This window comes from Endozoicomonas ascidiicola, from assembly GCF_001646945.1.
Lineage (GTDB): Bacteria > Pseudomonadota > Gammaproteobacteria > Pseudomonadales > Endozoicomonadaceae > Endozoicomonas > Endozoicomonas ascidiicola.
Map to the genome: position 1 here is coordinate 259,484 of NZ_LUTV01000006.1, position 44,279 is coordinate 303,762.

General features: G+C 47.6%; 40 protein-coding genes and 1 pseudogene. 10 read left to right on the forward strand and 31 right to left on the reverse strand.

Translation table 11 applies throughout. The annotated features are described in order from the left end of the window. Nucleotides 1-305: transposase (locus tag AKL11_RS18110; protein ID WP_172807322.1), on the forward strand; the 305-nt coding region annotated here is incomplete at its 5' end. 164 nt (nt 306-469) lie between these two features. Here the strand turns inward: AKL11_RS18110 and AKL11_RS18115 are convergent. The 6 genes from AKL11_RS18115 to alc are packed head-to-tail and all read right to left on the reverse strand — an operon-like array spanning nt 470 to nt 5,446. Next, nucleotides 470-1,660: a urate hydroxylase PuuD gene (locus AKL11_RS18115; protein ID WP_067520121.1), complete on the reverse strand. Its 1,191-nt coding sequence runs from the start codon at nt 1,658-1,660 to the stop codon at nt 470-472. Further along, nucleotides 1,660-2,967 (reverse strand): guanine deaminase, encoded by a 1,308-nt coding sequence (gene guaD, locus AKL11_RS18120; RefSeq protein ID WP_067520123.1) that lies wholly within the window; start codon nt 2,965-2,967, stop codon nt 1,660-1,662. The genes AKL11_RS18115 and guaD overlap by 1 nt, the downstream gene beginning before the upstream one ends. Continuing rightward, on the reverse strand, nt 2,964-3,509 hold the full coding sequence (locus tag AKL11_RS18125) for an ureidoglycolate lyase (RefSeq protein WP_067520126.1): 546 nt from the start codon (nt 3,507-3,509) through the stop codon (nt 2,964-2,966). The genes guaD and AKL11_RS18125 overlap by 4 nt, the downstream gene beginning before the upstream one ends. A 45-nt stretch (nt 3,510-3,554) precedes the next feature. Continuing rightward, complete coding sequence (gene uraH, locus AKL11_RS18130) at nt 3,555-3,893, reverse strand: hydroxyisourate hydrolase (protein WP_067520128.1); 339 nt, start codon at nt 3,891-3,893, stop codon at nt 3,555-3,557. Nucleotides 3,894-3,899: 6 nt separating this feature from the next. Beyond that, nucleotides 3,900-4,427, reverse strand: coding sequence for a 2-oxo-4-hydroxy-4-carboxy-5-ureidoimidazoline decarboxylase (gene uraD, locus AKL11_RS18135; protein ID WP_067520130.1), 528 nt, complete (start codon nt 4,425-4,427; stop codon nt 3,900-3,902). Next, nucleotides 4,424-5,446, reverse strand: coding sequence for an allantoicase (gene alc / locus AKL11_RS18140; RefSeq protein WP_067520579.1), 1,023 nt, complete (start codon nt 5,444-5,446; stop codon nt 4,424-4,426). Before alc ends, uraD begins: the two co-directional genes overlap by 4 nt. 103 nt (nt 5,447-5,549) lie before the next feature. On the opposite strand from alc, the gene puuE reads away from it, so the two are divergent. Further along, complete coding sequence (puuE, locus tag AKL11_RS18145; protein WP_067520132.1) at nt 5,550-6,506, forward strand: allantoinase PuuE; 957 nt, start codon at nt 5,550-5,552, stop codon at nt 6,504-6,506. Here puuE and xdhC read toward each other — a convergent pair whose 3' ends face one another. From xdhC to xdhA, 3 genes are read right to left on the reverse strand one after another with little or no spacing between them, the layout of a single operon-like run. Then, nucleotides 6,507-7,349 (reverse strand): xanthine dehydrogenase accessory protein XdhC, encoded by an 843-nt coding sequence (gene xdhC / locus AKL11_RS18150; RefSeq protein ID WP_067520134.1) that lies wholly within the window; start codon nt 7,347-7,349, stop codon nt 6,507-6,509. Next, nucleotides 7,346-9,691 carry a xanthine dehydrogenase molybdopterin binding subunit gene (gene xdhB, locus AKL11_RS18155; protein ID WP_067520136.1) on the reverse strand — a complete coding sequence of 782 codons (2,346 nt, stop codon included), beginning with the start codon at nt 9,689-9,691 and terminating at the stop codon, nt 7,346-7,348. The genes xdhC and xdhB overlap by 4 nt, the downstream gene beginning before the upstream one ends. Beyond that, on the reverse strand, nt 9,684-11,114 hold the full coding sequence (gene xdhA / locus AKL11_RS18160; protein WP_067520583.1) for a xanthine dehydrogenase small subunit: 1,431 nt from the start codon (nt 11,112-11,114) through the stop codon (nt 9,684-9,686). Before xdhA ends, xdhB begins: the two co-directional genes overlap by 8 nt. Nucleotides 11,115-11,509: 395 nt before the next feature. Between xdhA and AKL11_RS18165 the strand changes: the two genes are divergently transcribed. Both AKL11_RS18165 and AKL11_RS18170 read left to right on the forward strand, forming a co-directional pair. Next, entirely contained in the window at nt 11,510-12,853 is a 1,344-nt protein-coding gene (locus AKL11_RS18165) for an NCS2 family permease (RefSeq protein WP_095210501.1), read from the forward strand. A 78-nt stretch (nt 12,854-12,931) separates the two neighbouring features. Then, complete coding sequence (locus AKL11_RS18170) at nt 12,932-14,344, forward strand: uracil-xanthine permease family protein (protein ID WP_067520139.1); 1,413 nt, start codon at nt 12,932-12,934, stop codon at nt 14,342-14,344. A gap of 24 nt (nt 14,345-14,368) precedes the next feature. Here AKL11_RS18170 and AKL11_RS18175 read toward each other — a convergent pair whose 3' ends face one another. From AKL11_RS18175 to pflB, 3 genes are all read right to left on the reverse strand, one after another. Then, nucleotides 14,369-15,007, reverse strand: coding sequence for a TetR/AcrR family transcriptional regulator (locus AKL11_RS18175; RefSeq protein WP_067520141.1), 639 nt, complete (start codon nt 15,005-15,007; stop codon nt 14,369-14,371). Between the two features lie 173 nt (nt 15,008-15,180). Continuing rightward, nucleotides 15,181-15,912, reverse strand: coding sequence for a pyruvate formate-lyase-activating protein (gene pflA / locus AKL11_RS18180; protein ID WP_067520143.1), 732 nt, complete (start codon nt 15,910-15,912; stop codon nt 15,181-15,183). A gap of 98 nt (nt 15,913-16,010) precedes the next feature. Then, complete coding sequence (gene pflB / locus AKL11_RS18185; protein ID WP_067520145.1) at nt 16,011-18,293, reverse strand: formate C-acetyltransferase; 2,283 nt, start codon at nt 18,291-18,293, stop codon at nt 16,011-16,013. A gap of 618 nt (nt 18,294-18,911) precedes the next feature. On the opposite strand from pflB, the gene AKL11_RS18190 reads away from it, so the two are divergent. Further along, entirely contained in the window at nt 18,912-19,370 is a 459-nt protein-coding gene (locus tag AKL11_RS18190; RefSeq protein WP_067520147.1) for a hypothetical protein, read from the forward strand. A gap of 142 nt (nt 19,371-19,512) precedes the next feature. Here the strand turns inward: AKL11_RS18190 and AKL11_RS18195 are convergent, their stop codons facing one another. The 7 genes from AKL11_RS18195 to AKL11_RS18225 form a co-directional block, all read right to left on the reverse strand. Then, nucleotides 19,513-19,989, reverse strand: coding sequence for a methylglyoxal synthase (locus tag AKL11_RS18195; RefSeq protein WP_067520149.1), 477 nt, complete (start codon nt 19,987-19,989; stop codon nt 19,513-19,515). Between the two features lie 123 nt (nt 19,990-20,112). Next, nucleotides 20,113-21,411 carry a sodium ion-translocating decarboxylase subunit beta gene (locus AKL11_RS18200; RefSeq protein ID WP_067520151.1) on the reverse strand — a complete coding sequence of 433 codons (1,299 nt, stop codon included), beginning with the start codon at nt 21,409-21,411 and terminating at the stop codon, nt 20,113-20,115. A gap of 24 nt (nt 21,412-21,435) precedes the next feature. Continuing rightward, on the reverse strand, nt 21,436-23,223 hold the full coding sequence (oadA, locus tag AKL11_RS18205; protein ID WP_067520153.1) for a sodium-extruding oxaloacetate decarboxylase subunit alpha: 1,788 nt from the start codon (nt 23,221-23,223) through the stop codon (nt 21,436-21,438). 26 nt (nt 23,224-23,249) lie between these two features. Continuing rightward, nucleotides 23,250-23,525 carry an OadG family protein gene (locus tag AKL11_RS18210; protein WP_253705253.1) on the reverse strand — a complete coding sequence of 92 codons (276 nt, stop codon included), beginning with the start codon at nt 23,523-23,525 and terminating at the stop codon, nt 23,250-23,252. A gap of 222 nt (nt 23,526-23,747) precedes the next feature. Beyond that, nucleotides 23,748-24,689 carry a tRNA-dihydrouridine synthase gene (locus AKL11_RS18215; RefSeq protein WP_067520157.1) on the reverse strand — a complete coding sequence of 314 codons (942 nt, stop codon included), beginning with the start codon at nt 24,687-24,689 and terminating at the stop codon, nt 23,748-23,750. Nucleotides 24,690-24,906: 217 nt separating this feature from the next. Beyond that, a complete protein-coding gene (locus AKL11_RS18220; protein WP_095210503.1) occupies nt 24,907-26,154 on the reverse strand; it encodes a BCCT family transporter in 1,248 nt (415 codons plus the stop codon). Between the two features lie 4 nt (nt 26,155-26,158). Further along, nucleotides 26,159-27,301, reverse strand: a complete 1,143-nt coding sequence (locus AKL11_RS18225; RefSeq protein WP_067520159.1) for an integrase catalytic domain-containing protein — start codon at nt 27,299-27,301, stop codon at nt 26,159-26,161. Here AKL11_RS18225 and AKL11_RS18230 point away from each other — a divergent pair. Next, a pseudogene (locus AKL11_RS18230) lies at nt 27,215-28,570 on the forward strand (IS1182 family transposase); the annotation flags it as partial. The gene AKL11_RS18225 and the pseudogene AKL11_RS18230 sit on opposite strands and share 87 nt — an antisense overlap. Nucleotides 28,571-28,743: 173 nt before the next feature. On the opposite strand, the gene AKL11_RS18235 reads toward AKL11_RS18230, so the two are convergent. After that, the gene (locus AKL11_RS18235; RefSeq protein WP_067520163.1) at nt 28,744-29,004 is read right to left on the reverse strand and encodes a hypothetical protein; all 261 of its coding nucleotides are present in this window, start codon (nt 29,002-29,004) and stop codon (nt 28,744-28,746) included. Nucleotides 29,005-29,052: 48 nt separating this feature from the next. After that, on the reverse strand, nt 29,053-29,484 hold the full coding sequence (locus tag AKL11_RS18240; RefSeq protein WP_067520165.1) for a BCCT family transporter: 432 nt from the start codon (nt 29,482-29,484) through the stop codon (nt 29,053-29,055). A gap of 98 nt (nt 29,485-29,582) precedes the next feature. On the opposite strand from AKL11_RS18240, the gene mnmC1 reads away from it, so the two are divergent. Continuing rightward, a complete protein-coding gene (gene mnmC1 / locus AKL11_RS18245; protein WP_067520167.1) occupies nt 29,583-30,842 on the forward strand; it encodes an FAD-dependent 5-carboxymethylaminomethyl-2-thiouridine(34) oxidoreductase MnmC1 in 1,260 nt (419 codons plus the stop codon). 5 nt (nt 30,843-30,847) lie between these two features. On the opposite strand, the gene msrA is transcribed toward mnmC1, so the two are convergent. From msrA to hemG, 3 genes are all read right to left on the reverse strand, one after another. Next, on the reverse strand, nt 30,848-31,495 hold the full coding sequence (gene msrA, locus AKL11_RS18250; protein ID WP_067520169.1) for a peptide-methionine (S)-S-oxide reductase MsrA: 648 nt from the start codon (nt 31,493-31,495) through the stop codon (nt 30,848-30,850). A 227-nt stretch (nt 31,496-31,722) separates the two neighbouring features. Then, on the reverse strand, nt 31,723-32,520 hold the full coding sequence (locus AKL11_RS18255) for a M23 family metallopeptidase (RefSeq protein WP_067520171.1): 798 nt from the start codon (nt 32,518-32,520) through the stop codon (nt 31,723-31,725). 210 nt (nt 32,521-32,730) lie between these two features. Beyond that, complete coding sequence (gene hemG, locus AKL11_RS18260) at nt 32,731-33,327, reverse strand: menaquinone-dependent protoporphyrinogen IX dehydrogenase (protein WP_067520173.1); 597 nt, start codon at nt 33,325-33,327, stop codon at nt 32,731-32,733. A 215-nt stretch (nt 33,328-33,542) separates the two neighbouring features. Here hemG and dps point away from each other — a divergent pair, with 215 nt between their 5' ends. Continuing rightward, nucleotides 33,543-34,025, forward strand: a complete 483-nt coding sequence (gene dps, locus AKL11_RS18265; protein ID WP_067520175.1) for a DNA starvation/stationary phase protection protein Dps — start codon at nt 33,543-33,545, stop codon at nt 34,023-34,025. A 55-nt stretch (nt 34,026-34,080) separates the two neighbouring features. On the opposite strand, the gene AKL11_RS18270 is transcribed toward dps, so the two are convergent. The 5 genes from AKL11_RS18270 to alaE form a co-directional block, all read right to left on the reverse strand. Further along, nucleotides 34,081-35,037, reverse strand: a complete 957-nt coding sequence (locus AKL11_RS18270; protein ID WP_067520177.1) for an ABC transporter permease — start codon at nt 35,035-35,037, stop codon at nt 34,081-34,083. Further along, on the reverse strand, nt 35,034-36,014 hold the full coding sequence (locus AKL11_RS18275) for an ABC transporter permease (RefSeq protein ID WP_067520179.1): 981 nt from the start codon (nt 36,012-36,014) through the stop codon (nt 35,034-35,036). The genes AKL11_RS18270 and AKL11_RS18275 overlap by 4 nt, the downstream gene beginning before the upstream one ends. Before the next feature lie 158 nt (nt 36,015-36,172). Further along, the gene (locus AKL11_RS18280; protein ID WP_067520181.1) at nt 36,173-37,729 is read right to left on the reverse strand and encodes an ABC transporter substrate-binding protein; all 1,557 of its coding nucleotides are present in this window, start codon (nt 37,727-37,729) and stop codon (nt 36,173-36,175) included. 219 nt (nt 37,730-37,948) lie between these two features. Continuing rightward, nucleotides 37,949-39,682, reverse strand: a complete 1,734-nt coding sequence (locus AKL11_RS18285; RefSeq protein WP_067520183.1) for an ABC transporter ATP-binding protein — start codon at nt 39,680-39,682, stop codon at nt 37,949-37,951. Between the two features lie 499 nt (nt 39,683-40,181). Beyond that, on the reverse strand, nt 40,182-40,607 hold the full coding sequence (alaE, locus tag AKL11_RS18290; protein WP_067520185.1) for an L-alanine exporter AlaE: 426 nt from the start codon (nt 40,605-40,607) through the stop codon (nt 40,182-40,184). A gap of 420 nt (nt 40,608-41,027) precedes the next feature. Between alaE and thiM the strand changes: the two genes are divergently transcribed. Together thiM and ubiT are read left to right on the forward strand one after the other, a co-directional pair. Beyond that, nucleotides 41,028-41,837 carry a hydroxyethylthiazole kinase gene (gene thiM / locus AKL11_RS18295; protein ID WP_067520187.1) on the forward strand — a complete coding sequence of 270 codons (810 nt, stop codon included), beginning with the start codon at nt 41,028-41,030 and terminating at the stop codon, nt 41,835-41,837. Beyond that, nucleotides 41,834-42,331, forward strand: coding sequence for a ubiquinone anaerobic biosynthesis accessory factor UbiT (gene ubiT / locus AKL11_RS18300; RefSeq protein WP_216636543.1), 498 nt, complete (start codon nt 41,834-41,836; stop codon nt 42,329-42,331). Before thiM ends, ubiT begins: the two co-directional genes overlap by 4 nt. On the opposite strand, the gene AKL11_RS25705 is transcribed toward ubiT, so the two are convergent. Further along, the gene (locus tag AKL11_RS25705) at nt 42,303-42,554 is read right to left on the reverse strand and encodes a hypothetical protein (RefSeq protein WP_067520189.1); all 252 of its coding nucleotides are present in this window, start codon (nt 42,552-42,554) and stop codon (nt 42,303-42,305) included. The genes ubiT and AKL11_RS25705 overlap by 29 nt on opposite strands. 82 nt (nt 42,555-42,636) lie before the next feature. After that, the gene (locus AKL11_RS18310) at nt 42,637-43,281 is read right to left on the reverse strand and encodes a hypothetical protein (protein ID WP_172807323.1); all 645 of its coding nucleotides are present in this window, start codon (nt 43,279-43,281) and stop codon (nt 42,637-42,639) included. Nucleotides 43,282-44,279 lie beyond the last annotated feature (998 nt).

Below are 44,279 nucleotides of genomic sequence, written 5' to 3' on the forward strand. Positions count from 1 at the left end.
CAAAAAAGGAGGCGGGCAGAGTTATCCGTACGGATAAGTTCGAGGCCATACGCCAAGCCATGAACAAGAAAATGGAAACCACTGAAGCAAAGGCAATATACGCACATCGTAAAGTCATCGCTGAGCCACCGTTTGGTCAGATAAAAAATTCTGGTTTCAAGAGCTTTAGTCTGAGAGGCAAAGAGAAAGTAGCGGCAGAGTTTTCGCTGGTATGTTCGGCGCAYAACATGAAAAAAATGGTGAAAGTATCATCAACGGGGTTAATCCGTCTTGATGATTTGAAAAAGGTTAAAAATGCAGCATAAATGCCTTAAAAAGGCCTGAATATGAGTAAAGTGGAAAATTAAGGTCTAAATGCTGATCATTATTTGAGCGCTTTCAGGTTGGGCTGGTTTTAGGAGAGCTAACCGGGCTATTCTCGGTCAGCCTCCTAGACGACCTTTAATGTTTAATAAAAAACCACTCTCTTCTATAGTTGCTGATACCACGCGCCCAGTAACTCCCGCTCCTCATCCGTCATTCCGGTCCGGTTCGCCAGAGGCATTATCTGTGTCTGTACCGATTGGCTGTAGACTTTATCAGCCACCCGCTGGATGGAATCATAATCACTAAATTCCAAACCACCTGGTGCTGACTTAAACAGAGGATCTGTCGGCTGACCCGAGTGACAAGAAGAACAGCGGTTAAGCACCACTTCCACAATATCATCATGATTAACCACTGCTTGCTGCGCAATATCAGGGGGTGACTGGGTCATCTGTGGACGATTAACAAAAGCAAGAGTCAGCATAACAACCGCTGCCGCCGGCCAAAGCCAGGTAAGCACAGCGCCCTGATTTCTCTTATTAAAGAAATGGCGCACCATCACAGAGGCCAGTGCCAGTGCCGCAAGAATTAACCAGTTCCACTCGCTGCCATAGGTCATCGCATAGTGACCACTGATCATGATAAACAACAGTGGAAGTGTGAAATAATTATTATGCCGTGAACGTTTCAATGCATGTTCCGCTATGGCAGCATCAAAGCTGGTATCACCATTTTCCGCCGCAGCCACCAGCTTCCTCTGGGATGGAATGATCACGAAGAACACGTTCCCCACCATCATCGTCCCAATCAGCGCACCAACGTGAATATAAGACGCACGATCGCTGAATAGTTGTGCATATCCCCAGGCAGCAAACACGATCAAACTGAACAACAACAGACCAAACAGCAACTCCTGCTTGAACAGGGGTGTTTTGCACAACCCATCATAGACCAGCCAGCCGATCATCAGGCTGAAAGCACTGACACCAATAGCAGCTTCAGGGCTCAACACCGACTGGCTCGACAGTAGATAACTTTCAGCGCCCCAGTAATAGATAATTGCCAGTAACCCCATTCCACTGAGCCAGGTCACATAGGCTTCCCACTTAAACCAGTGCAATGTTTTCGGTAGTTTTTCCGGCGCCAGATGGTATTTATTGATTTCGTAAAAGCCACCACCATGCACGGCCCAGAGCTCGCCTTTGATGCCCTTTTTCTGCTTATCACCCGGCGCACTTTCCAGCCGACCTTCCAGCCAGTTGAAGTAAAAGGAGGCTCCAATCCACGCAACACCCGCGGTTACATGTAACCAGCGGAACAGCAGGTTTAACCATTCCTGAATATACGATTCCATTAACTGTCTCTCCCGTGAGCTACCTGTCCCATAATGATGGTTTGCTCGATCACTCGATCGTCACCCATCACCATCAGAACGCCTAACAGCTCTTCTATTGTTTTTGTTTTACCGGATCGAAATGCCAGCATGGGTGTGGCGGTTGGGTCGAGCACCAGAAAATCTGCCTCATTACCGGGTTTGAAACTACCAATCCGGTTTTCAAGATGCAGCGCTCTGGCGCCCCCCAGAGTAGCCAGGTAGAAAGCTTGAAGAGGCGAGATGGATTGCCCGCTCAACTGAGATACCTGATAAGCGTCTTTCATAGTATTAAGCAGACAAAGACTGGTACCACCGCCAACATCTGTGCCCAGGCCCGTTTTCACACCGGTCTCCTGAGCTTTGGACAGATTAAATAATCCACTCCCAAGAAAGAGGTTTGAACCGGGACAGAACGCCACGGAAGAGTCGGATTCGGCCAGTCTATCCCAGCTGTGATCACACAAATGAATGGAGTGAGCAAACACCGATCGCTTACCTAACAACCCATGATCATCATAAACCCCGAGATAACTGTCACTGGTCGTAAACAATTCCTGGACCCACTCCACTTCCTTAGGGTTCTCGGACATGTGCGTGTGCAGATAAAGGCCATCAAACTCCTGTAACAACTGCCCGGCGAGAGTTAGCTGCTCTGGAGTGGAGGTTGGCGCGAATCGCGGTGTGACTGCATAGGACAATCGATCGACACCATGCCAGCGCTCAATCAACGCCTTACTGTCCTGATAGCTGCTGTCGGCAGTGTCCAGAAGGTATTCTGGCGCATTGCGATCCATCATCACTTTGCCGCAGATCATTCGTAGATTTCGTTTCTTGGCTTCAGCAAAAAAGGCGTCTACTGACGTAGGATCAACGGTACCAAACACCAGCGCTGTGGTGGTTCCATGGGAAAGACTCTGATCCAGAAAGAAACTGGCAACTTGATCTGCATAATCCCGATTTTCAAACTGTTTCTCTGCCGGAAACGTGTATTGTTCCAGCCAGTCCAAAAGCTGTACACCACAACCGGCCAACACTTCCAGTTGTGGATAATGAACATGGGTATCGATAAAACCGGGAACTAACAAACGGCCGGGCAACTCTTTAATTTCGCAACCTTCTGGCAAATCACCCTGCAAATCACTGGCCATACCGCAGGCGACAATATATCCATCACGTACCAGTAGTGCACCATTCTCGACATATTCCCAGGCCTGTTCTGCCGGCGCAGAAGCCGGGTCGTCCAGAAAATGCAGTACTGATGCTTTCCATAACACTGAGCTACTCATAACGACACCTCGACGGTATAAACAACGTCCTTGGCAAAAGGTACTTCGTCACAGTTATGCCCTGGCCCATTTCTATCCACCACCATAAAAGAGCGTCCCTGCCCCACTGACAGCAGCGGGTGATGCCAAACACCGGGGTGATACGTCACACCCTGTTCTCCGTTTGTGATAAAGCAGCGCAGTGTCGTTAAATCAGGCCGGTCGCCATCCCTTTCTTCTGAAACGCCTTCTGAAGAGTCTTCTGCCACTACAACGAGAAACGGCTGTTTTTCCAGCGGCATAAAACTCTGGCTGCCCAGCGGGTGTCGTTCCAGCAAATCCAGTGTAAAGGGCATTGCTACAGCCGAGGTGTGGTAGATGTGAATACCAACATACCCATCGTCGTCGATCTGAATTTTCGTCAGATGCGGAAATTTCTGACAACGCCCCTGATTAATCCTGACGGCATTGCCTTTCGCTTCAATAACATCGCCAAAAGGCTCAAACGCTTCAGAGGTCAACGGCTCGACGTTGACACTATTTACGGATAACTGCTTTTCCATTGTCATTCTTCTTATTATTTTCAAAACATCGAATTCGAGGAAGTGCTAACTACCCCGGTAGGTCGAATAACCATAGGATGACAGTAATAATGGCACATGGTGGTGACGATCATCGGACACTTCAAACATCACTACTACCTCGGGGTAAAAACAAGGGAGACTGATCCTTTGATAGTAATCTCCCGTCATAAACGTCAGTCGATAGACGCCTTTCTTCAGATTACTTACTGTCGATGCCAGAGCACTGATACGACCATCAGCATCTGTTATACCCTGACCAACTGCCTCCCATATGTCGTTATTTTGAGTTTCCAGTTTTACCTCAACGCCGGCAGCGGGGGCTCCACTGACAGTGTCTAATATATGCGTACTGATGCCGGTCATAATTTTTTATGCCTCCGATATTGAAGCGGGCAATGTAACCAGCTTATTCAGCCGGATGCGGGTGATTTTATGCTGCTCTGCTGCTGCGACAACCAATTCTTCGCCCACATTATTGATCAGTCGAGACTGCAGCAGGCCAAGCATTTCATCAGCAGATTTACCAGTAGCGCACACAATAAAGATATAACCGAAGCGCGCCTCGTACTCTTTATTGCCTTCAGCCAATGCCTGTAAAACATCATCATTGGCAGCCTTCACGCCGGACTGTTCATGACCCGCCATCTGTTGAGTATTGCCGTATTTTTCTTTCAAACTGCTGACATCCCCAATTTTCGGATGCCCATCAAACGCCTGCAGAAAATCAGACTGATCACACTTGGCCCATAGCTCATCAGCAACCGTTAACAAACCTTCAACATTGGCAAACGGTCTCGACTGCACCATTCCTTTTACCCACCTTTCGCTAGCGCAGCACTGACGAAACAAAGATGATGCGTCAACAACAGCCAATGTATTCAGGTCACTCAGCGTCATTGTTCGCCCTCTGGATAACCCACCAGCCGAAGTCTGGAAACACCACCGTCGGGATAAATAGACAACCGAACATGAGTGTAAGCCGTCGTGTTATTTTCCAACTGCGACATAAACGGGTGGTTACGATGAGCATGTAACTTTTGCACCGGAAGGATCGTCTGCCAATGAACACTGTCATCAGGCAATTCACCAATGAAGTAACAACCTTCCAATGTGCAACTGTCTGGGTAGTTACCTTTAAAATGCAACGTATCTACTTCAACCCGGGAAATAGTGCCAGCGGTTGCCAGCTTCACAATCATCCAGTCATTACCACCACCGCGGCGTCGTTTGGTTTCCCATCCATCATGCATATCTGAACCGCGTCCGGGCATCAGCAGATTCTGCATAGGGCTAAAGAATGAATCGCTACAGGCCACAGATCTTGCTCCAGTCATCAGAGATGCCAGATCAACGGGCTCTCCTGTCAATCGGAATGGAGTATTAAAAGGGATCGTACCATAAACTCGGAAGCGGGCCACACCACCATCAGGAAAGATCTTCAACCGAATATGGCTTGCCTTTATCGGCTGGTCAAAACTCAATAAATTTCGATAATCCGCCTGAACCTGAACCTGAACCTGAACCCGATCCGTTAACGGCTGCCATTCACTCTGCTCATCAGGATCAACGTCACTGTCCATGTATTCCAACTGAACGGCACCCGGCGCGTTCCCTTTGAAATGCCGGGTATCGACCTCAACCGCTTCCACTAACCCAGATGTCACCAGTCGAACAACAACCCAGTCATGGTCACCTGAACGACGCCGCCGGGATTCCCAACCATCCATCCATTTGCCATATGCAGTATACTTTTCCGGAAGGAAAACCGGCTCCTGTGACAGCAGTAAGTTATCTTTCTCTGCAAAGAAATCATCACTGGTAGCCAGTACATCAGCACCCAATGCTCTTGCTGCTAGATTGATACGGGTTTGTTGCCACAAATGGGCATCAGATTGATCATCAGGGGATGCACTCATGGGCGCAATTTCCTTTTTGTTATTTTTATTGACCATATGGTCAATTTTCTGAGACCTTTATGCCATAGAATAAGATGACGAATCAATGCCAAGGGAGAAATTGATGTCCACAAATTTTTCGGATTACCCCAGAGACCTTAAAGGCTATGGTCAACATCCTCCCAATCCTCACTGGCCTGAAAAGGCGAGAATCGCCGTACAGTTTGTCATTAACTATGAAGAAGGCGGTGAGAATTCTATTCTTCATGGTGACCAGGCATCGGAAGCATTTCTCTCTGAAATCATTGGTGCGCCAGCCCATCAAGGCATGCGTCATATCAGTATGGAATCTATTTACGAATACGGTTCCAGAGCAGGTTTCTGGCGACTGCACCGCATGTTCACCACACGACAGATTCCCGTCACTGTCTATGGCGTCGCCATGGCGATGGAACGCAACCCTGAAGCCGTCAAAGCAATGCTGGACGCAGACTGGGAAATCGCCAGCCACGGTTACCGCTGGATTGACTACCAATTTCACGACATTAATGAAGAACGTGAGCATATGAAAAAGGCCATCGACGTACATACCAAGCTGACCGGCAAGCGTCCTCTTGGCTGGTACACCGGACGGTGCAGCCCGAATACCGAAAAACTGGTGGTGGAGGAAGGCGGGTTTCTTTATCACGCCGACAGCTATGCTGACGACTTGCCCTATTGGGATAAACGATTCGGCAAACCTCAACTGGTGGTGCCCTACACACTGGACTGCAACGACATGCGGTTTGCCACAGCACAGGGTTTTAACAGCGGCGAACAATTCTTCCAATACCTGAAAGATACTTTTGACACGTTGTATGAAGAAGGTGAAGAGCAGCCCAAGATGATGTCCATAGGGCTACATTGTCGCCTTGCCGGTCGTCCGGGGCGTGCCGCCGCACTGGCTCGATTTATGGATTATGTTCAGTCAAAGTCGTCCGTTTGGCTTTGCACCCGTGAACAGATTGCCCATCACTGGCACAAACAGCACCCCTACACGCTGGATATAGCCTTACCCGCAGACGAGGTGGCAAGTGCCTGATCAGGCACTTTCTTCAACCAGAAGGCTTTTCAGTTCCTGCCAGGGAATTCCTTGCCGCTTCTGCACCTGCTGACTCCTTGAACCGTTGACCATTGCCAGTATTTCACCGGCAATGGCGATGGCTATTTCAGGCGGTGTACGACCCCCCACCTGTTCCAGACCCACTGGGCTGCGCATATGCTGAACTTGCTCCTCAGTGAAAATATCTCTATGAGCCAATCGCTGTCGAAACCGCCGCGCTTTGGTTTTTGAACCAATCACGCCAAGCCAGGCGCTGTCATTTTTTTTGAGTACCGCTTCGGTTATCCCGTAGTCCAGCTGATGATTGTGAGTAACTACCAAGGCATAAACGCCTGCAGGCAACTGCTCAACTGCCAACTCCGGCTCATCACAAACGACAGCCGTCACATTGGAAGGCAGAGATTCAGGAAAAAGCTCTGCCCGGTTATCAATCCAGGTGATACGACAATTCAATGGTGACAGCACATGCACAACAGCTTTACCAACATGACCCGCACCAAAGAGCGCAATATGCAATGGACTGCCGGCAATCGGCTCCAGTAAAACATTCACACTGCCACCACAACACTGGCCAAGTTTTGGCCCAAGAGGAAAGTGGTCAAGTACTGGCTCTTTATCATCGGCGATCAACATCTCTCTGGCTTTTTGCACCAACAAAAACTCAAGATGGCCGCCACCAATGGTGTCGAATGCCTGATCCGCTGTCACCAGCATTTTACTGCCAGACTTTCTTGGCGCTGAACCGGCACTGCCCAGTATCGTTATCAAGACACCCGATTGACCACTTTTCCGAAGCGCTGATAATGCATCAATCCAACTCATGCAAAAACCTCATCAACTTCTTTGACCGTGGTCTTACGCTTGATGACTGTGACAGCTTTCAATACTTCTTCGGTGGTCGCTGGAATATCAAGATCCGGACTGAGCTGATAATTCGACAAACTGGACACCGCGTCACGTATAGCCATCCAGACCGACAACCCCAGCATGAACGGTGGCTCACCCACTGCTTTAGAATGGTAGATTGTGTGCTTCGGGTTATCCTGCTCAAAAAGTTCGACATTAAAAACTGGCGGCATATCTTCGATCGTCGGAATCTTATAGGTGGCCGGGTTATTACTAAGTAACCGGCCACTGTCGTTCCAAACCAACTCTTCCGTAGTCACCCAGCCCATCCCCTGAATAAACCCACCCTCAATCTGTCCACGGTCTATCGCAGGATTCAGAGATCGCCCAACATCGTGCAGCAGGTCAACCTGTTCGACTTTATATTCACCCGTCAGCGTATCAACAATAACCTCGGAAACCGCAGCACCACAGGCGTAGTAATAAAATGGACGACCACTGGCGGTTTTCCGGTCGTAATGGATCTCTGGCGTACTGTAAAACCCGGTACTGGAGAGTGAGACCCGGTTCAGGTAGGCCAGCTGAACAAACTCTTCAAAAGAAATACTTTTCTCACCCAGCTGAACGTTATTTTCCCTGAACCTGATTTGATCCGCAGGAATATCAAAGTGCTCAGCGCCGAAATCGACCAACCTCTGTCGTATTTTTTCACAAGCATCCTGTGCCGCCTTGCCGTTCAAATCCGTGCCACTGGAAGCAGCCGTTGGTGATGTATTGGGCACTTTGTCTGTTCGGGTAGACGTCACCTGCACATTCTCAACACCCACACCAAACTCATTAGCCACAATCTGGGCGATTTTGGTAAACAACCCCTGTCCCATTTCTGTACCGCCGTGATTCAGCTGGATGCTGCCATCGGTATAGACATGCACCAGGGCACCGGCCTGGTTCAGGTGTTTCGCCGTAAATGAAATACCAAATTTCACCGGGGTTAGAGCAAGCCCTTTTTTGAGTACCGGGTTGTCTTTATTGAATGCCGTTATTGCCTGTCGTCGTTGCCGATAATCGGAGCTCGTTTCCAGCTGAGCAATCAGCTCCGGCAGGACATTGTGCTCAACAGTCTGATGGTAATGGGTTGTATTGCGCTCACCGATGCCATAGAGATTCTGTAACCGGACATCCAGTGGATCACGGCCAGTAGCACGAGCGATGTCGTCCATAATCCGCTCGGCCACCACCATACCCTGCGGACCACCAAAGCCACGAAAGGCCGTATTGGACGCAGTATTGGTACGGCACCGATGGCCTACAACGTCCGCTGTTTCATAGAAATACGCATTATCGGAATGGAACATAGCCCGATCAACAATGGCGTCGCTCAAATCTGGTGAGTGCCCACCATTACCCGCGACTTCTATCTTTGCACCTTTAACCGTCCCGCTCTCATCGAATCCGACCTGATAACGGTGGCGGAAGGGATGCCGTTTGCCAGTGGACATCATATCCTGCTGTCGATCTACCCTGAACTTGACCGGCCTGTCTGTACGAACCGCAAATATTGCAGCAATGCACGCAGGTGCTGCGGCCTGAGTTTCTTTGCCACCGAAACCGCCCCCCATCCGTCGTACATCAGCCACCACTTTGTTCAGAGGAATACCGGTGACTTCCGCCACCAGCTTTTGCACTTCAGAGGGGTGCTGACTGGAGGTATATACATGCAGCTGCCCATCTTCCAAGGGGATAATGCTGGCAATCTGGCCCTCAAGATAGAAATGTTCCTGCCCCCCATTATTCACTTCACCACTCAAGCTCAAAGGTGCGTCGTCTATTGCTTGAACAGAATCTCCTTTTCGCATCCTATGCTCTGGCCGGAGAAATGATTGCTTCTCCATTGCGTCTTCCACCGTCAAAATGGCATCCAGAGGCTTATATTCAATCACACCACGGGTGGCCGCTTTCTTTGCCACTTTGTGGGAAGTGGCTGCAACAGCGAATACAGGTTGCCCAACATAATCCACTTTCCCATCCGCTAGAAGCAGATCACCAGGAAATACCGGACCAATATCTTTGTGACCGGGAATATCCGCAAAGGTAATGACGTCCACAACCCCCGGTGTATTTCGTACGGCCTCAAGATCAATATGAACAATGTCGGCATGAGCATGGGTAGAAAGACCAAAGCCAGCATGCAACTGATTGACCATTTCCGGGCGATCATCAATGTAAGTCGCACGCCCTGTTACATGTAGATGCGCACTGTCGTGCTTTTGATCTTTAGGGCTTGCGGATTTCTGCGTTATCACTGGTAGTTTACGCATGAGTCAGAATCCTTACCGGCTCGCCCCGGGTTTCCAGAACGTAACGTTCTAACAGATTGCAGGCTGCCTGAAGACGATAATCGCTGCTGGCTCTGACATCCGACAGAGGGTTGAATTCAGATTGTATTGCCGTCTTTGCCCGATCAAGAGCCGCACTATTCAGCGGCTCGCCCACTAACACATTTTCACAATTGGTAGCTCTTTTCGGGATAGCAGCCATGCCACCAAACGCCACCCGCGCCTGAACAACCACACCATGCGAATCAACCTGTATATTGATGGCTGCCAGTATGGTCGAGATATCATCCCCATAGCGCTTACTGAGTTTGTAAACTTTCAGCGTATTCTGACCCAGAGGAATTCGAACCTTTGAAATATACTCACCTGGCTGCAGTGCCGTTTTCTTGTAGTCCAGAAAGAACTGCGCCAGTGGCAATACACGAATACTTTTACCTTTTCTCAATTCAATGCAGGCATCCAGCGCAAGCAGTACTGGCGGCGTGTCTCCAATAGGCGACGCATTTCCGATATTTCCGCCAAGGGTTCCATGATTTCGTATCTGCTGGGAGCCCAGTCGTTCCAGCATGTCACCAAATTCTGAAAAATAATACGATAACACTGGTTCGATCTGTCGATAGGTTGCTGCAGCGCCAATCGTCAGCTCATGATCGGTAACATCAATCTGCTGCAGCTCAGGCACATTCCCCAGATAGACCAGCTGCGGCATACGCTTTAACAGTTGTGTCACTTCCAACCCAAGATCGGTTCCTCCTGCCAATAATCTGGACTGAGGGTTCTTTTCCAGATAGCCCGCTAACTCATCTTCTGATTTCGGGATAATAAAATCGTCAGAACCAACCGTGTCATTGTTAGAGAGGTCCTTCAAGATGGAGATCGTCGTCTTTTCTCTGGTCACAAACTGGTCGTCAGGCTTCTGCCCCTGCAAAGATTTGGCAGCCTCCATAATGGGTCGATAGCCTGTGCAACGACAAAGGTTGCCCCCAAGAGCTTCCATGGCATCAACCTGACTGTCAGGGCTTTCGTGATGAAGGGCAAAAAGAGACATCACAATGCCAGGCGTACAATATCCACACTGCGACGCATGATGCGCAACCAGAGCCTCTTGGACCGGATGCAGCTCATCTCCATCAGCAAGATCTTCTACGGTGATTAATTGCTTACCGTGCAGAGACGGCAGCAAGGTAATGCAGCCGTTCATGGTCCGGTATTTCATCCGGTCTTGCTCATGCTCGCCAACAACGACGGTGCACGCTCCACAATCTCCAGAGCAACAGCCTTCTTTGGTGCCGGTTCGCCGCTCAATCTCTGAGGTCACATTTTTTCTAAGGTAGTCGAGAACCGTCGTATCTGCGGGAGTATCCCGAACAGTGACCAGCTCATCGTTAAGTAAGAAACGAATCAAAGCAGCCAGGCTCCTTAGAAGCTGTTCACAATCTTTCTGCGAGCTGCAAACGATCATGAACAGCTTCTTATTATTTTTAGTGAATGCTGAAAATGTCTACTGCCGACATTTTCTGCCTGTAGCTGAACAATAAACTGACCAATTGGTTAGGAAAAAGCAAGTATAAAATATTTTCCAAAATCTGACTAACTGGTCGGAAAATTGCTTTAAATTGTCCAACTGGTCAGCTTTTCATCAAACCGGTGTAGGTTCTGCACCAAAATCAAACCGCTGATTGCTACCCGGCAACAGTATGGTGCGAAAAAGTGTAGGAAATCGAAACAGAGGTAAACCCACTCTCTCTCAGAGCGTTTTTACAACATCTGCTTCACACAACAATAAGAATGGAATAACCAATGAATTACTCAGAAACGGGTAGAGCCATGGAGAAAAACAATGATGGCATACTCGAAAGGCTGTTCAAGCTGAGAGCACACAATACGACAGTTCGCACAGAACTGGTGGCAGGGTTCACCACATTTATCACCATGTGCTATGTGATTTTTGTTATTCCTGGCATGCTCTCAGCTGCTGGAATGGATGCCGGCGCACTGTTTACAGCAACCTGCATCATTGCTGGCATCAGCACGATTGCCATTGGCCTTTATGCGAACTGGCCCATAGGTTTAGCTCCTGGGATGGGACTGAATGCTTTCTTTGCCTTTGCGGTTGTTATCGGTATGGGGCATTCCTGGCAAATCGCAATGGGAGCCGTATTCTGGGGCGGCATTGGCTTTATGCTACTGAGCATTTTTAAAGTTCGTGAATGGATCATCAATAGCATTCCCAACAGCCTGCGAATTGGTATTACCAGTGGTATTGGTTTATTCCTTGCGATTATTGGCCTTAAGAATGCGGGCATTGTTATTGGCAGCCAGGGCACGCTGGTTACGTTGGGTGATGTCACTCAGTTTGCACCGTTGATGGCGGCACTGAGCTTATTCCTGATTGTTGGTCTGGCTTTCCGTGGATACAAAGGTGCTGTGCTGCTGGCCATTGCCACGGTGACCCTCATCGGCCTGATTGCTGGCGATATAAACTACACAGGCCTTGTATCTGCCCCTCCAAGCATGGCACCAGTACTGGGTGAACTGGATATCATGGGGGCTTTAACCCCTGAAATGATTGGCGTGATTGTCTCCTTTATGTTCGTTAACCTGTTTGATACCACGGGCACTCTCATTGCTGTCGGTGATAAGGCAGGTCTGGCGGATAAAAATGGCAAGATGAAAAATATGAATCGCGCCATGATCACCGACGGCACATCTTCCTGGGTAGGCGCACTGATGGGAACGCCGACGGTCACTTCTTATGTTGAAAGCGCATCTGGTGTTGCTGCTGGTGGTCGAACCGGCCTTACTGCAGTAACCATTGGCACTCTTTTTCTGCTGTGCATTTTCCTGTCACCTCTCGCCGGTATGGTTCCTGCATATGCGACAGCAGGTGCTTTGATCTATGTCGCCGTTTTGATGGTTGGCAGCCTGGGCAATGTCGACTGGAATGACCTGACCGAAGCCGCACCGGTTTTAATCACCGCGATTATGATGCCGTTGAGCTTCTCCATTGCTAATGGTATTGCACTTGGTTTTATCGCTTACCCGGTGATCAAAGTTCTGGCTGGTAAATCATCAGATGTCAGCATCAGCGTCTGGGCTTTAGCAGCATTGTTTGCCCTGAAGTTCGTTTTCTTTGGAGTATAAGCAGTCTCCCCCACTTCTTGCTGGGGGAACTCCTCTGACAATGACAATGACAATAAGAAGACCTACTGGAGAGAACTCATGAGCACGCAGGGACATAATCCTGAGCTAATTTACCAATTAAACGACAAGCCACCATTACCCCAGACTTTTTTCAGTGCGATACAACACCTACTGGCCAGTTTTATAGGTGTCGTTACACCAACACTGGTGATAGGTGGCGTTCTGGGGCTTGGCGAACACATACCTTACTTAATCAGCATCGCGCTGATCGCCTCCGGCATAGGAACCTATGTTCAGGCAAAACGCTTTGGTCCATTAGGCTCTGGACTACTGAGCATACAAGGTACCAGCTTTGCGTTTTTAAGCTCATTGATTGCCGCAGGCTTCGTGGTAAAAAGCCGTGGTGGTGGCAGTGAAGAGATTATTGCCCTAATGACTGGCCTGTGCTTTTTTGGAGCATTTATTGAAATCATTCTGAGCCGCTTTTTCCATAAACTCAGAAAGATCATTACCCCCACGGTGACGGGAGTTGTGATTGCATTGATCGGTCTAAGCCTGATCAAAGTTGCCTTCACTGATATTGCCGGCGGGTTTAATGCTCCGGACTTTGGTGCACTGAGCAATCTAGGTGTGGCTGGAATCGTGCTGGCTACCATTGTTTTTCTTAATCGAAGCGCCACTCCGGCAATTCGATTATCCGCCATCATAGCCGGCCTTGCAGTTGGTGCCATCATCACTCTGTACACTGGAAAGATGTCACTTAACGGTATTGAAAGTGATCTGTTCACTCTACCAGTGCCGTTTAAATACGGAATTAGCTTTGACTGGCAGCTTTTTATTCCCGTCGCTCTGATTTATGTGATTACAACGATAGAATCCACCGGTGACTTGACCGCTACGGCCATGCTATCTGGTGAACCTATCGAGGGTGAACACTATGTGAGACGGATTCGTGGCGGCATACTGGCGGATGGTGTGAACTCACTCGTAGCTTCTTGCTTAAACAGTTTTCCAACCACGACATTCAGCCAGAATAATGGTGTGATTCAGATGACTGGTGTCGCCAGTCGACACATCGGGTACATGATTGCCGGCCTGTTTATCTTGATGGGGTTGTTTCCAATAATCGGAGCAGTACTGATGCTGATTCCGAAACCCGTACTCGGTGGAGCCACTTTGGTGATGTTTGGAACCGTTGCGGCTTCAGGCATTCGCATCATCGCTTCAGAAAAACTCGACAGAAGACGTGTAATGATTATTGCGGTGTCTTTGGGAATGGGTCTGGGCGTAACGATTGTTCCCGACATACTCAGTCAAATGCCAGAGCTGGTGAAAACCATCTTTGGTTCATCAGTCACCACGGGGGGGCTCACAGCAATTCTTTTAACACTGCTACTTCCACAAACACCTGAAACTTTGGACGCTGGCCGATCAGTGGTAAAAAGTCTAAAGGTTGAACCCTCAGTCATAAAAGAAGAATCTCAGGCGTAAAAACGGCAAAGAAGGAGTGAGACTTCACTCCTTCAAGCCACAGCCACGTAAAACAACATCGCAAATACTTTCTGCAGCCTGATCATAAACCGATGAAGGCAGCTTATCCGTATTCACGATTGCGCAGATTTGTGACTCATAATCGGCATAGTGCTGAGTCGCCCCCCAAATTAAAAAAAGCAGGTACATAGGATCAATGGCTTTCATGCGCCCTTGATCAACCCAGGTTTGCATAACCAGTATTTTGTCGTTTACCCAACTTCGGGTGCTTTCTTTTAACGCGGGTGCCAGTTGATGACCACCATGAATAATTTCCGAGGTAAACAGCCGGCTGGCCATAGGGTATTTACGGGATACATCAACCTTCGAATAAATATACTTTCTCAGAGCAACGGCAGGATCATCATCAACATGGATATCGTCGAATTCATGATTCCAGAGGTTTTGAATACTGGCCAGCACCGCCTCGTATAGTTCCTGCTTATTACTGAAGTAGTAGAGAATATTCGCCTTGGGCAAGCCCGCATGATCAGCAATGCTCTGCAAGGTTGTACCACGAAAACCATGGCTGGCAAACTCTGCTTCAGCAGCTTTCAGAATCAAACCAATTCTTTCGGTACGTATTCTTCCAGCCTTCGGCGGTTGGGTATCAATCACTGCCATGTTCTGAGTTCTTTTATTCCTGAATAACAATTGTGAAAAACTATAACACAGTACGAAAGCGGATTCGGATTTTCAGAACCACACTAAAAAGCCCGCAACACTTCAGCAGGGGCTGTGGCTTTGTTACGTTTTCAGGATCAATGCACAAGTGTGCATTTTTCTAGTTGCCCCCGCTAATAACTTGCAGAGATCCCCCGTTTTTCAAACTCTAACTTAATCGCATCCATCTGAACATCTGACGGTGGACGAACATTCTGCAGGTCATAACTGTCGTTAAAAGCATCCCACTTATGTACGCCTAAACTGTGATATGGCAGCAACTCAACCTTTTCTACGCAGCCCATCTTCTCCACCATCTCTGCCAGCATCGCCGCATAGATTGGATCAACGGTGAAGCCCTCAACCGCCACATAGCGAATCCAGGTGGGCTTTTGGATTTCCTGCAAATACATAGCAAAATTTCTTGGATACTGGCCGGTAACGTAAGTGAGTTTTTTGTGCATCTCCTCATCCATATGCTTGATATCCAAAAGCACCAGATCCGTATAAGACAGTAGCCGCTCAACATCCGGCGTAATGCGTTTGGTAAAACCATTGGTATCGAGACAGGTGTGAATACCGTGCTCTTTTAACGCTTTAAACAGGTCAGCAACAAATTCCGCCTGAATCAGCGGTTCCCCACCGGTGACCGTTACACCACCTGTTAGAAAGCTCTTCACTTTCAGAATTTTATCCAGGACCTCTTCATGACTAAGTACCTCACCACCATCACGAAGATCCCAGGTATCCCGGTTATGGCAATAACGGCAGCGCATATGGCAGCCCTGCATAAAAACCACATACCGGATACCTGGCCCGTCAACGGTTCCAAAAGAATCCATGGAATGAACACGCCCGAGGGACATGGCAACTCTCCCAACTCTACACCTGCAAAACATGCAAAAAAAGGCCAGCAATGCCGACCTTTTTATTGTTCTTACATTTTATCTGAAAGTGCTAAAACTTACAGTGAACCTGTGAACGTACGGGTAATCACATCACGCTGCTGCTCTGGAGTCAGAGAGTTAAAGCGCACTGCGTAGCCGGATACGCGGATGGTCAAAGAAGGGTACTTCTCTGGGTTTTCCATGGCATCTTCCAGCATTTCGCGGTTCATTACGTTCACGTTCAGGTGCTGACCGCCTTCACGATGCGCCTCATGATGGAAGTAACCATCCATCAGGCCAACCAAGTTCTTACGACGACCTTCGTCGTCTTTACCCAGTGCTTTCGGTACGATGGAGAAGGTATAGGAGATACCGTCTTTCGCGTAGGCAAATGGCAGCTTCGCTACAGAACTCAGGGACGCAACCGCACCGCTGGTGTCACGACCGTGCATTGGGTTTGCACCCGGACCGAACGGCTGACCTGCACGACGACCGTCTGGTGTAGTACCGGTTTTCTTACCATAAACCACGTTAGAGGTGATCGTCAGTACAGACTGAGTTGGGATCGCATCACGGTACATGTTGTGAGACGCCACCTTCTTCATGAAGGTTTCGACCAGCTCACAGGCGATAGCGTCAACGCGTTCTTCATTGTTACCGAATTTAGGGAAGTCACCGTCGATTTCAAAGTCGATAGCAATACCGTCTTCATCACGAACCGGTTTCACTTTCGCGTATTTAATCGCAGACAGAGAGTCAGCAGCCACAGACAGACCCGCAATACCACAAGCCATGGTACGGATAACGTCACGATCGTGCAGCGCCATCTGAGAAGCTTCGTAGGAATACTTGTCGTGCATATAGTGGATGCAGTTCAGAGCAGTCACGTACTGAGTCGCCAACCAATCCATCAGCTTGTCGAAGCTGGCATAAACTTCGTCGTAATCCAGATATTCGGAAGTGATTTTTTCAGCCTTAGGACCGATCTGCAGTTTCAGTTTCTCATCGACACCACCGTTGATAGCGTACAGCAGGGTTTTACCCAGATTCGCACGGGCGCCGAAAAACTGCATCTGCTTGCCCACCACCATTGGGGATACACAGCAGGCAATAGCGTAATCATCGCTGTCCATATCAGGACGCATGAGATCGTCGTTTTCGTACTGAATTGAGCTGGTATCGATGGATACTTTTGCACAGTACTCTTTGAAACCAACAGGCAAATGCTCAGACCACAGAACCGTAATGTTTGGCTCTGGGGATGGACCCATGGTGTACATTGTGTTCAGGAAACGGAACGCGTTCTTGGTCACCAGTGTACGACCATCCAGGCTCATACCACCGATGGACTCTGTCGCCCAGATTGGGTCGCCGGAGAACAGCTGATCGTATTCTGGAGTACGCAGGAAGCGAACCATACGCAGTTTCATAACGAAATGGTCGATCATTTCCTGAGCGTCGATTTCGGTAATTTTGCCAGCTTCCAGATCGCGCTGGAAGTAGATATCCAGGAAGGTCGCGGTACGACCCAGAGACATAGCCGCACCGTTCTGGGATTTAACCGCAGCCAGATAGCCGAAATAAGTCCACTGAACCGCTTCACGGGCAGACGTCGCTGGACCACTGATATCGCAACCATATTTAGCAGCCATTTCTTTGATCTGACCCAGAGCACGGATCTGCTCCATGATCTCTTCGCGCAGCTGAATAGTGCGATCCAGATTTTCACCGGACTCCATCACTTTGTCCAGAGACTTGTGCTGAACTTTCTTGTCTGCCACCAGACGATCAATACCGTACAGGGCGATACGACGATAATCACCAATAATACGACCACGACCGTATGCATCAGGCAGACCAGTGATTACACCGGATTTACGGCAGTTACGGATGTCTGCAGTGTAAACGTCGAAAACACCGGCATTGTGGGTTTTGCGATAGTCCGTGAAGATTTTGTTAACCGTTTCATCCAGCTTACGGCCGTAAACTTCGCAGGAAGTTTCAACCATGCGGATACCACCATTAGCAATAATGGCACGCTTCAGTGGCTTTTCAGTCTGAAGACCAACGATGGTTTCCAGATCTTTGTTGATGTAACCAGCGTCGTGAGAAGTGATGGTTGATGGCAGATCAGTGTCAAAGTCGACCGGCGCGTGAGTGCGGTTCTCTTCTTTGATGCCTTCCATAACATCTGCCCAGAGATTATCTGTGGCATCTGTGGAACCGGCCAGGAAAGAGGAATCACCCTCATAGGGCGTGTAGTTCTTCTGGATGAAATCGCGAACATTGATACTGGTTTCCCAGTCACCGGAGGTAAAACCAGCCCATGCCTGAGGCATTTCGTTGGTTGCTACAGTCATACTAAGAGCTCCTTCAAGTTGGAGAATTCTTTGGAAATGCTGTTTCGGGCCAGCCATCTTGGTAGCTGTAACACCAACTTGATCTATGTCAATGTACGAAAATCGTCGTCGGCGTATTGTTAACAGACGTTCAGGGAGGTGAAGAAACCCTGACAATCATTATCCTGTGATAATGAGCCTGGCTAACCCGTAAAAGTATGTGAAGACAGCACCAAATTACTCGATATAAGGCATTGCCACTATCAGTGCTAATACTTATTAATAATAAAAAAACATATTCCAAAGTATTTAAAAATATAAACAAACTCTAACATCAATAAACGCATCTGTTAGTCTATTAACCATCTTTGAAATTGGCAAAGTTTAGTTATTACTATCAACTCAACATTCAAAAAAATTATGAAATAAATCATCTCTGATTATTCATGAATGCTATTCTTTATTTCTGTTAATTCCGTCTTCATTTCGTTTCCATGAGAATTAACGACTACTTTTAGATATTGCTGTATTTTTTTAGGTAGTGTTACCTATTCATAGCCAATACGGGTTTGACTAACATCCTTAAGCAAATAAGGACATCAATAGTATTGCCGGGAAAGGATCGAACAGGAGGTAGTGATGAGCAAATATATTTATACTACAATTTACGAACAATTTACGGGTCTTAAGCCACCAGAGCCTAAAGATCAAAAGCCTCGTCGTAGAAGAGGTTATGGTCACCCGTATCGAATGCGGCTGAATATGCAAGACGCTTCTGTTCAGGGCAGTGAATTACTGTCTTCTGGCAATGAAGATCCGGACATGCCAAGAGATACTTTTGAGCAACCTCCGGTTTCCATATTTCAGCCAACGGTTAAACCGCAATCTGTACGCCGCTTCTCTTCCGGCAATCAGGGCTATCGCTCCCCAAGCAGTGGAAATGTACTTTCCAGCAGGAGCGCTTTTCCTGAAGAACCGGTGATTGGGAATAACAACAGTGAACCTAAGGTCACTTATAAGAAACGACGTCAATACGGCTCATCCAGTTTCAGTTTTGGAGCAATGGGTAGACGTGATGGAGATAACACCGATTATTAGTGTGATGGTTTCGGTTAGTTAACTGTTACTTAACTTTCAACTTTTTAATTCTGCTTTACCTTTTCAATGTCATTCCCGTAGATACTGATTTACGCCAGAACTCGAAAGCGAGGTCTGGCGTTTTTTATAGTTCTTCCTCTATTTATTCCAATGCTTTTTGTTCCAGCGCTCTTTGCTTAAGATAGCTGTCATAGTCTGGAATCTGTCGGTTATGGGTTTGAGCCAGCATCTCGGAAGAGAAAATATAATCGGCAGAGCTTTGATTACAGGCAACGGGAATATTCCACACCGCTGCAATTCTTAACAACGCTTTTACATCCGGATCATGGGGCATTGGCTCAAATGGGTCCCAGAAAAAGACCAGCAAATCCAATTTACACTCGGAAATCAGTGCACCTATTTGCTGATCACCACCTAATGGACCACTGATGAATTTCTTCACAGGCATAGAGAGGTGTTTCTCCATTAACGTACCCGTAGTTCCAGTCGCGTAAAGCTCGTGACCAGTCAACTGCTCTTTATGGCGCAAACCCCAGCTTACTAACTCATCTTTCTTATTATCGTGAGCAACCAAGGCAATATTCTTTCGGGTTGGAACACTGTGTTCTTTATATAGCATAAAGCACAACTCTATTTATTTAGAAAATTGATTATTGGCTATATTCTCACCGAACAAAAAAAAATGCGACGCCTTAAAGGTAAGACATCGCATTATTATGATTCTAATCACTATCAGTCACTTTCAGGAAAGATACTTAATCATAACCCCGGCAGCTACTGCAGAACCAATAACGCCTGCGACATTAGGCCCCATGGCATGCATTAACAAAAAGTTCTGAGGGTTCGCCTCAAGCCCAAGCTTATTGGAAACCCTTGCTGCCATCGGTACCGCAGATACACCCGCTGAGCCAATCAGTGGATTCACTTTTGTAGACGTCACCCGGTTCATTAGCTTTGCCATCAAAACACCACTGGCAGTACCAATACAAAAGGCCACAATACCTAAAGACAGAATCCCAAGGGTTTCCATCGCCAGAAATTTATCTGCGCTCAGCTTTGAGCCCACAGAAAGCCCCAGAAAAATAGTAGTGATGTTGATCAATGCATTTTGTGCAGTATCCGACAAACGCTCAACCACACCACATTCTTTCATCAAGTTACCAAAACAAAACATCCCCAACAACGGAGCAGCATCTGGCAACAAAAGAGCCACCAGCACCAGCAGCAGAACAGGAAAAACAATTTTTTCTGTCTTGCTGACGTGGCGAAGCTGAGTCATCACAATTTTACGTTCTTCAGCTGTCGTCAGTGCTCGCATAATGGGCGGCTGAATCAACGGCACCAGTGCCATATAGGAATACGCTGCCACCGCAATAGCCCCGAGAAGATGGGGAGCTAACACGCTGGATACATAAATCGCTGTTGGGCCATCCGCACCACCGATAATGCCGATTGCTGCCGCATCCGCCAAAGAGAAATTCATTAACCCCGTCGAGCTCAGCACAATAGCACCAAAGACCGTGGCAAAAATGCCAAATTGTGCGGCCGCACCAAGAAACAGGGTTTTTGGATTCGCGAGCAAAGGACCAAAATCGGTCATTGCCCCAACACCCATAAAAATCACCAGCGGCGCAACACCGCTACCAATAGCAACACTGTAAAACTGATATAAGACACCGTTCGAATAACCTGCGTCGGCCACAATGTGACCTATAGCGGCTCTTGTGGCGGAGTTAGCCTCGGTGTACAGCGTGTACAATTGATCCGGGGTTGCAGAAACATTGCCAAGCGCTTCAGAAATGGCCTGCAATACCACTGGATTTGCCACATGCAACGCCTGCTCAATCGCTGAAAATGCCAACCCCGCCTGGGGAATATTGGCCATAATTCCGCCAAACCCAATCGGCACTAACAACAAAGGCTCAAATTGTTTACGGATGGCCAGATAGAGTAATCCGAACCCCACCAGTATCATTGCCAGCTCACCAGCGCTCAGATTATAAATCCCTGAGCCTTCCCAGAGCGTTAACAGCTTTTCCATGATAACTTCCTACTCCTTAAGTTATCAGGCCAGTGCCAGCAGCTGATCACCCACTGCCACACTGTCGCCTTCTCTGACACTGACAGACGTCACCTGACCAGCTCTCGGTGCACGCACTTCCGTTTCCATCTTCATGGCTTCAAGAATCAACACAACGTCGCCTTCCTGAACCTGTTGCCCTGGCGTGACATGAACTTTCCAGATATTTCCGGCCAACGGTGCCGGCATGGGTTCACCTGAAGCTGCGGCCGGAACAGCAGCTGGCTGGTTTGCCGATGATGCGGGGATAACCTGACTGACATCGCCACCTTCGGCCACTTCCACGGTATAAGGGTTTCCGTTCACTCTAACGGTATAAACGGCACTGTCTGTTTGATTGACAGAAGCGGCAGCTGTTGATTTAACCTCTGGTTCAGTTCCTGGAGCCGGTTCAAAGGCATCCGGATTACCACGATTCTGCAGAAATTTGAGACCAACCTGAGGGAACAATGCATAGGTCAGAACATCGTCCACTGCCTGATCTGCCAGCTTGATACCTTTTTCCTGTGCCAACCCTTCAAGCTCCGTGGTCAGCTTATTGAATTCAGCTTCCAACCTATCTGCCGGACGACAGGTGATCGCTTCTTTACCGTCCAATACTCGAGTTTGCAGCTCTGTATTAAATGGCGCCGGTGCAGCACCGTATTCGCCTTTAAGAATTCCCTGCGTCTCTTTAGAAATGGATTTGTACCGCTCACCGGTCAGTACATTAAGTACTGCCTGAGTACCCACAATTTGAGACGTTGGGGTAACAAGAGGAATAAAACCAAGGTCTTCACGAACCCGTGGAATTTCCTGAAGCACTTCATCAAACTTATCGCTGGCGCCCTGCTCTTTCAGCTGGCTCTCCATATTGGTCAGCATGCCACCGGGAACTTGAGCCGTCAGGATGCGAGCATCAACACCGCGCAACTGACCTTCAAACTTCGCGTATTTTTTACGCACAGCACGGAAGTAAGTTGCTACTTCTTCCAGTTTATTGAGATCCAGACCACTATCCCGCTCTGTTCCCTGCAACGCTGCAACAATCGCTTCCGTTGGAGAATGTCCGTAAGTCATGGACATGGAGGAAATAGCGGTATCCACCCGATCAATACCAGCCTCAATGGCTTTCAGTAATGACATTGAAGAAAGACCGGATGTCGCATGACAATGCAATTGTACTTCCAGATCCGTCTCACGTTTCAATCGTGACACCAGTTCATAAACATCAGTCGGCGTAATAATGCCTGACATATCCTTAATACACAGTGAGTCCGCACCCAGATCTTCAATTTCCTTAGCAAGCGATACCCAGTTGTCCATGTTATGCACCGGACTGGTGGTATAGGAAATAGTCCCTTGCGCATGTGCTCCCTGTCGCTTGACTGCATTCATGGCTTGCTTGAGGTTGCGGGGATCGTTCATGGCATCAAAGACACGGAACACATCCATGCCATTAAAAACAGCACGCTCTACAAACTTATCAACGACATCGTCCGCATAATGGCGGTAACCCAACAAATTCTGCCCACGAAGTAACATTTGCTGGCGGGTTTTCGGCATGGCTTTTTTCAATTCACGTAGCCGTTCCCAAGGGTCTTCACCCAGATAACGGATACAGGCGTCAAAGGTTGCGCCCCCCCAGGTTTCCAGGGACCAGTAACCAATGTCGTCCAATTGCTCCGCAATGGGCAACATGTCTTCTATACGCAGACGGGTAGCAAACAGTGATTGATGGGCATCCCTCAACACCACATCGGTAATACCAAGCGGTTTATGAACGTCAGACATAACCCTTTATCCCCCGGTTAATGGCTTTAATCTTTATCTTTTTTTGTTCTGTGCAGCTTAATAGCAGCGCTGATGGCGGCTACCACTTCGGTCTGATTATTGATGGCGACTGGCGCTCCACCTGCTGAAACATGACGCACAGCGGAGGCTCCTGAAGTAGCAGGTTCATGAAAAAAGCGAGTGATGATTTTCGACATCAAACTGGTGACCAACACCAGCAGAGTGAGAAACAGGAAAACAAAGCCCATCCCGAACAGCATCAGGCTGGAGCCCTCAGAGATAAGTTCCGACGACGTCATCATGTTGTCCTTGTCGTATGCATATTTATAGTTATTAGTTCGTTCGCAATTATTGACTATTACGAAGAAAACCGGCTCGTGCCGCTTGTGTATTGTACTGATCAGGTTTTATTAAGCAATCCGCCAAATAGACGATGTTACTGAAACCATATTTTTTAAAATACCTGAAGCAGGTAGAAAATATATCGACCTGCATCAATAGAACGACTATAAGACGATAGACTTTTATAAACCCTGCAAGTCGCCAAGAACGATGGCCACCATCTCATCCGCATCCTTCATCGCACGAACACGTTCAAAAAGGTGTTGAGCTTCCGGATAAGCTTTACGCAGATAATTAAGCCACTGTTTCATTCTTGCCGGGTGATAGGGCCATTTATCATTGGCACGGTCGCGATCACTCAATTGCAGGATCAACCTCAATACCGAAGACCATGCCATTGGGCCAACACCGTCACGAATCATGGTGGTAATGTTTGGTGTGGTCAGTGATGAACGCCCCACCATCAAATCGGAGCAGCCCGAAACCGTCATACAACGCTGGGCGTCTTCGTGGTTCCATATTTCACCATTGGCAATGACCGGGATGTTAAGTCGCCCACGAATTTTATTAATGTATTCCCAATGGGCTGGCGGGCGATAACCTTCCGCTTTTGTACGGGCATGAACCACCAGCTCCGAAGCGCCCGCCTCCTGAATAGCACAGGCGTTATCCATAAAGAGAGACTTATCTTCGTAGCCAAGACGGATTTTGGCAGTCACAGGAAACTCGGCAGGCACGGCTTCACGAACGGATTTGACGATATCAAAGAGTAGACCTGGCTCACGCAATAAAATCGCACCGCCTTTGTTCTTATTCACCCCTTTAGCCGGACATCCGAAATTTAAATCGATGCCTGGCGAACCCAACTTAACCGCTCTGGCCGCATTCAAAGCCAGATATTCCGGACTACTGCCCAATAGTTGAAGGCGAACTAATGTGCCATTTGATGTCCTGCTACCCTGCTTCAATTCCGGACAAGTGCGATAAAACACCCTATTTGGTAACAAGGTGTCAGTGACTCGAACAAACTCGGTCACACACAAATCAAAGGTGTTGACGCTGGTCAGCAGGTCACGCATATCGTGATCCATCACACCTTCCATCGGCGCCAGTATCAACCGCATGGTACATCTCTTTTCAAAATAAAGCGGGTGATTCTAAATCAGTGGGGCGTACCATGAAATAGCGAGTATTTCCTATCCTGAAATAAACCGGTACAGCACGTAATCCTTCGATTTCAAGAAACGATAGGACAGCCCGGGCGTTACAGCCCCCGTTCGTAATGGCAAGTTACCCGATTGCAGACCGACATTTCACCTTATTAAGATCCCGCATCATGGATCAAAATAGACCCACGCACATAAAGAGCAATATCACCGTAAAAGGCAACCCCATAGAAACCGCTCCGGCTTGCAGAGAAGTCAACACCTCTTCCCCGCCACCGTAGAGCAATACCGAAGCCGTGACACACTGCAGTACAGCCCACATCGCTCGTTGACTTGCGGGAGAGTCAACTTTTCCCCCGGCAGTGATGTAATCCACCACCAGCGCTCCGGAATCGGCCGAGGTAATAAAAAAAACCAGAACCAGAGTAACGGCCAGCAAGGTGGTGACTCTTACAAAAGGGAGGTTTTCAAGCATCTGAAACAGGGCCAGAGAGACATCACCAATACCATTGGACAGCTGCCCAATGTGATTCTGAACCTGATCCAAAGCAGCTCCACCAAAAGCCGCCATCCAGATTGCTGATACCAGCGTAGGTACCAGAAGGACTCCAATCATGAACTCACGCACCGTTCTACCTTTTGAGATACAGGCAATGAACAACCCCACAAAAGGTGACCAGGACACCCACCAGGCCCAGTAAAACACTGTCCAGCCTTGATACCAGTTTGCGTCCTCTCGACCAACCCAGTTACTCAATGAGATAAGGTTCTCTGCATAACTCCCTAAAATAGCTGAAAAATGGCCCAGAAAGTTGGTAAACGACGATGCGAAAACAACGAAAAGTAAAAGAAGCGCTGCTATCGCCATATTAATATTGCTGAGCGTTTTCACGCCTTTATCCAGACCCCTGACTACCGAAAGCAATGTGATCATGGCAATAACGACAATAACAACCATTTGAGTCGTGATTGTGTTTTTAACCCCAAAGGCAAAATCCAAACCTGCCGCCGCTTGTATTGCCCCTAAACCCAGCGATGTCGACAAACCGAAAATCGTCGCCAATACCGCAACCACATCAATCGCATGACCAATAGGCCCCCACACTTTTTCACCTAACAGCGGATAAAATGCAGAACGAATCGTCAGAGGAAGCCCCTTATTATAAGCAAAGAAGGCAAGTGCCAAACCAACAACACCATAGACGGCCCATGGGTGAAGCCCCCAGTGAAACAAGGTTGCTCCCATAGCCATAGAGGCCGCTTCCGGTGTATAAGCCTCAACATTCAGAGGCGTACCACTGAAATTCGTGTAGTAGGCAACAGGTTCAGCAACACACCAAAATACCAGACCAATCCCCATTCCGGCGGCAAACAACAAGTATTTTCCAATCCCAAAATGAGCCTGAAAAGAGTATAAACCCATGATTTCAGGCCTTTCGCTTAAAGATGCCTTGAAACAGTGATTCTCTGGCAGACTGCAGTTGCTGGGCAGCCTCGTTATCACTCATTGATTCAGCCTTTGACTCCAATGCATGCGGCAGAGTTCCTTTCTTCAAATATTGCGTCCAGTCAGGCAAAGATTTCAGTTTTTCATAAGGTGTCATCATGTTTTCGTAAAGGTAACGTTTTCTCTCTTTGCCTTTTTCATCTGTTATCGTCTCCGGGAAAAAGCAAGGCCGGTGAAAATTGATGTAAGGTGTCAGGTAATTTTTGTTAAACGCATTCACTTCTGCAGCATGATGTTGCGGTATATGAGCATAGCCCAACATTTTTCTGATGATGGCTCCGTTTTTTGATTCAACAAGTGCATTGTCGTTTGTTTTTCGTGATCTGGATTTTGTGAATTTTATGTAGCGGCTATCCAATAAACTTGCCACCGGATAGTTGATGTACTCAGAGCCGTTATCGGAGTGAAAACCCTGTATTTTAAAGGGAAAAGTCGCCAAAAGCTCTTCGAGTACCGGTATTAGAAAGTGCTCGTTGATCCGCTCAACGGTGCAGATCACTTGAAACTGAGTAACTTCATCCACCGCATTAATATGGTAAAGCCCTTTGACCTTATCCTTATCACCCTGATGTACTGTATCAATTCTGATATAACCGGGTTGACCATTGGGTCGCGGTTTGCGTCGAGTACCAATAGCACGATTTACAGGTCGGGTGACGTTTTTATGCAGGCGAACTGTCTGATAAGTCTTTGACTGCCGCAGGTTGTAGAGGTGCGAAACAGAGATGCCAGCCAGTCGCTTATAGCGACCATCTCCACGTTGATATGCTCGCTCACAGATCTTCTTTATTGCAGGCCCATTCAGGCCATTATGAAGTCGGTCAGTCTCGGCAAGAAGGCGAATGTCAGCCTTGGAATACTTTGTCTCAAACCCCTTCGTTGTCCGTTGTTTGCGCTTGAGAAGCCCTAGGAGCCTGTCGGACTTAGAACAACTTTTGTGTATAATACCCGCAAGATCGTAAAAGACAGCCAGCCAATGAACAAATGGACTTTCAGACCCATTGACCGAGACATCCCTGACTTTTTTCCTGCCACTGTTCAGGATTATCTGCCAGAGGTGCATCTTGCTCGCTTTGTTGTAGAGGTGGTTGAGCAGCTAGACCTCACACCTTTGATCAGCGCCTATAAAGGAAGGGGTTCTAAAGCCTGGCATCCATCCCTCATGCTGTCGTTATTGTTCTATGGATATGCAACAGGTGTCTTCTCCAGTCGCAAACTGGAGAAAGCAACTTATGACTCCATCGCCTTTCGATATATCTGCGCCAACGAGCATCCGGATCACGACAGTATCAACACCTTTCGCCAGCGCTTCCGTAAAGAAATCAGTGAACTTTTTGTTCAGATATTGTTGATTGCGCAACAGGCAGAATGGTTGAAGCTGGGAACCATCAGCCTCGATGGAACCAAGATGAAGGCCAATGCCAGCAAACACAAGGCGCTCAGTTACAAGCACGCATGCAGGCTCGAAAAGCAGCTCAAGGCCGAAGTTGAAGAGCTCCTCAGGATGGCTGAAAAAGCAGATACTGAAAAATTGCCAGACGAATTATCCATTCCTGATGAGCTGAAACGCAGGGAAGATCGCCTCAAGGTGATTGCCGATGCCAAAGCTGAAATTGAGCGACGAGCTGAAGAGCGCTATCAGCAAGAACTGGCAGAATATCAGGAAAAAGTTGCCCGTCGTGATGCGATCAGAGATACGGAAAAAAAGCCACGGGGCAAAGAACCGAAAGCCCCAACGCCGGGTCCCAGGGACAAAGATCAAGTCAACCTGACAGATCCGGAGTCTCGCATAATGCCAACGTCTGCTAACGGTTTTGTACAGGCTTATAATGCGCAGGCCGCAGTAGATAACGACAGTGGTCTTATTGTTGAAAATCATATTACTCAGGCGACCAATGACAAACAACAGGTAGCGCCTGCCCTCGAAGAACTGGCCTCTCGTGCAGAGCAGATTGGCAAGCCCAGCGCGATTCTTGCCGACACGGGCTACTTCAGTCAGGGCAATGTGTCTGCTGTGGATAAGTTTGGAGCTATCCCTTACATTGCAGAAAAGAAGGATGCCCATAACAAACCTTTACTGGAGCGCTTTAAGCCCGATGAGCCGATGCCCGCAGGCGATGATGTTACCGCACTGGAGTTGATGCGTTGGCGATTGCAAACCAGGGAAGGACGGGCGGTGTATGCATTGAGAAAAAGCACCATTGAGCCAACGTTTGGGATACAGAAGGAAGTGATGGGATACCGTCAATTTCTGGTCCGTGGTCTTGAAGCAGTGTCTGCTGAATGGGATCTTCTGTGCATGGGTTTTAACCTGAAGCGGATGTTTACGCTGATGCTGAAAGATCTTCAGGAAAGTATCATTTTTATGCAGTTTATTTCAGCTTACAGGTTATTTGTCGCATGCATTTGGATATTTGGGCAAAAGAGACTGACGACATAAACAGCACTTCCAGACTGGATTCTGTGATTTTTGACTTTATTGCGGCCCATCTCCGGTTTTTACTTTCAAGTCCGACAGCCTCCTAGATTCAGGTATTCTTTAATTAGCCGGGTTATTTGCGCCCTGGAATAGCCTGAAGCGACGATCAGATAGCGTTTGATCAGCCCTTTCTCAGGCTTGCTCAGAGTGCGGTATCGAAAGTGTTTGAGAGTGCCTGCAATCCATTGATAGCACTCGTCTTTTGACTTCCAACCAGGCTGTATCTGCGGTGTAGCCTGAAGCAGCTCCTCCACCTGCTGGAGCGATTTGATGAGCCGTGTGTCCATTATGATTTTCATCCAGTAATTTTGGACGAAAGATCAGAAATCACAGGCTCATTTCATTTTGGAAACAAGGGCTCCGTTCAGGCTCATTTCATATTGGAAGAGACTCAACATTGAGAACCAGGACAATGTACTGTACTCTGTTTTTGCACCTTCTCCGCCCAGCCGGATTTTCCCCACCGGCAGAATGATCATTAATACACAGAACAGCACATAGACATTTGAGGCTGACATATATAGCCAGTAAAAGGTGTCGACACACCAGAGATGAAGGCCTGTCAGCGCACTTTTCATTAACTGAGGAAATAAAAGCGTCAGTACTATAAACAACACTGAGAACGTTGCAGCCAACCAAAAAACGGGATTATGGAAGTCGAAACCTGATATTTGTATATTATTCTGCCCTATCCGATAGGACGTATTGCACTCTACGTTTGACGCACATCCCCACACAACAAATATCCCTTGCAAACTCTTAAGCATAGGGGATTCATTCCATTCTTCTAGTTTTAGTTTTAGGGTCTTTACCCGACATCACTTGGTCACTATCCTCTACTGTTTTGATTCTGAAGCGAAGTAGCGTGCCTGATATCAAACAGCTTGGTAAGCCTTGGTTTTCTCAAGCAGATCATAGAAACCCAGAGAAATCCGCCATCGTTATTGGCGGTGGCCTTGCTGGCTGCAGCACTGCTTACTCACTGGCAAAACGTGGCTGGCAGGTTACAATTCTGGAACAACACGAGGCGCTTGCCAGTGAGGCATCCGGTAACCCACAAGGTGTTTTGTACGCAAAGCTGTCTGCGGACAACACACCATTAAGCCAATTTATTCTCCATGGTTATCACTACTCCATTGACCTGCTTAAACAACTGAACATTCAAGACTGGCAACAATGTGGCGTTGTGCAGCTCGCCGTAAATGATAAAACCAATCAGCGCTATCAAGCATTAGATGCTCAGCACCCGGATGATTTACTCCAATATATGAACGCACAACAGCTGTCGGAGATTGCGGGTCTGGATATCCACCATTCCGGGCTGTTTTTCCCAGCCGCGGGATGGGTACACCCACCGGCACTCTGTCGTGCTTTAGTGGATCACTCAACAATCAAAACGGTCAAAAACAGTCTGGTCAATGAAATAAGCCCTGAGAATAACGAGTGGGTCATAAAGTCTGACAGCGGTGAATTCCGAAGCAAAACCATCATCATCGCTCAGGGAACGGCCAGTAGTCGATTCAATCAACTTCGCTACCTACCGCTGAAATCCATCAGAGGTCAAATCACCCGGGTAAAGGCAACGCACCAGAGCCAAAAGCTCAGCACCTGTGTCTGCGGCGAAGGGTATATTGCCCCAGCCATAAAAGGTGAGCATACCCTGGGAGCCACCTTTCACTTTAACGATGCAAGTTTGGCTATTCGTGATCAGGATCATCAGGAAAACCTGAACATGCAGCAGCAATGGTTTCCGACATCTTATGATGCCATCGGTGGTGATCATATTGAGATTACCGGTGGCAGAACCGGCTTTCGCTGTACGACGCCGGACTACCTGCCCATTGTCGGGCCCGTGGTTCACCACCAGTCGTTTTTAGACACCTACGCACCGCTTCGCAAGAACAGTAAACTGCCACTGACGGATAAACCTGATTATTTTGATGGTCTCTACGTCACCACAGGGCATGGCTCACGAGGAATGATCTCCTGTCCGATCTCCGGTGAAATACTGGCAGACATGATTACTGGCGACGAGTCGTATACCAACCCGCTGCCAGCCACACTAAAAGAGGCGCTACACCCTTCCCGCTTTCTTATTCGAGACCTGATTAAGAATAAACAGTAACGGCATCAGGCGCCGAGACACACGCCGGTTCCTTTCAAGCCACAATACCCTTCCGGGTTTTTGGCAAGATACTGCTGATGGTAAGTTTCCGCATAGTAGAAAGGCGGCGCGTTTCGGATTTCAGTGGTAATGTCAGGAAACCCTTTTTGGGAAAGAGACAGCGCAAATTGTTCCCGGGTTTTCTCAGCCTGCTGAACCTGCTCATCCGTCGTCGTATAGATAGCTGAGCGATACTGCGTACCAACATCATTACCCTGCTTCATGCCTTGAGTCGGATCATGGGATTCCCAGAACAGCGTTAAGAGTGTTTCCGTTGAGATTTCTGCCGGATCATAAACCACCATCACCACTTCCGTATGCCCTGTCTGCCCCGAACAAACCTCTTCATAAGTTGGGTTCGGGGTATAGCCGCCGGCATAACCAACAGCGGTTGTATACACACCCGCCTGTTGCCAAAACAACCTTTCAGCGCCCCAAAAACAACCTAGCCCAATATAGATCGTTTGTAGATTCTCAGGGAACGAGGCTTTCAGTGAGTGATTATTGACAAAGTGCTGGCCAACGACTTCCATAGGCTCCGTTCGACCAGCCAAAGCTGATTCCGGCTCAGGAAGTTGTCGCTTCTTATTACTCGAATTATTAAACATTGTCATGTACTGCCCTCCATGGAGCGATCATAACAAATAGCATGATTTTATGTGATGCTGAATACTCAACTGAAGCATTATTGGACTCGCTATCCGTAGTCCGCAAAGCACAAGAGGCTCCAGCTTTTTCGGACAACGGACAACGTTAATTGAAATGTGGAAGTTATTTCAGGACAAACCCTAACAGGAAAACTGCTTTTAAATACTCAGGCTGTTCGGAACATTTGTGATTATTATTCACCCAACGTAAGCAGCGCAGGATCCAGTCGTTTATCAAACCAGTTGTATCGCCAGTCAAGATGAGGGCCTGTCACACGACCCGTTGCACCGACCTCACCAATCTGTTGACCTCTTTTAATCTGACTTCCTTCATTAACAGTGACTTTACTCAGGTGGAGAAAGCTGGAAAAAATACCGTAGCCATGGTCAATAATGATGGTGCCACCGGAATAATAGAGATCGGAATCTGCCAAACGAACAATGCCGTCTGCCGGCGCCTTGACGGGCGTACCCGTGGATACTGCAATATCCAGCCCATAATGAGGACGCCCGGGCTTACCGTTATAAACCCGCTGACTTCCGTAAACCCCGCTTATTCGTCCCTTTACCGGCCAACCAAACCCATTAAACAGGTCTGACTGTTGAGTATCTTCCATTCTTGCATAGCGCACCGCTTCCGCTTCTTGCCTGATTCGATTGAGCACTCGCCCATCTGGGGAAACGTATTTTTTGGCAATCCCCGTCAAACGCTGAATATCGTATTCTCTTGCTTTTAAATTCAGTTCAACGGTGGCCTGCTCGCCATTAATAAACTGCAGGATATACGACTGTTTTAGCTCAGCATCTCTTCCAAAACCAATGATAAAGCGACCGTCAGGCGCAACAGAAACCTCTTTATTATCATAAAAAATCCGAGTACCTAGAGGTGCTTTTCCCACATAAAGACCACCCGGGGTTAAACGGCTCTCCAACCCCTTGGCAACAGCCAACCCAGACAGCAGAACTAATAACACACTACAAAAAAGACGCATTCACACTCCTCCCTGAACCATTCTTGCCCTGCATTTTGACTGCACTCAAATAGATGACATAGGATTAATATAAGTACTCCAATATCAACAATAAAAACAGGATACCCCTATGACTATGGACTATGCCATTCTCGCAGCTGCATTAATAACACCCGTACTCTTTGGTTTTGGCCTGCTTATACCTTTGGCGATGGATACTGAGCCCAAACCTTAAACAACGGACAACGCTTCGCTATCGGCATTCAGTGGAACACTCTGACTGATGCTGACGCCCTGTAAATCACGATCAAGCTGCTCAGCAAACTGTTTCACCCGAGCCCAATCCGTAAATTCGATATTCTGGGTTGGATCGGTCGGCCCACCGGTTATTTTCATGATTAACCGAATCATTTGCTGGTCAATCCAGTTATAGCGGTTATACAACAGTGCTCCGGCAAATACATCGACCCTGTCCGGTGTCCATGAAATCTGTTTCAAGAATTTTTGCAGATAGCGGTTATTGTACGGATCCCGCCGCTCCGGCCTTCTGGCGGTCAGATTAACCGAGAAAAAATAACCGGGTTTCCTGGCAAGCCGCTGACTGAACTTCTCTATGAACTGGTAACATTCCCGGTGGTGCTTACCATAACGTATGGAACTGCCAACAACGACACCATCAAAATCATCCAGACTAAAATGGTCTGTCAGGTCTGCTAGAGAGCGGAGCACAGTTTCATGCCCGGATTGATTCAGACAGTAACTGATTCGTTCCATAATTTTTCGGGTCTGGCCTTCAGACCCAATGTACAACATGGCTAAGCGGGACATAATGAATTCATTCGATCTACGCAGAAAATTTCTGGACAGATAATAATCAATTTGCACAACAGTGTTTTTAACATAGATCAAAAAAGTCAGGGAATAAAAGTCAGCTTGATGTAAAAAACCGTACTCGATACGACAAATTGCACTTTCTTGATTTGTTGTACAAAACGTCGATCCTCTTCTATTTTGCTAAAGACCCCCGCCACCGGAGACAGTGTATGTCCCACACCTTCGAAACTCTTCCAGAAAATGTGAAACAATACTCCGCTCAGGAGTTACAAAAGCTGCTGTTCAGTGCCATTGATCTTGGCATGCAAATCAAAGAGTCTCATTGGACGATGGCAGGGCGCGAATTTCTCTCCGTCCACCGATTGTTCGACGAAGTCCATGAAGTGATCGAAGAGGCCACGGATGATATTGCCGAACGCATCGCACAACTGGGTCACAAACCTGAAGGCACCCTTAAGAGTGTGGCCGAAAAAAGCACGCTACCCAGCTACCCTAAATCGTTTCAGTCAATTGATGAGCACATTGAAATCATCAGCCAGCGACTGGCGTATTTTGCCGGGCAATCTCTGCAGGCATTGGCGAATATTGAGGAAGGAGGCGACCCGATTTCTGCAGATCTGATCACAGCCAGAACCCGGGAAGTAGACAAGCTGGTCTGGCTGGTTGAGTCACACCTTACACCCAAAAAGTAAGTAACCAACCACAGAGACAAAAAAGGCTCCACTTGGGAGCCTTTTTTGTAAGGGATTAGCCTTTATAGAGCTTTGGATTCAGTACATCTCGCAACCAGTCGCCCAACAGGTTCAACACCAGAACCAGAACCACCAGCACAACGCCTGGAATAACGGTAATCCACCAGCTGCCAGAGAAGATATACTCAAAACCACTGGAAATCAGAGAGCCCAGTGACGGTTGAGACACTGGCATCCCCAAACCCAGGAAAGAGAGCGCCGCTTCACTGATAATGGCGTTGGCAATCTGCACCGTAGAAATAACCAGAATAGGCGACAGTGCATTGGGAAGAATATGTCGGAACATAATCCTGCCAGAACCAAAACCCATCACTCGAGCCGCTTCTACATATTCTTTCTTTTTCTCTGCCAAAACCGAAGCCCGGACAGTTCGAGCATATTGCGGCCATTCGGCGATACCAATCACCAATATCAGCATCAACATGGCGAGCTTGCTATACAACTCCGAACCAAAAGAGGCCTGGAATACGGCCAACACAATAATGGCAACCATCATGGTAGAAAACGACAGTTGTATATCCGCAACCCGCATCAGAAAACTGTCGATGCGGCCGCCGAAGTAACCTGCCATTAAGCCCAGTACGATGCCAATAAACGCCTGCAAAACCACAGCAAACAAACCAATGGCCAGAGAGATTCTCATGCCATAAAGAATGGTGCTGAACAAATCACGGCCCTGATCATCGGTACCCAACAGGAAACGTTCATCCCCTTCTTCCGCCCAAGCAGGGGGAAGTTCCGAGTCCATAATATCAATGGCGGCCAGATCATAAGGGTTAGTGGGCGCCAACACCGGTGCCAGCAACGCAGCACTGACAAACAGGGCAAAAATAAATGCACAAACCATCGCCACCCGATCACGGGTAAAGCTGTACCAGAACGCTGATTGTTTAAATAATTCCCAACGGGATCTCTCTTTGTATTCTGGCGCCGCAGATGTCAGTTCACTCATTGTGCAGTCCTCGCCAGTCTAACGGTCGGATTCACCAAACCATACAGCAGATCCACCAGCGTATTCACAACCACGAAAACGCCACCAACCACAATCAGATAAGCCACAATCAATGGCGTATCAACTCTGTTAACCGCTTCCAGGAAAAGGAAGCCCATGCCAGGCCATTGAAAGACAGTTTCCGTCAAAATGGTGTAGGCGACCATGGTGCCTATCTGCACACCGCCGACAGTAATCACCGGCAACATAGTATTTTTCAGGGCATGGAGGAAATAGATACGGACTTTTTTCAGGCCTTTGGCTTTAGCAAATTTCACGTATTCAGTGTGAAGCACTTCGGTCATTTCAGAACGAATCAGACGAATAAACAACGGCAGCATAATACTGGCCAGAGAAATTGCCGGGAGAATCAGATGAAGCAGGCCGTCACGGGTGAACAAGCCACTCTCCCAGAGACCAAATACCGAAGTCGTCTCACCACGCCCATAGGATGGAAGCCAGCCAAGTTCGATTGAAAATAAATAAATACTAAAAATGGCTGTCAGGAAAACAGGTACAGAAATCCCCAGAATACTGAACCCAAGAATCAGTTTGGTGCCCCAGCTGTCAGGGCGTATTGCGCAATAAACACCTGCTGGAATCGATACCAGAATAATAATCAGGGTTGCTGCAAACACCAGCTCAAGGGTTGCCGGCATTTTGGCAAAAATCACATCCAACGCCGGTTCTTTAAAGAAATACGATTGACCTAAGTCGCCCTGCAGGGCATTGCCGAGAAAGCGGCCATATTGCACCAGGAATGGGTCGTTTAAACCGATTTCATCCCTTAGTTTTTGACGCTCAGCTTCAGAAACGGACTGACCAACCAGCTCCCGGAGCGGATCGCCCAAATTATCCTGAATGGAAAAGCTGATAATGCTGATGACAAACATCACTATCAGCCCTTGCATAAGCCTGCGCATTAAAAATAACAGCATAAATAACCTTCACTGCTTAAAGCTTACAAAAGCAATAGCGAACAATGTTCTTGTTTTTTGTAGGTCGGTAACCCAAAGGGTTGCCGACAAGTCCCCATTAGAAATCGAGCCATTTGTCGGCAATCCCTTCGGAATTACCGACCTACATCAGACGGCAATTATTCCTTAATCACCAGATCGCCCAGGTATGGGAAGTTCATTACGTTAACAACATCGGCTGCTGCCACTTTCTTGCTGGCGCCCCAGGCAAGGTTCTGCCAGTGCAGAGGCACAAACGCCGCTTCTTCGTAAAGAGTACGTTCCACATCCTGAAGGATTTGCGCACGCATTTCAGGGTTGGTTTCAGAACCGGCTTTTTTCACCAGCGCATCAACGGTTTCGTTGCAGTAGTTACCGGAGTTGTACTGTCCCCAACCTGACATTTCATCAGCACAGGCCGCCAGATACTCGGTGAAGTTTGCAGAATCTTCGGTGTCCGCGTGCCAGCCGATCATCATCATGTCCGCAGAACGCTTATCAAACTCTGGCCAGTACTGTGCTTTTGGCATGGTTTTAAGATCAACTTTAATGCCGATCTTCGCCAGCATGGAAGCCACCGCTTGAGCGATCTTCTCATCATTCACGTAGCGGTTATTCGGCGCCATCATGGTGATAGAGAAGCCATCTTCATAGCCCGCTTCTTTCATCAGCGCTTTGGCTTTCTTCAGGTCATACACAGGCTGCAGACCTTCTACATAACCAGCGTAGCCTTTTGGCCCTTGCTGTCCGGCAGGTGTCGCAAAACCTTTCATGATCTTCTTAACAATGCCTTCGTTGTTAATGGCATAGTTAACGGCCTGACGAACACGCTGATCTTTAAACGCTTCAACACGCTCCTGATTCAGCTGGAACGTAATGACACGAGTACCGCCCAGAGTCACCAGATCCGTATCAGCAGACTTCTTGATACGATCATGGTCGTTTGGTGGTACCGGGAAGATGAAGTCAACATCACCAGACAGCAGAGCCGCTACACGGGTAGGTCCTTCTTTAATCGGCGTCAGCACGATTTCATCCACGTTACCCGGAGATTGCTTGTCCCAGTAATCAGCGAAACGATCGAACTCAACGCGAACACCTTGCTGACGCTCGGTCACGATGTATGGACCAGTACCAGACGCATTTTTGGAAGCAAAGGTATCACCGTGCTTCTTCAGAATGTCTTTTTCCTGGCCGTTAGCATCCAAACCATCATAGAACTTGCTGTCCATCGGAAAGAGATAGGTCGCAGAGTTCAGCAGCAGCGGAAAAGCTTCTTTAGTAGCCAGCTCAAACGTGTAATCGTCAATGACGTTCACACCGGCAAATGGCTCAAAAACACCCTTAAAATCTGCACTTGCAGACAAACGATCAAAAGTCCACTTAACGTCAGCAGACGTCAGTTCATTACCACTGTGGAATTTAACGCCTTTGCGCAGAGTGAAACGCATGGTTTTATCGTCAACACGCTCCCACTTTTCAGCCAGACGTGCTTCGAATTGATGCTCATTATCCCAACGTACCAGCGGGTCAAAGACCAGGTGTGACATCTGGAGTGTTGCACCAGACAGCTGCTCGTGCGGATCCAAAGATACTGGATCAGAGTCGTATGCCATCTTCAGGGTAGCCGCCTGAGCACCTACAGCCATTGATGCCGCCAGAATCGCTCCGGCAAGCGTTTTCATGGTTTTTTTCATTATTTTCCCCTATTTCAGGTTTTCCACTGCTTCAAAGTTTGCCTGTCCTTCCTAGTCAGGCGTACAGCTCGTTATATACCCATCGCCTTTCAAGTTGCTACGTTGTTGTCAGCGTTCGCTCACCCCGATCACCTACTATTTGTAGGCTCACGGGGCTTCGTTCTCTTGTCGCCTAGTAGCAACTTGAAATCCAATGGGTATAATTCGTTGATCGGCCACTTATACGTGAGCGACCTGCGCTTCAATTTCCAGCCCTTCATGGGACAGGTTTTCAACCCTTGGCATCATACTGATCAAGTGCTGGGTGTATTCATGCTGCGGGTCACTGAATATACGATCAGTGTCGCCGGTTTCCACCAGTGAACCCATTTTCATCACACCAATGCGATCACACATTTGCAGAATGACCGGCAAATCATGACTGATAAACAGCATGGTCAGCCCGAGCTCTTCCTGAAGATCTTTCAACAGATTCAGAATTTGCGCCTGAACCGACACGTCAAGAGCGGACGTCGGTTCATCGCAAATCAAAAAGCGAGGGCGGGTTGCCAATGCACGGGCAATGGAGATTCGTTGACGCTGCCCCCCAGAAAACTCATGGGGGTACTTCACGCCGGACGCTCTGCCAAGTCCAACATGATCCAATAGGTCGGAAACAATTTGATTCACCTGACGTTCGGACTCAGCCAGGTCATGAAAACGAATAGGCTCGGCAATAATATCCCGCACCGTCATACGAGCATTCATACTAGAGTATGGGTTTTGGAACACCATTTGAATTTGACGACGGAAAGGCTTTCGCTCTTTTTCCGTCAGCCGGGTAATATCCTGACCGGCAAACTCAATAGAACCGGCATCCGGTGGGTACAAACCCGCAATCACCCGCGCAATGGTGGATTTACCGGAACCGGACTCTCCTACCAAACCAAAGGTTTCACCAGGGCGAACATCAAACGATACTTTATTTGACGCCTGAACGTACCGACGATTCTTTTTGAAAAAAGCAGACTGGGTTTCAAAGCGAAGATCGACGTCTCTGACCTTAAGTAAAACATCGCCACTGGGGTTCCCGAACACTTCCTGTTCACCCAACCAGTGATTTTTTACATCGATCTGGTTACCTTCCGCTTTTTCAATATATTCAACACTGGGGAAGCGGTGCAGTTTTACATCGGTTCTAGGCACTGCACTGATCAGGCTCTGGGTATAAGGATGCTCAGGTCGACATAGGATCTGTTCAGTGGTTCCCAGTTCCACCAGATCACCCATGTACATCACCGCAACACGATCAGTGACGTTAGCAATGACGCCCATATCATGGGTAACAAACAGGCAGCCTACCTGACGTTTTTTGCAGAGCTCACGTATGAGTTCAAGAATCTGATTTTGAATCGACACATCAAGCGCGGTAGTCGGCTCATCTGCAATGATCAATTCAGGATCACCGGAGAGTGCAATGGCAATAACTACCCGCTGTCGCATACCCCCAGAGAACTGGTGAGGATATTGTTTAATTCGAATCGCTGGTTCAGGAATGCCGACAGATTCAAGCAGCTCTATAGCCTTTTCAAACGCCGCAGCCTTGTCAAGATCCAGATTCACCATGATGGTTTCTACCATCTGGGTTTCAATAGTGAGCAAGGGGTTTAAAGACGTCATTGGGTCTTGGAAAATAAACCCTATGCGCCGCCCACGGATCTTGCGCATGGCTTCACCGTGGAGGCCACTGATCGTCAGGTTATCCAGTTTGATGTTGCCGCCGGCAATAATACCCGGAGCACTCAAAAGATCGATAACGGCATTGCCTACCGTCGACTTGCCTGCACCAGACTCCCCCACAAGACCAAGGATTTCTCCTTTTTCTACCGTGAAAGAGACGCCTTTGACGGCGACTGCTGTACCATGGCGTGATGGAAATTCTATCCGCAGCCCTTCTACTTCTAATAAGGACATGCTTCCCCCCTTTTTATGCTCAGTCGTTATTCTCAGGAGTCTTCTTGCTGATTTTTCTAGCCTGTAGCCAGCAACTCAGAAGAGAGGCTCGTATACGACAGAAACAGTTCAGTTGATCCAGCTTGTTATGCTCCATAACAGCCATCACAGAAATGCAGAGTGAGGTGGCCAGGCTCATTTGGTTTATGAGCACATGGAGTGTTTATTATTAATGCTGTTGGTGAGGGGTAACTCATCCATACAGTCATTTTCAACAGAGCAGCCAAACATATTGTTGTCTGGATGATCTGATACTCCAACAAAGACGCAGGGCAGCATGCCTGAAGAAAAAAGGCGCTGACATTACCCGTACAACTCTATCGGGCATATGTCGACAATCACATAGTTGACCGTCGACTTATTTCGGAAAATAACTATACCGCCAGAAAATAAAAATAAAAAGCCTTGGTTCGGCAACTACTTACCAGCCAAAGAATATTTTATTACTTAGAAAAGATAATTATGCAGCCGGCATCGCAACCGGCTTAAACCATAGACGACAATACTGCATATATATTCCATATGGTCGTCCCATAATCAACATAGCACCTATTTGACCTGCACAGGCCATAAGCACCTGCTCAACGCCTGCACCAGTGGAAATCACTAGCGAAGCGTATAAAGGGATTTGAAAAGAAACATAGGCCAGAGCATCCAGCAGCGCCATTTGCATAAAACCCTGCCCGAACTTGCTGCCTCGACGAAATAGCCAGTCACGGTATAAACCATAGGCTCTCGCCGTGAAAAGATTCACGGGAATACTGAGTAAACGGGATTGCAGCGATTGATCAAATGTTAGGCCAGCCATCAATTCAACGGTCATTCCAACAATAATGCTAAAGGTAACCATGGCAAAGGTATCCGCAAGCATATCCCGATTAAACATTGCCCTTACTCCTGAAAACAAAAGAGCAAAAAAATCCAACACCGACAAAGTTGCCAGTCATTCTTTATCTATGGTTTACCGGCCTTGAGGAGGGCTTTCCACTGGTCATTTAAGAAGTGAGAAGGGTTGGCTCTGGTGAAATTCAAGTGGTAAATCAAGCAATCGGGAGGGCCGATTTCATCGATAAAAAATATCCCTAAAACAGAAAAACAACAATAGCGAGAAGTATCAAAATACTGCCATTAGCAGTAGATTAATCTAAACATGTAAGCGTCAGCAGATATTTCATCCGCAGTGATTAAGCTTGAAATTACGTGTTATTTATCGATGATATGTTGGCAACTTCAATGACCATGATAAAAATCAATTGCTCCCTCCGCAATTCTGCATATGATACCGAATGGACAAAAAGGCTAACCCATGCACAAAGAAATCATTCAGTCTCTTGAAGCACTGAGAGAACAAAAACCGCTGGTACATAACATCACTAATGATGTGGTGACAAACACCACCGCCAACGCGTTACTGGCCATTGGTGCTTCACCCATTATGTCCAGAGCGGCAGAAGAAGTTGCCGATCTGGTGGGTCTGATTGGCAGTCTGGTCATTAACACGGGCACACTCACCAGCGCCAGTATCAACAGCATGAAGCTTGCCGTTGAAACCGCCAACCAGCTTGGCAAACCCTGGATACTGGACCCTGTGGGCGCCGGCGCCACACTCTTTCGCCTAACCAGCAATATCGAGCTGCTTAAATATAAACCCGCTGTCGTTCGTGGTAATGCCTCTGAAATTAAAGCACTATTTACCGGCGCTAATGAAGGTAAAGGTGTTGATAGCAGCAGTAGCAGCGAATCCACCCTGGATTTCATTCAGGAAAAAGCCCGTGAGTACCATCTGGTGATTGCCGTCACAGGCGCAACGGATTACATCACTGATGGCTCAGATGTCTACCAAATCACCAACGGTCACCCAATGATGGCTCGTGTCACCGGCACAGGCTGTACAGCGACGGCCATTATCGGCGCATTCCTGGCGGTATCAGAAAACCCTTTGATTGCAGCCGTTTCCGGACTGACCTGCCTTGGTATTGCTGGAGAAATCGCAGCGAAGAACTGCCCTGGCCCGGGCACCCTTCAGGTAAAACTTCTGGATGAGCTTTACCGACTAGATCATTCCGTTATCAAGCAAAGCGCCAAAATCAGCAATCTAAAAAGGAGCTGCCATTGAGCCTGTTTTCTTCATTCAAAGCCCCTTTACCTGCACTTCCTTTTCCGGCGTTTAAAAAGCCGGGAATGGAGTTACTCGGACTGCCTATTCGACTACTGCCGTCTGCACTGGTGAATAAGCCACTGACCAGAGCCATCAATCAGGCATTCAAAGCACCCATTGAAGAAGGGGATTTTGATTTCCTAGAAAATCGCTGCCTGAAAATTCACGTAACGGATCTGGCGATCAGCTTCTATATCAGCTTCGATGGTCAGCAACTGCAGGCTTCTGGACCGAGGCATTTTGATGTGGAATTCCGCGGCAATACTCAAGCCTTCATGAAGCTGGCAAGTCGTCGGGAAGATCCGGACACCCTGTTCTTCCAACGTCATTTAATGATTGAAGGGGACACTGAGCTTGGCCTGGGTGTAAAGAACCTTCTGGACAGCATAGAGATGGAGCAGCTACCTACTGCCATTCAGTTACTTATGAAAACCGGGAAAAAACTGGCTTAGTTTTTCTTGTCTTGCCCTTATTTCTGACCAACATTGCCAGTTGGTCAGAAAACCATTCGGCTGTCTTTGCGGCTTTCTCCAAGCCTTTTCCAGCACCGCCGATACTCATTTTTGATTGATTCGCGTGAACGCATGCGGCGCGCATTAATTCATAACGGGTTCTGATACCATATTTATCGTATACCCACAACGGCATATGCCTCAACGTTGCCAGCGAACGCATAAAATAAGCCATCCTTTTATGGTATCGATAACAGTCCCCTCTACTATTTATGCTGCCTTCCTGAAGACGCTTTTCAGCGTATTCATAACATTTTGCAGCACCCTCGAAGTCGCCTAAAAGCTGCAAATAAAGCCCCCTTTTGACATTGATATTCCACTCCAAGCTTATTGCATACTTCTTCTAGCGTCTTTAACGCCCTTTCAGGGTCGTTGTGGATATGCCATTCCAGAGACGACTGCCTGATAAGAAAAGTATCTTGTAGCCATAAAGGAACCTTTGAACGCTGCTCTCGGAGGAAGCGCAATTCTTCCCGGTTATCATCAATTTCCTTTTTCATATAATGGAGATAATGCCGAGTAGCCATCATCAATGAGGATTTTATATGTTCAGTAAATACAGCATTTGATAATGAATCCACCTTTTTAGAAAAAGCAATCAAATGAGAGATAAGCTCTCCATCAAATGCTTCCTCCTTGCTGGTCAGAAGTCGAAATAGCGCTTCATTGGCTCGATTTACATGTCGAAATATTATCTGTGCCATGTCAGCTACAGATTCCGATAAACAATCAAATCTTACACCTGCCTGAAACTTAACTTTAGCTGCGTATCTTCGCCACCAAAACTGCTCTTCAGCATAGTCGACATGATTCTGGATTACGGATACAAGTTCTTTAACGCTTTTTTCTGGGTCATCTTCTGCACTGTCAATAGCGAGTTCAATTGACACCTTGTTAAAATCAACTTGGCCTATCAAATTATCGCCGTACTCAAGACAATCCACCAAATCATAATATTCTTTTAATTTATCATTTTTTGCATAACTACAAGCTTTACAAAAATAGTCTCTTGCTTCATTAAATCCGTCTGTTTTTAAAGACAGAACGCCTAATGAGTAATAAAGGTTATATAAGGCCTTGGGTGTTATCCAAATAGAATAATCATCAAAGATAGCCTCACATGATTGCAGATATTCAATACCCTGCTTTGCAGAAGGCCCAGGGCTTACGCATCAACTAGGTACTAAAGTTCCTTATTATTTTCAGTAACCAATTTGAATAATACTGTATCTGTCGCTTAGATAGTGTATCGGTTCAGAGATGTTCGCTATGCAAACTCTACAACAGAATACACTGGTTACCTATATCGATACTGTACCGGATCCCCGCTGTGAAGGAATGTGCATACATAACTTCAGCAATTCCCGCTGACAGCTTATTAATGCTCAAATTAATTGGTAATTCAAACCGCCATTTATTCAGGACGAACGAAGTCACGCTGACTAATGAGCAACAATATCCGCAAGTTCTAAACACAGGTTAAWCAGGACTATCTTGAGTGCCACTATGTGGTATCAACAACCAAATGTTTCAAACYAACACTCCTGTCTTCAATAATTGCTGTGAATAAATCATTCCAGTTATCGATGATAAACCAGTCAAACAAGCCACGAATCGCATGCCATARKKMSTTKWTSRWYTKMWWTSMTWYAARMKSMYKWWSSRAWMAMTYAGTTAATCCATTACGAGCCGGCTCAGGAATTTTGAACTACTGTTTCCTCATAGTTTCCACCTGTACGATCATCATGAAATCGGTTTCCAACATAACTGATCCAGCTATCATCACTACACTGCAACAGGCTTCGCGCCTTGGTCCTACTCCGTATTTGAGAGAACGAGCTCATGCTGTATTGCTAAGCCACCGTGGGTATACTCTTGAGCAAATAGC

Bases quoted from the DNA above. Each gene is read 5' to 3' on its own strand.
- AKL11_RS18115 (WP_067520121.1), bottom strand. From the start codon at position 1,660: ATGGAATCGTATATTCAGGAATGGTTAAACCTGCTGTTCCGCTGGTTA.
- guaD (WP_067520123.1), bottom strand. From the start codon at position 2,967: ATGAGTAGCTCAGTGTTATGGAAAGCATCAGTACTGCATTTTCTGGAC.
- AKL11_RS18125 (WP_067520126.1), bottom strand. From the start codon at position 3,509: ATGGAAAAGCAGTTATCCGTAAATAGTGTCAACGTCGAGCCGTTGACC.
- uraH (WP_067520128.1), bottom strand. From the start codon at position 3,893: ATGACCGGCATCAGTACGCATATATTAGACACTGTCAGTGGAGCCCCC.
- uraD (WP_067520130.1), bottom strand. From the start codon at position 4,427: ATGACGCTGAGTGACCTGAATACATTGGCTGTTGTTGACGCATCATCT.
- alc (WP_067520579.1), bottom strand. From the start codon at position 5,446: ATGAGTGCATCCCCTGATGATCAATCTGATGCCCATTTGTGGCAACAA.
- puuE (WP_067520132.1), top strand. From the start codon at position 5,550: ATGTCCACAAATTTTTCGGATTACCCCAGAGACCTTAAAGGCTATGGT.
- xdhC (WP_067520134.1), bottom strand. From the start codon at position 7,349: ATGAGTTGGATTGATGCATTATCAGCGCTTCGGAAAAGTGGTCAATCG.
- xdhB (WP_067520136.1), bottom strand. From the start codon at position 9,691: ATGCGTAAACTACCAGTGATAACGCAGAAATCCGCAAGCCCTAAAGAT.
- AKL11_RS18165 (WP_095210501.1), top strand. From the start codon at position 11,510: ATGAATTACTCAGAAACGGGTAGAGCCATGGAGAAAAACAATGATGGC.
- AKL11_RS18170 (WP_067520139.1), top strand. From the start codon at position 12,932: ATGAGCACGCAGGGACATAATCCTGAGCTAATTTACCAATTAAACGAC.
- AKL11_RS18175 (WP_067520141.1), bottom strand. From the start codon at position 15,007: ATGGCAGTGATTGATACCCAACCGCCGAAGGCTGGAAGAATACGTACC.
- pflA (WP_067520143.1), bottom strand. From the start codon at position 15,912: ATGTCCCTCGGGCGTGTTCATTCCATGGATTCTTTTGGAACCGTTGAC.
- pflB (WP_067520145.1), bottom strand. From the start codon at position 18,293: ATGACTGTAGCAACCAACGAAATGCCTCAGGCATGGGCTGGTTTTACC.
- AKL11_RS18190 (WP_067520147.1), top strand. From the start codon at position 18,912: ATGAGCAAATATATTTATACTACAATTTACGAACAATTTACGGGTCTT.
- AKL11_RS18195 (WP_067520149.1), bottom strand. From the start codon at position 19,989: ATGCTATATAAAGAACACAGTGTTCCAACCCGAAAGAATATTGCCTTG.
- AKL11_RS18200 (WP_067520151.1), bottom strand. From the start codon at position 21,411: ATGGAAAAGCTGTTAACGCTCTGGGAAGGCTCAGGGATTTATAATCTG.
- oadA (WP_067520153.1), bottom strand. From the start codon at position 23,223: ATGTCTGACGTTCATAAACCGCTTGGTATTACCGATGTGGTGTTGAGG.
- AKL11_RS18210 (WP_253705253.1), bottom strand. From the start codon at position 23,525: ATGATGACGTCGTCGGAACTTATCTCTGAGGGCTCCAGCCTGATGCTG.
- AKL11_RS18215 (WP_067520157.1), bottom strand. From the start codon at position 24,689: ATGCGGTTGATACTGGCGCCGATGGAAGGTGTGATGGATCACGATATG.
- AKL11_RS18220 (WP_095210503.1), bottom strand. From the start codon at position 26,154: ATGGGTTTATACTCTTTTCAGGCTCATTTTGGGATTGGAAAATACTTG.
- AKL11_RS18225 (WP_067520159.1), bottom strand. From the start codon at position 27,301: ATGCACCTCTGGCAGATAATCCTGAACAGTGGCAGGAAAAAAGTCAGG.
- AKL11_RS18235 (WP_067520163.1), bottom strand. From the start codon at position 29,004: ATGGACACACGGCTCATCAAATCGCTCCAGCAGGTGGAGGAGCTGCTT.
- AKL11_RS18240 (WP_067520165.1), bottom strand. From the start codon at position 29,484: ATGCTTAAGAGTTTGCAAGGGATATTTGTTGTGTGGGGATGTGCGTCA.
- msrA (WP_067520169.1), bottom strand. From the start codon at position 31,495: ATGACAATGTTTAATAATTCGAGTAATAAGAAGCGACAACTTCCTGAG.
- AKL11_RS18255 (WP_067520171.1), bottom strand. From the start codon at position 32,520: ATGCGTCTTTTTTGTAGTGTGTTATTAGTTCTGCTGTCTGGGTTGGCT.
- hemG (WP_067520173.1), bottom strand. From the start codon at position 33,327: ATGTCCCGCTTAGCCATGTTGTACATTGGGTCTGAAGGCCAGACCCGA.
- dps (WP_067520175.1), top strand. From the start codon at position 33,543: ATGTCCCACACCTTCGAAACTCTTCCAGAAAATGTGAAACAATACTCC.
- AKL11_RS18270 (WP_067520177.1), bottom strand. From the start codon at position 35,037: ATGAGTGAACTGACATCTGCGGCGCCAGAATACAAAGAGAGATCCCGT.
- AKL11_RS18275 (WP_067520179.1), bottom strand. From the start codon at position 36,014: ATGCTGTTATTTTTAATGCGCAGGCTTATGCAAGGGCTGATAGTGATG.
- AKL11_RS18280 (WP_067520181.1), bottom strand. From the start codon at position 37,729: ATGAAAAAAACCATGAAAACGCTTGCCGGAGCGATTCTGGCGGCATCA.
- AKL11_RS18285 (WP_067520183.1), bottom strand. From the start codon at position 39,682: ATGTCCTTATTAGAAGTAGAAGGGCTGCGGATAGAATTTCCATCACGC.
- alaE (WP_067520185.1), bottom strand. From the start codon at position 40,607: ATGTTTAATCGGGATATGCTTGCGGATACCTTTGCCATGGTTACCTTT.
- thiM (WP_067520187.1), top strand. From the start codon at position 41,028: ATGCACAAAGAAATCATTCAGTCTCTTGAAGCACTGAGAGAACAAAAA.
- AKL11_RS25705 (WP_067520189.1), bottom strand. From the start codon at position 42,554: ATGCGTTCGCTGGCAACGTTGAGGCATATGCCGTTGTGGGTATACGAT.